Origin of the sequence: Limnobacter sp. CACIAM 66H1, from assembly GCF_001601825.1 — a bacterium.
Classification (GTDB): domain Bacteria; phylum Pseudomonadota; class Gammaproteobacteria; order Burkholderiales; family Burkholderiaceae_B; genus Limnobacter.
Genome location: NZ_LUJK01000011.1, coordinates 1 through 57,671 on the forward strand (window position 1 = coordinate 1; position 57,671 = coordinate 57,671).

Annotated in this window: 51 protein-coding genes and 1 tRNA gene (1 of these 52 running past the window's edge); 16 read left to right on the forward strand and 36 right to left on the reverse strand. The window is 53.1% G+C overall.

From position 1 onward, the window contains the following. Together A0129_RS04955 and A0129_RS04960 are read right to left on the reverse strand one after the other, a co-directional pair. On the reverse strand, positions 1 to 197 hold a 197-nt coding region (locus A0129_RS04955; protein WP_291712932.1), incomplete at its 3' end, for a hypothetical protein. A gap of 31 nt (positions 198 to 228) precedes the next feature. Next, positions 229 to 1,005 carry an enoyl-CoA hydratase gene (locus A0129_RS04960; protein ID WP_291712934.1) on the reverse strand — a complete coding sequence of 259 codons (777 nt, stop codon included), beginning with the start codon at positions 1,003 to 1,005 and terminating at the stop codon, positions 229 to 231. A 152-nt stretch (positions 1,006 to 1,157) separates the two neighbouring features. Between A0129_RS04960 and A0129_RS04965 the strand changes: the two genes are divergently transcribed. The 5 genes from A0129_RS04965 to A0129_RS04985 are packed head-to-tail and all read left to right on the forward strand — an operon-like array spanning position 1,158 to position 6,585. Next, positions 1,158 to 1,904 carry an SDR family oxidoreductase gene (locus A0129_RS04965; RefSeq protein WP_291712936.1) on the forward strand — a complete coding sequence of 249 codons (747 nt, stop codon included), beginning with the start codon at positions 1,158 to 1,160 and terminating at the stop codon, positions 1,902 to 1,904. A 28-nt stretch (positions 1,905 to 1,932) separates the two neighbouring features. Continuing rightward, entirely contained in the window at positions 1,933 to 3,213 is a 1,281-nt protein-coding gene (locus A0129_RS04970) for an FAD-binding domain-containing protein (protein ID WP_291712938.1), read from the forward strand. A gap of 3 nt (positions 3,214 to 3,216) precedes the next feature. Then, positions 3,217 to 3,699 (forward strand): DUF3429 domain-containing protein, encoded by a 483-nt coding sequence (locus A0129_RS04975; protein ID WP_291712940.1) that lies wholly within the window; start codon positions 3,217 to 3,219, stop codon positions 3,697 to 3,699. A gap of 47 nt (positions 3,700 to 3,746) precedes the next feature. Further along, positions 3,747 to 4,730, forward strand: coding sequence for an MDR family oxidoreductase (locus tag A0129_RS04980; protein WP_291712942.1), 984 nt, complete (start codon positions 3,747 to 3,749; stop codon positions 4,728 to 4,730). Between the two features lie 16 nt (positions 4,731 to 4,746). Further along, positions 4,747 to 6,585: a peptidase M61 gene (locus A0129_RS04985; protein ID WP_291712944.1), complete on the forward strand. Its 1,839-nt coding sequence runs from the start codon at positions 4,747 to 4,749 to the stop codon at positions 6,583 to 6,585. Here A0129_RS04985 and trpC read toward each other — a convergent pair. The 6 genes from trpC to rpe form a co-directional block, all read right to left on the reverse strand. Continuing rightward, entirely contained in the window at positions 6,579 to 7,367 is a 789-nt protein-coding gene (gene trpC, locus A0129_RS04990) for an indole-3-glycerol phosphate synthase TrpC (protein WP_291712946.1), read from the reverse strand. The genes A0129_RS04985 and trpC overlap by 7 nt on opposite strands. Before the next feature lie 14 nt (positions 7,368 to 7,381). Next, on the reverse strand, positions 7,382 to 8,419 hold the full coding sequence (gene trpD / locus A0129_RS04995; protein WP_291712948.1) for an anthranilate phosphoribosyltransferase: 1,038 nt from the start codon (positions 8,417 to 8,419) through the stop codon (positions 7,382 to 7,384). Between the two features lie 45 nt (positions 8,420 to 8,464). Beyond that, entirely contained in the window at positions 8,465 to 9,049 is a 585-nt protein-coding gene (locus A0129_RS05000; protein ID WP_105027303.1) for an aminodeoxychorismate/anthranilate synthase component II, read from the reverse strand. 98 nt (positions 9,050 to 9,147) lie between these two features. Continuing rightward, positions 9,148 to 10,650, reverse strand: coding sequence for an anthranilate synthase component I (trpE, locus tag A0129_RS05005; protein ID WP_291713039.1), 1,503 nt, complete (start codon positions 10,648 to 10,650; stop codon positions 9,148 to 9,150). Beyond that, positions 10,650 to 11,330: a phosphoglycolate phosphatase gene (locus A0129_RS05010; RefSeq protein ID WP_291712950.1), complete on the reverse strand. Its 681-nt coding sequence runs from the start codon at positions 11,328 to 11,330 to the stop codon at positions 10,650 to 10,652. Before A0129_RS05010 ends, trpE begins: the two co-directional genes overlap by 1 nt. A 6-nt stretch (positions 11,331 to 11,336) precedes the next feature. After that, entirely contained in the window at positions 11,337 to 12,017 is a 681-nt protein-coding gene (rpe, locus tag A0129_RS05015) for a ribulose-phosphate 3-epimerase (protein WP_291712952.1), read from the reverse strand. Positions 12,018 to 12,168: 151 nt separating this feature from the next. On the opposite strand from rpe, the gene apaG reads away from it, so the two are divergent. Continuing rightward, positions 12,169 to 12,552 (forward strand): Co2+/Mg2+ efflux protein ApaG, encoded by a 384-nt coding sequence (apaG, locus tag A0129_RS05020; protein ID WP_291712954.1) that lies wholly within the window; start codon positions 12,169 to 12,171, stop codon positions 12,550 to 12,552. Here apaG and A0129_RS05025 read toward each other — a convergent pair. Continuing rightward, entirely contained in the window at positions 12,549 to 12,695 is a 147-nt protein-coding gene (locus tag A0129_RS05025) for a hypothetical protein (protein ID WP_291712956.1), read from the reverse strand. The two genes, apaG and A0129_RS05025, sit on opposite strands and share 4 nt — an antisense overlap. Here A0129_RS05025 and A0129_RS05030 point away from each other — a divergent pair. Further along, positions 12,694 to 13,938, forward strand: coding sequence for an MltA domain-containing protein (locus A0129_RS05030; protein ID WP_291712958.1), 1,245 nt, complete (start codon positions 12,694 to 12,696; stop codon positions 13,936 to 13,938). The genes A0129_RS05025 and A0129_RS05030 overlap by 2 nt on opposite strands. Positions 13,939 to 13,957: 19 nt before the next feature. Here A0129_RS05030 and A0129_RS05035 read toward each other — a convergent pair whose 3' ends face one another. Together A0129_RS05035 and A0129_RS05040 are read right to left on the reverse strand one after the other, a co-directional pair. Continuing rightward, complete coding sequence (locus tag A0129_RS05035; RefSeq protein WP_291712960.1) at positions 13,958 to 14,767, reverse strand: DsbC family protein; 810 nt, start codon at positions 14,765 to 14,767, stop codon at positions 13,958 to 13,960. A gap of 86 nt (positions 14,768 to 14,853) precedes the next feature. Then, positions 14,854 to 16,089, reverse strand: a complete 1,236-nt coding sequence (locus A0129_RS05040; protein ID WP_291712961.1) for an FAD-dependent monooxygenase — start codon at positions 16,087 to 16,089, stop codon at positions 14,854 to 14,856. A 137-nt stretch (positions 16,090 to 16,226) separates the two neighbouring features. Between A0129_RS05040 and A0129_RS05045 the strand changes: the two genes are divergently transcribed. From A0129_RS05045 to A0129_RS05060, 4 genes are all read left to right on the forward strand, one after another. Beyond that, positions 16,227 to 16,302, forward strand: a tRNA-Phe gene (locus A0129_RS05045). Positions 16,303 to 16,468: 166 nt separating this feature from the next. After that, positions 16,469 to 18,856, forward strand: coding sequence for a GAF domain-containing protein (locus A0129_RS05050; protein ID WP_291712963.1), 2,388 nt, complete (start codon positions 16,469 to 16,471; stop codon positions 18,854 to 18,856). A 41-nt stretch (positions 18,857 to 18,897) separates the two neighbouring features. Next, positions 18,898 to 20,043 carry a porin gene (locus tag A0129_RS05055; protein ID WP_291712965.1) on the forward strand — a complete coding sequence of 382 codons (1,146 nt, stop codon included), beginning with the start codon at positions 18,898 to 18,900 and terminating at the stop codon, positions 20,041 to 20,043. Then, positions 20,040 to 20,495, forward strand: coding sequence for a hypothetical protein (locus tag A0129_RS05060; protein ID WP_291712967.1), 456 nt, complete (start codon positions 20,040 to 20,042; stop codon positions 20,493 to 20,495). The genes A0129_RS05055 and A0129_RS05060 overlap by 4 nt, the downstream gene beginning before the upstream one ends. Positions 20,496 to 20,525: 30 nt before the next feature. Here the strand turns inward: A0129_RS05060 and A0129_RS05065 are convergent, their stop codons facing one another. The 18 genes from A0129_RS05065 to A0129_RS05150 form a co-directional block, all read right to left on the reverse strand. After that, positions 20,526 to 20,792, reverse strand: a complete 267-nt coding sequence (locus A0129_RS05065) for a hypothetical protein (protein WP_291712969.1) — start codon at positions 20,790 to 20,792, stop codon at positions 20,526 to 20,528. A 39-nt stretch (positions 20,793 to 20,831) separates the two neighbouring features. Then, entirely contained in the window at positions 20,832 to 22,322 is a 1,491-nt protein-coding gene (locus A0129_RS05070; RefSeq protein ID WP_291712971.1) for a pilus assembly protein TadG-related protein, read from the reverse strand. Positions 22,323 to 22,429: 107 nt separating this feature from the next. Further along, the gene (locus A0129_RS05075) at positions 22,430 to 22,840 is read right to left on the reverse strand and encodes a hypothetical protein (protein WP_291712973.1); all 411 of its coding nucleotides are present in this window, start codon (positions 22,838 to 22,840) and stop codon (positions 22,430 to 22,432) included. Positions 22,841 to 22,945: 105 nt separating this feature from the next. Beyond that, complete coding sequence (locus tag A0129_RS05080; RefSeq protein WP_291712975.1) at positions 22,946 to 23,569, reverse strand: ParA family protein; 624 nt, start codon at positions 23,567 to 23,569, stop codon at positions 22,946 to 22,948. 45 nt (positions 23,570 to 23,614) lie between these two features. Continuing rightward, positions 23,615 to 25,831, reverse strand: coding sequence for a penicillin acylase family protein (locus A0129_RS05085; protein ID WP_291712977.1), 2,217 nt, complete (start codon positions 25,829 to 25,831; stop codon positions 23,615 to 23,617). 331 nt (positions 25,832 to 26,162) lie between these two features. Continuing rightward, the gene (locus tag A0129_RS05090) at positions 26,163 to 26,960 is read right to left on the reverse strand and encodes a ParA family protein (protein WP_291712979.1); all 798 of its coding nucleotides are present in this window, start codon (positions 26,958 to 26,960) and stop codon (positions 26,163 to 26,165) included. A 13-nt stretch (positions 26,961 to 26,973) separates the two neighbouring features. Then, entirely contained in the window at positions 26,974 to 28,413 is a 1,440-nt protein-coding gene (locus A0129_RS05095) for a coniferyl aldehyde dehydrogenase (protein ID WP_291712981.1), read from the reverse strand. 139 nt (positions 28,414 to 28,552) lie between these two features. Then, positions 28,553 to 30,892, reverse strand: a complete 2,340-nt coding sequence (locus tag A0129_RS05100) for an MMPL family transporter (RefSeq protein ID WP_291712983.1) — start codon at positions 30,890 to 30,892, stop codon at positions 28,553 to 28,555. A gap of 30 nt (positions 30,893 to 30,922) precedes the next feature. After that, complete coding sequence (locus A0129_RS05105; RefSeq protein WP_291712985.1) at positions 30,923 to 32,095, reverse strand: YCF48-related protein; 1,173 nt, start codon at positions 32,093 to 32,095, stop codon at positions 30,923 to 30,925. Between the two features lie 71 nt (positions 32,096 to 32,166). Then, positions 32,167 to 33,534 (reverse strand): DUF1329 domain-containing protein, encoded by a 1,368-nt coding sequence (locus tag A0129_RS05110; protein WP_291712987.1) that lies wholly within the window; start codon positions 33,532 to 33,534, stop codon positions 32,167 to 32,169. Positions 33,535 to 33,561: 27 nt separating this feature from the next. Continuing rightward, positions 33,562 to 35,373: a DUF1302 domain-containing protein gene (locus tag A0129_RS05115; RefSeq protein WP_291712989.1), complete on the reverse strand. Its 1,812-nt coding sequence runs from the start codon at positions 35,371 to 35,373 to the stop codon at positions 33,562 to 33,564. A 376-nt stretch (positions 35,374 to 35,749) separates the two neighbouring features. Then, entirely contained in the window at positions 35,750 to 36,409 is a 660-nt protein-coding gene (locus tag A0129_RS05120; RefSeq protein WP_291712991.1) for a TetR/AcrR family transcriptional regulator, read from the reverse strand. A gap of 57 nt (positions 36,410 to 36,466) precedes the next feature. Next, positions 36,467 to 38,611: a CocE/NonD family hydrolase gene (locus tag A0129_RS05125; RefSeq protein ID WP_291712993.1), complete on the reverse strand. Its 2,145-nt coding sequence runs from the start codon at positions 38,609 to 38,611 to the stop codon at positions 36,467 to 36,469. A gap of 149 nt (positions 38,612 to 38,760) precedes the next feature. Beyond that, positions 38,761 to 39,921 carry an NAD-dependent epimerase/dehydratase family protein gene (locus tag A0129_RS05130; protein ID WP_291712995.1) on the reverse strand — a complete coding sequence of 387 codons (1,161 nt, stop codon included), beginning with the start codon at positions 39,919 to 39,921 and terminating at the stop codon, positions 38,761 to 38,763. 55 nt (positions 39,922 to 39,976) lie between these two features. Then, positions 39,977 to 40,576 carry an adenylyl-sulfate kinase gene (gene cysC / locus A0129_RS05135; RefSeq protein WP_291713041.1) on the reverse strand — a complete coding sequence of 200 codons (600 nt, stop codon included), beginning with the start codon at positions 40,574 to 40,576 and terminating at the stop codon, positions 39,977 to 39,979. Continuing rightward, a complete protein-coding gene (locus A0129_RS05140) occupies positions 40,554 to 41,153 on the reverse strand; it encodes a hypothetical protein (protein ID WP_291712997.1) in 600 nt (199 codons plus the stop codon). The genes cysC and A0129_RS05140 overlap by 23 nt, the downstream gene beginning before the upstream one ends. A 14-nt stretch (positions 41,154 to 41,167) precedes the next feature. Further along, positions 41,168 to 42,025 (reverse strand): hypothetical protein, encoded by an 858-nt coding sequence (locus A0129_RS05145; RefSeq protein WP_291712999.1) that lies wholly within the window; start codon positions 42,023 to 42,025, stop codon positions 41,168 to 41,170. Positions 42,026 to 42,029: 4 nt separating this feature from the next. Then, positions 42,030 to 43,643: a hypothetical protein gene (locus A0129_RS05150; RefSeq protein WP_291713000.1), complete on the reverse strand. Its 1,614-nt coding sequence runs from the start codon at positions 43,641 to 43,643 to the stop codon at positions 42,030 to 42,032. 139 nt (positions 43,644 to 43,782) lie between these two features. Between A0129_RS05150 and A0129_RS05155 the strand changes: the two genes are divergently transcribed. Genes A0129_RS05155 through A0129_RS05165 form a run of 3 tightly spaced genes read left to right on the forward strand, consistent with a single transcriptional unit; the run spans position 43,783 to position 45,691 of the window. Beyond that, on the forward strand, positions 43,783 to 44,253 hold the full coding sequence (locus tag A0129_RS05155) for a DsrE family protein (RefSeq protein WP_291713003.1): 471 nt from the start codon (positions 43,783 to 43,785) through the stop codon (positions 44,251 to 44,253). A 12-nt stretch (positions 44,254 to 44,265) separates the two neighbouring features. After that, complete coding sequence (locus tag A0129_RS05160; RefSeq protein WP_291713005.1) at positions 44,266 to 45,552, forward strand: MFS transporter; 1,287 nt, start codon at positions 44,266 to 44,268, stop codon at positions 45,550 to 45,552. Further along, positions 45,527 to 45,691 carry a hypothetical protein gene (locus A0129_RS05165; RefSeq protein ID WP_291713007.1) on the forward strand — a complete coding sequence of 55 codons (165 nt, stop codon included), beginning with the start codon at positions 45,527 to 45,529 and terminating at the stop codon, positions 45,689 to 45,691. Before A0129_RS05160 ends, A0129_RS05165 begins: the two co-directional genes overlap by 26 nt. Before the next feature lie 12 nt (positions 45,692 to 45,703). Here A0129_RS05165 and A0129_RS05170 read toward each other — a convergent pair whose 3' ends face one another. Then, positions 45,704 to 46,453 (reverse strand): LrgB family protein, encoded by a 750-nt coding sequence (locus A0129_RS05170; RefSeq protein ID WP_291713009.1) that lies wholly within the window; start codon positions 46,451 to 46,453, stop codon positions 45,704 to 45,706. Continuing rightward, the gene (locus A0129_RS05175) at positions 46,446 to 46,820 is read right to left on the reverse strand and encodes a CidA/LrgA family protein (RefSeq protein WP_291713011.1); all 375 of its coding nucleotides are present in this window, start codon (positions 46,818 to 46,820) and stop codon (positions 46,446 to 46,448) included. Before A0129_RS05175 ends, A0129_RS05170 begins: the two co-directional genes overlap by 8 nt. Before the next feature lie 106 nt (positions 46,821 to 46,926). Between A0129_RS05175 and A0129_RS05180 the strand changes: the two genes are divergently transcribed. Beyond that, a complete protein-coding gene (locus A0129_RS05180) occupies positions 46,927 to 47,595 on the forward strand; it encodes an OmpA family protein (protein ID WP_291713014.1) in 669 nt (222 codons plus the stop codon). A 96-nt stretch (positions 47,596 to 47,691) separates the two neighbouring features. Here A0129_RS05180 and A0129_RS05185 read toward each other — a convergent pair whose 3' ends face one another. From A0129_RS05185 to A0129_RS05205, 5 genes are all read right to left on the reverse strand, one after another. After that, positions 47,692 to 49,461: an AMP-binding protein gene (locus tag A0129_RS05185; protein WP_291713016.1), complete on the reverse strand. Its 1,770-nt coding sequence runs from the start codon at positions 49,459 to 49,461 to the stop codon at positions 47,692 to 47,694. Positions 49,462 to 49,708: 247 nt separating this feature from the next. Continuing rightward, on the reverse strand, positions 49,709 to 50,710 hold the full coding sequence (locus A0129_RS05190; RefSeq protein WP_291713018.1) for a CaiB/BaiF CoA-transferase family protein: 1,002 nt from the start codon (positions 50,708 to 50,710) through the stop codon (positions 49,709 to 49,711). Between the two features lie 275 nt (positions 50,711 to 50,985). Continuing rightward, positions 50,986 to 53,331, reverse strand: coding sequence for an acyl-CoA dehydrogenase (locus A0129_RS05195; RefSeq protein ID WP_291713020.1), 2,346 nt, complete (start codon positions 53,329 to 53,331; stop codon positions 50,986 to 50,988). A 73-nt stretch (positions 53,332 to 53,404) separates the two neighbouring features. Next, complete coding sequence (locus A0129_RS05200; protein WP_291713021.1) at positions 53,405 to 55,549, reverse strand: 3-hydroxyacyl-CoA dehydrogenase NAD-binding domain-containing protein; 2,145 nt, start codon at positions 55,547 to 55,549, stop codon at positions 53,405 to 53,407. 21 nt (positions 55,550 to 55,570) lie between these two features. Continuing rightward, positions 55,571 to 56,776 carry an acetyl-CoA C-acetyltransferase gene (locus A0129_RS05205; protein ID WP_275270342.1) on the reverse strand — a complete coding sequence of 402 codons (1,206 nt, stop codon included), beginning with the start codon at positions 56,774 to 56,776 and terminating at the stop codon, positions 55,571 to 55,573. A gap of 271 nt (positions 56,777 to 57,047) precedes the next feature. Between A0129_RS05205 and A0129_RS05210 the strand changes: the two genes are divergently transcribed. Beyond that, a protein-coding gene (locus A0129_RS05210; RefSeq protein WP_291713023.1) for a TetR/AcrR family transcriptional regulator crosses the window boundary here: on the forward strand, positions 57,048 to 57,671 show its 5' portion. The gene runs 3 nt beyond the window's last position; 624 of the gene's 627 nt are visible here — the first part of the coding sequence; it begins with the start codon at positions 57,048 to 57,050; its stop codon lies off the right edge, out of view.

Here is a 57,671-nt window from a genome sequence, read left to right on the forward strand (position 1 = left end):
GAAGAAATTTGTATTTTTCTGCAACACAGCAAAAGTGTGTTCCAACCACCCCACAAGACGACGAAAACAAGCCCCTGACGCACAAGGATTTTTTTCTGAGTTGCACAAAAAACAGGCTCCCGAAGGAGCCCTGAAAATATTTCATTTTTGTGACGCTCAAGCCCTTTAGAAGGAGCTTTGAACCCATTTAATTCCAATTTAATTCAAATTAATCTGAAAAATTCGGTCTTATTTGTTCTTGAAATCGGGCTTCCGCTTCTCAACGAAGGCTGCCATGCCCTCTTTTTGATCTTCAGTGGCAAACAAACTGTGGAACATGCGGCGCTCAAAAAGCATTCCTTCGGACAACGACCCTTCGAATGCACGATTAATGCTTTCTTTGGCCATCATGACAGAGGGATTTGAATAAGCAGCAATCACCGTGGCCGCCTCAATCGCCTCATCGAGGCACTTGTCCGCAGGAACGACCCGAGAAACAAGGCCGGCACGCTCGGCCTCGGCCGCATCCATGAGACGGCCGGTCAAGCAAAGGTCCATGGCCTTGGCTTTGCTGATAGCGCGGGGCAAGCGCTGGGTACCGCCGGCGCCTGGAATGATACCGAGCTTGATTTCAGGCTGACCAAATTTGGCAGTGTCAGCACAAATAATGAAATCGGTCATCATGGCCAACTCGCAACCACCGCCCAGAGCAAAACCGCGGACAGCGGCAATCACTGGTTTGCGAATATTGCGGATGGTTTCCCAGTTGCGAGTGATGTATTCGCTTTTGTACACATCCATATAAGTGAATGTAGCCATGGCTCCAATGTCGGCCCCGGCTGCAAAGGCCTTCTCATTGCCAGTGATGACCATGGCTCCGATGTTCTCATCGGAATCAAAGTCCATCAAAGCCTGGCCCAACTCTGTCATTAACTGGTCGTTCAGCGCATTCAGAACCTGGGGGCGATTCAAGCGCACCAAGCCGACTTTGCCAATGGTTTCTACAAGAATGGTTTCATAGGTCATGTTTAGTCTCCAGCTTATTTGATTGGGATAGGGAAAGTCTAACCGCTCAAATTCGAGGAATCGGCGACTGAAAAGAGTTTTGAAGGAAGACGTGACTTTATTTTCTGTCTAGGACAAAATAGGGGCACTTTGGACAAAACAGGTAGTAAAGAATGACAAAGTGCGTATTTGTAATGGGCGCCAATAGTGCGATTGCCCAAGAATTGATTCGGTTGTGCGTGGACTCCGGCCAGGAGGTAGTTGCCGCGGGACGAGACACTGCGGTACTTGAGGCTCTGTATGGCCACTTGTCGAATGTTCATATCGTAGAGGTTCAAGCTTGTGACTCCGGTTCAGTGGACGCGGCTTTTCAGGCTGTGGTTGCAGAAGGCTGGCATGTTGATGGCTACGCACATTGCGTGGGTTCCATTTTGGTGGCCCCGCTTGTCAAAACCAGCGACGCTCAACTTGACAGCGTCATGCAGGTCAACCTGCTTTCGGCCATGTACGGCTTGAGAGCGTTTTTGAAACAGGCGAAGGCACAGGGCCAGGGTGGCTCGGCGGTGCTTGTGTCAACTTGCGCAACCGGAATTGGCGTACCCAATCACGAGGCGATTGCAGCGGCGAAGGCTGGCGTTGAAGGCCTGGCCAAATCAGCAGCAGCTACACATGCGGCCGACAATATTCGAATTAACGTGGTTGCACCGGGTTTGACTGACTCCCCGATTGCTTCGGCGTTTCTGAAAAGCGACATGATGCGGGCGGCAAGTGCAAAGCAATATCCTCTGCAGGGCATCAACACACCAGCCGAAGTGGCACAAGCAATGCATTGGCTGTTGAGCGATGGCGCCAGCCGGATGACCGGCGCTGTATTGAACGTCGATGGCGGCTTCCGGAATATACGCCCTCTTGTGAAGTAAACCCCATTCGATTGAAAGTAGGCCCACCATGCAGTACCGCACACCCAACAAATTTGAATCGAGTCGCAGAGCCGCATTGGATGCATTGGCAAAAGTAGACCCGATACTTTATAGCCGCTCCCGAAACTTTCTCGATGGGGCAGTGACTGGCTTATCCCCTTGGATTACCCATGGATACCTGAGTGTTCGAGAGGCCACGCAGGTCTTGATGGAAAAATACCGCCTGAGTTTTGAGGACAAACTGATATTCGAGTTCGCTTGGCGCGAATTTTTCAAGCATGCGCATGCTGAACTGGGGAGTGGAATTCTGAACGATGTTCGCCGCCCCGTCTGGCCCGGCAGGTACAACCATCAATTGCCGGACGATATCCGGGAAGGCCGAACCGGAATTGAAGCAATTGATGCCGGGGTGGCGTTGCTATACGAGACCGGCTATTTGCACAACCATGTGCGGATGTGGATTGCCTCGTATGTAGTACATATGCGCAAGGTGCACTGGAAAGTGGGCGCTGACTGGATGTATGCCCATTTATTGGATGGAGACCTCGCCTCCAACCATTTGAGCTGGCAGTGGGTGGCGGGTACGTTCAGCCACAAACCATACGTGTTTAACTCGGACAATGTGAAAAAATACGCTCCGAAGTGGGATTGTAGCGGTACGGCGATCGACACCGACTATGAAGACCTTGAATCGATCGCTCGCAGCAAACGCGATGTGGGGCGCGAGAGAAATGCGCCACCCGTTGGAGTCGCTGAGCCGACTAGCCACTCCTTTGATGTTGAGCTATTGAGCGACACGCTGAAGCGCAAGACGGTGGATCTTCGCCAACAGGCTGGTGTTGACTCGTGCAGTGCACTGATGAGCAACTTCAGGAAGATCAATTTGGTTCACCCCTGGGATCTGAAAGCCTGTTTTGATTTAACACAAAGCGGTGAATTGCGCGTGGGGCTGATTGACTGTGCGTTTCACAAAGCTCACCCGTGGAATAAGCAGCGATGGGATTTCGTGTTGAACGCCATGGAAACTGGCTGCGACCAGATCTGGGTTGTGAACACGGATGACATTGGACACTGCACAAGCATGCTGGCCAGCTTCATGAAAACCGGCGCCGAGTTTGAATTAAGAGAAACATTGAATTCAGGTTACCTGATGATCGGACGGTGTTTTCCGGTTCGATGGGTACCCGAGGAAAAGCTGCTCCCAAACCCGCTGCGCTTTCAACAGAGCTTTTCGCGCTTTTACAGAGAGGCCACTTTGATGGCGGGCAGTCTCGAGGAGGCGATACATGGCGGCATTTTGGTGGAATAACAGATGGCACAGGCATTGAAAACACACTGGATGAATATTCTTGGTTACGCTGGATTAATTCCTTTTTTGGGTTTGGCAGCCCTCACCGGGATATACACCGGCACCGAAACTGCTGAGCAGCTCGCTTATTACAACCTGATCTATGCCCTGTGCATTATTTCTTTTTTGGGTGCTGTGCATTGGGGATTGGCGATTTCACTCAGTAGCCAGGAGCAAGCCACTTACCTGGCGGGGTTGGACCAAGCAGAATTTGAAACTCGGAGTTTTATCTGGGGTGTGACGCCCTCGCTGCTGGCCTGGTTGGTCGGTGCATTTTCACCACCCCAGTTCACCCTGTGGATTCTTACATTGGTATTGGGCTTAGTCTGGCTGGTGGACCAACGCTTTTTAAAGCCGATGAAAGCCTTTGATGCCTACCTGCGCTTGAGAAACCACCTGACTTTGGGTGCAATTCTTGGATTGCTGGTGACCGCCTGCTTTGCCTAATGGTGTAGTCTTGAATCAAGACTGATCAGAAGCAAGGATGGAAAAGTATGTTCAAGGCGGTATTTCTTCAGAAAAACGAACAAGGCGAATTCAAGGCCAGTGTTCAAGAGCTGGACGAGACTCAATTGCCTGGATCTGGCGATGTGCTGGTTCAGATTTCCCACTCCACTCTCAATTACAAAGACGGTCTGGCCATTTGTAACAAGTCACCCGTAGTACGCCAGTGGCCCATGGTGGCGGGTATTGATGGTGCGGGTACTGTGCTGGAAAGCGCCCACCCTGGATTCAAACCCGGAGATGAAGTGATTCTGAATGGATTCGGTGTGGGTGAAACGCATTGGGGCTGTCTGGCAGAAAAAGCCAGATTGAAAGGTGACTGGCTGATCAAACGCCCCGAGGGCCTGAGTGCGGCGCAGGCCATGGCGATTGGCACGGCAGGTTACACCGCCATGCTGTGTGTGTTGGGCCTTGAGAAAAGCGGCGTGAAACCGGAGAGTGGTGAGATTTTGGTGACCGGTGCAACCGGTGGCGTGGGCAGTATTGCGATTGTGCTGTTGCGCAAACTCGGATACACCGTGGTTGCCACGAGTGGGAAACCTGAGCAAACCGAGTTTTTGAAAGGCCTGGGCGCCAGTGAGGTATTGGACCGCAAGTTGTTGAGTGAACCCGGGAAACCCTTGCAACGTGAACGTTGGGCTGGTGTAGTGGACTGTGTGGGTTCGCACACACTGGCCAATGCCTGTGCACAGACAAAGTACGGCGGTACTGTGACCGCTTGCGGCTTGGCTCAGGGCATGGATTTTCCCTCTTCAGTGGCACCATTCATTTTGCGAGGTGTTGCCTTGAAAGGGATTGATTCGGTGATGGCGCCGCTCGCGGTACGTGAAGAGGCATGGCGCAGACTGGCTTCAGACCTCGATTTGAATAAACTGAATGACCTGACTCGGACACTCCCTCTGGAGGGTGCGATTGAAGCGGCGGCTCAAATTATGGCAGGCACTAACACCGGCCGAGTGTTGATTAAAATTTAATAGATTCATAGCGACCATGTTGCATTACCAGGTTACGGTGGCAGACCCAAAGGGCCACTACTTTGACGTTCAGTTGCAATTTGAGATTGCAATGGAGCAACTGCAGGGCGCGGGTGAAAAGCGCTGGATTGACCTGAGCTTGCCTACCTGGATTCCAGGCAGCTATCTGATTCGGGAATTTTCACGGAACGTGCTGTACGTGCGTGCGCAGGCTGGATCGGTTGAAACTGCATGCACGCGGGAAAGAAAGGACACTTGGCGTGTTCACGTGGATGCCGCGCAACTTGTGCCGACTTCCCAGTCACTGTTAGTTCAATGCGAATGGCGAGTGTACGCGTGGGACTTGTCAGTCCGCGGTGCACACTTGGATGATACCCATGGTTTTTTCAACGGCACCAGCCTGTTTTTATGCCCGAGGGGATTCGACCGAGAGCCGGTTGAACTGACAATTTCGAGACCGGGGGAGGATTTGCAGGATTGGCTGGTTGCCTGTGGAATGCCCAGTCAGCCAGGTACATTGAAAGACCGCCACGGTTGCCCGGTGCTGCGGGCAGGAAGCTCCGTCAAGTTCAAGGCGACCGACTTCGATAGTTTGATCGATCACCCGGTGGAAATGGGTGAATTGCAGGTTGAAAGTTTCTCTGCCCTCGGCGTGGAACATGTATTCGCCGTGTATGGCGCCGATACAGACCTTGACTTACTGCGCATTTGTAACGACCTGAAACCGGTGTGCGAGGCCCAAATTGCCCTATTCGAACCGGAAACCAGGCGAGCGCCCTTTGAACGCTATGTGTTTATGCTGCATGCGACCGACAACGGCTACGGTGGACTGGAACACAGAAACAGCACCGCCTTGCTTTTTAACGCGGGAGAGTTGCCACAACGCGGCGTTGAAAAAGCGCCCAAAGGGTATGAAGGCTTTCTGGGGCTTTGCAGCCATGAGTACTTTCATTCTTGGAACGTAAAGCGGATGAAGCCAGCCGCATTTGTTCCTTACGACTTGACCCGGGAAAACTACACTCGACTGCTTTGGATCTTCGAGGGCTTCACCTCTTATTACGACGACGTGATGCTGGCACGCGCTGGCAAATTGACTGAAGAGGCTTATCTGAAAAGCGTGGGCAGAAACGTTGCTCAGGTGATGAAAGGGCCTGGGCGCTTGAATCAAAGTGTGGCTGACAGTTCCTTCGATGCATGGACCAAATACTACCGACAAGACGAAAACGCACCCAACGCGATTGTGAGTTATTACACCAAAGGCTCACTGGTGGCTTTGTGTATTGATTCCGTACTTCGACAGCGAACCAGCGGACAAAAAAACCTGGACGACGTGATGCGATTGATGTGGCAAAAAAAGGGATCTGGGCGGGAAGGGTTGCAGGAAGACGAATTTCCCGGTTTGGTGCTCGAAGCCACTGGAGTCGACCTTGGGCAGGAAATTTCAGAGTGGACCCAGAGCACGGCAGAGTTGCCATTGAATGATGCGCTGAAGGCTTATGGTTTTACACTAAGCCAAACCCCGAATGATGAGCAGATTTACCTCGGATTACACGGTCAATTCAAACCTGAAGGCATGCTGGTGAAGCAGGTAATCAACGGCGGCCCGGCGCATGCGAGCGGAATTTCAGCAGGCGATTTACTGGTGTCTCTAGGCGAAAAGAAACTGACTGAAACGCACTACAAGCGGATGTTGGCAGCGAGCCAGCCTGGCGTTGCGCTTCGGGCCATTGGATTTCGCGCTGAGCGATTGCTGGAGTTTAGCTTGCTGGCAGGCAAGCCAGTATCCAATGAGTGGACGATCAAGAAACTGGAACAGATTGATGGCAGCACTGTTCCGGCGCCGTGGCTTCAGTAAAAAAGATCGGCCAGTGCCCGGCCTGGTGAGGGTGCTCTCATGAACGCCTCACCAACCAAAAATGCGTGAATATCGTTGGCTCGCATGAGTGCGACGTCGTCACGGGTTGCAATACCGCTTTCGGTAACCAATAAATGTTCGGGCCCTACTCGGTCTTTCAGATCCAGCGTGGTTTTCAATGACGTTTCAAATGTTCGCAAATTGCGGTTGTTCACTCCAATTAAAGGGGTTTTCAACTGCAAAGCGATGTCCATTTCTTGTGCATCGTGCACTTCCACCAGCACATCCATACCCAGTTCGTTGGCACATTGCTCGAGTTCCAGCAGTTGAGGCAACTGCAAGGCAGAAACAATCAACAAGATAGCGTCAGCCCCCAAACCCCGGGCCTGCACAACCTGATAAGTGTCGATGATGAAATCCTTACGGATACACGGCAAACCACTCGCTTCACGAGCCAAGTCGAGGTACTGAGGCGCGCCTTTGAAGTATTGAATGTCAGTGAGAACTGACAGACAGGTCGCTCCGTGCTCAGCATAGCTTTTTGCAATTTCCACGGGATCGAAAGGTTCGCGCAAAATACCTTTGCTGGGGCTGGCACGTTTTACCTCTGCAATAACTGCAGGCAAACCTTTGGCCACCGCAGTTTTCATGGCATTGGTGAAACCCCGCGTTGGTGCCAACCTGGCGGCTTTTGCCAACCATTGCACTTCAGACAACACCTTTTTGCCCTGCGAAATTTCTTCGCGTTTGGTGGCGAGGATTTTGTCAAGAATATCGCTCATGATGCTGCCTTGTTTTATTGCTCAATCGACTTGGTGAAATCGACGAATTCATTGAGTTTGCGAATTGCCGCGCCACTGGATATCGTCGCGCGGGCGACTTCAACCCCCCCTTTCAGGCTATCCACGATTCCAGCGGTATACAGACCAGCAGCACTATTAAGCAATACGATGTCCCCGATTACACCGCCCTTGCCATTCAAAGCATGGAAAATTTTGTCGCGTGACTCCTGCACGGAACCTGCGTGCAAGCTGCTGTGTGAGGCCCTGGTCAGACCGAAATCTTCTGGCTTGATGGAGTAGTTTCTGATTTCACCGTCATGCAGCTCTGCAATTTGTGAGTCGCATTCAATACACAGTTCGTCCATGCCGTTCTCGCCATGAACAATGAGCGCCTGAACAGACCCTAAACGCCGAAGCACCTCGGCCTGCAATTCAAGCAAGTTGGCGCTATATACACCCATGACCTGACGTTTGGCATTGGCTGGATTAGTCAATGGACCCAGAATATTGAACACAGTACGCACACCCAGTTCTTTTCGGACCGGGCCAGCAAAACGCATGGCACTGTGGTGATTTGGGGCAAACATGAAACCAATGCCAACCCGATCAATCGACTGCGCAACCTGCTCTGGTTTAAGGTTGATGTTGGCACCCAGCAATTCAAGCACATCGGCGCTGCCAGAATTGGATGACACACTGCGACCACCATGCTTGCCAACTTTTGCACCGGCCGCCGCCAACACAAACATGCAAGCTGTAGAAATATTGAATGTTTGCGCACCGTCCCCGCCCGTGCCGCACAAGTCAACCACCTCGGTGCCTGAGGGTAATTCAACTGGGGTTACCAGATCCCGCATCACCTGCGCAGCTGCAGCCACCTCTTCGGCTGTTTCACCTTTGACCCTCAAACCCACCAGCAAGCCGGCAATTTGCGCGGTGGTTAGACCACCACTTAGCAGCGCTTGAAAGGCTTGACGTGTTAAATCGTGCGACAAGTCTTGACCTGCGAGCAGCTGGTTCAGTATTGCAGAGTAATTAAAAGGTTGGGACATGACGTGTGTGAACAAAAAAGTTGGATATGTTAGGTGCGTGTGGGATTAAGCAGCCACAGGTGATTTAACGCGCTTTAAAAAATTCTTCAGGAGGTCATGACCCCGGTCACTCAAGATCGACTCGGGGTGAAACTGAACCCCTTCAACATCCAGTGTTTTGTGGCGTACACCCATAATTTCTCCATCCGCAGTTTCTGCAGTCACCTCCAGACAATCGGGCAAACTCTCACGCTCAATGGCCAAGGAATGATAACGAATGCATGTCAGCGGATTGGGCAATCCTTCAAACACACCCACATTGGTATGGTGAACCGGGGAAGTTTTACCGTGCATGATGGTTTTTGCACGCACCACTTTGCCACCAAATGCTTCGCCAATGGCCTGATGCCCGAGGCATACCCCGAGAACCGGCACCACACCGGCCATGCGCTGAATCATTTCGATGGACACGCCAGCCTGCGCAGGCGAGCATGGTCCGGGAGATACACACACTGCGCTTGGCCTTAAAGCGAGCGCCTCATCGACGGTGATCGCATCGTTGCGAACAACATGAACCTGTTGCCCCAATTCGCCGAAATACTGCACGAGATTGAAGGTGAAACTGTCGTAGTTGTCGATCATCAACAGCATGGTGGACCTGCATTTCAAATAGAGGGGGAGAAAGAAGCGCGTGTTCGATTAAAATGTTAACACATGCGCCTGCCACGGCTCCTTGCGGGCTGGAACTATCACGACAACTCGCCATCCAGCCCAGCCTGAACCAACTCAGCGGCACGCATCACCGCGCGTGCTTTGTTTTCAGTTTCAAGCCATTCACTTTCAGCAACCGAATCGGCAACTACACCGGCACCGGCCTGAACATACAGGGTTTGGTCTTTCACAACGCCTGTGCGAATTGCAATTGCCACGTCCATAGTCCCTGTGAAACTAAGGTAACCACATGCCCCGCCATATACACCGCGTTTGGTGGGCTCGAGCTCGTCGATGATTTCCATGGCCCGAACCTTGGGCGCACCAGAAAGCGTGCCCGCCGGAAAGGTAGCGCGCAAGACATCCATCGCGCCCATGCCTGGCTTCAAATCACCCTGCACATTGCTGACTATGTGCATGACATGGGAATAGCGCTCTATGATCATTTTCTCGGTGACCTTTACTGAGCCCACCTGAGCAATGCGCCCCACATCATTGCGTGCGAGGTCGATCAACATGACATGCTCAGCAATTTCCTTGGGATCGGCCAGCAGTTCTTCAGCCAAGGCCTGATCTTCAAGCGGAGTTTTGCCACGAGGGCGCGTCCCGGCGATTGGGCGCAAGGTGACCAGCGGTGATTTGCCCTCCACCTGATCCTGCCGAACCAGGATTTCAGGCGATGAGCCCACCACCTGAAAACTGCCGAAGTTGTAGTAGAACAAATAGGGTGATGGATTCAGGGAGCGCAAAGCGCGATACAACATCAGTGCGTCCTGGGTGAAACGCTTGCTAAGCCGTTGCCCCAAAACCACCTGCATCACATCGCCCGCCGCGATGTATTCCTTGGACCTGGCAACCATGTCAAAGAAATATTCCTTGCTCATGCTGCGATCGATCGGGGTGCTTTCGCTGCTGCCAGACACTGGAATGGCAATCGGCTCACGAAGTTGCGCCATCAGCCGCTTGACCTCAGCAACACCGTTTTCATACGCATTGGTTTGCGCGGGATCGACAAACACAATGAGCTGAATGGTGCCCTGGATGTTGTCCACCACCGCCATGCGATCGGTAAACATGAGAAGAATGTCGGGAATGCCAAGATCATCTGCCTTGCGACTGGCCTCCAGCCGAGGCTCCATGTAGCGCACAGTGTCGTAGCCAAAATACCCGGCCAAGCCACCAAAAAAGCGTGGGCTGCCGTTGACTGGTGGAACCTTGAAACGTGCGTGATATTGCTCGATGAATTGCAGCGGGTCGCCGTTGAATGTTTCGAGCGTTTCCAGTGTGCCATCAGAATGCTGCCGTTGCACCAACACAGAATGCTCAACCACCTTGACAGTAATGCTGGAGGGCAGACCCACAAACGAATAACGGCCCGACCGTTCGCCACCCACTACAGACTCAAGCAAAAAGGTGTTGGGCTGATTGGCCAGTTTGAAATACACCGACAATGGTGTGTCGAGATCGGCGTAGCAACGCGCAATCAAGGGAATGCGGTTATAACCTTGCGCAGCAAATTGATCGAATTCGTTTTGAGAAATCATTGTGGTACCCGTGTGCCCAGCAGGCGTTGTGCAGCTTCTTCGATTGTGTTCACAATTCCATCGCATGGTGTTTCGTGAACAGATCGCCCCTCGTTGTAACCATAGGGCAACAGCCAACACTCTACGCCTGCGGCACGGGCAGCCAGCGCATCGTTCACGGAGTCACCGATCATCAATGCCTGCGAAGGCTCGACGCCAAGCAGCTTGCAAGCGTGGGTTACCGGCATGGGATCTGGCTTCTTGACCGGGCAGGTATCGCCGCCCACCATCACTTCAAAATAATCGGCAATACCCGTGCGCTCAAGCAAAGGTTGGGTGAAACGCTCAGGCTTGTTGGTGACCACCGCGAGCTTGATTCCCGCATTCTTCAACAGTGCCAACCCCTCTTTGACACCGGGATAAAACACCGAATGATTGCCGTTGATGTGGGTGTAGTGGTTTTGCCAGTTGGCCATGGCCTGTGCGTACAGCTCGGGCGACGCCTTTTCGGTCATGCTGCCGGTCAGGCTTCGATTGACCAGGTTTTCAGCGCCCTTGCCAACATAGACCGCCACTGTTTCTTCGGGTAACACGGGTTTTCCCAAGTCGACCAGCATGGCATTCACCGCAGCGGCCAGATCGGGTACTGTGTGCAAAAGTGTTCCGTCCAGGTCGAACAATACTGCTTGCTTGGTCATGATTGTTTATCTCGTAGTGGCGAGCTCGGCGCGCATTTGATCGATCACGGCCTTGTAGTCGGGCTTGCCGAAAATGGCTGAGCCAGCAACAAAGGTGTCGGCACCTGCGCGCGCGATTTGCGCTATGTTGTCGGGCTTTACGCCACCATCCACTTCAAGACGAATATTCTGGCCACCCTTGGCCACATGCGTGTCGATACGCTTTCGCAGATCAGCCAACTTGACCAAGGCCTGCGGGATGAAACTTTGGCCGCCAAATCCGGGGTTCACTGACATCACCAAAACAAGGTCAAGCTTGTCCATGACGTGATCCACCCAGGAAATTGGGGTGGCCGGGTTCAGCACAATACCGGCTTGACAGCCAGAATCACGGATCAGGCCCAAAGTGCGATCGAGGTGATCTGTGCCTTCGGGGTGAACACTGATGAGGTTCGCGCCGGCCTTTGCAAAGTCGGGAATGATTCGATCGACCGGGCGAACCATCAGATGCACGTCAATCATGGCCGAGGTGTGTGGGCGCAGAGCCTCGCAAACCAAAGGACCAATGGTTAGATTAGGCACGTAATGATTGTCCATCACATCGAAGTGCACCCAGTCTGCGCCCGCTGCAATCACATTTTTCACCTCTTCACCCAATCGGGCAAAGTCGGCAGAAAGGATACTGGGGGCGATAACAAACGGGTTCATGGTTGGCCTTCGATGGAGAATTCGACAATCAAAGCAAGAGTTTAAACGAAGTTACCCTCGGCAAATGACCTAGAAAGCGGCTTCGGATTTGTGAAATCAGGGGTTTGAAGTCATACTTGAAATCCAGAGCAACATTCACAAGCCACACCGCATGAGCAGCCCGTCACCTTATCAGTTTGAAGTTCGAGTCAGCACCCAGTTTCTGGAAGAGCAGAGCGACAAGGACAAAGGCCCTTATGTGTTCGCTTACACCATCGAAATTGAGAATGTGGGCGAACAAACCGCGCAGTTGCTCAGTCGCCACTGGATAATCACCGACGCCCACAACATTGTTCAGGAGGTGAAAGGAGATGGCGTTGTGGGTGAACAACCCACCCTGCGACCTGGCGAACGGTTTGAGTACACCAGCGGCTGCCCGCTACCCACCCCGGTGGGTACCATGAAAGGCAAATACACCTTTGTGGGCGAAGGTGGTGAACAATTTGATGTACCAGTGCCCGAGTTTTTGCTGTCCATGCCCAGGGTACTGCACTAATCCCCGTCTGCTGATTTGCCGGGTTTGGATGATTCATCATCGGATTTTTCGACTGGATGATCTACCCTGGCTCTAAGCGTCCACCACATGATGAACACGATCAGGCCCAAAGCCAACACCATTTCCGCAATGAGTAACCACATGTCCAATCCACTCCGTTGTTGGTGGCCCAGCACCGTGCTGGCCGCCTTGATTCTATCTGGATGCGCTACTGCTCCGACCCCGAAATCGGCTGAATGTTCATGCCCCGCAGGAGAAAAACAGGCTCAAGCCGAGAAAAAAGAGGAAAAACCAGCCTTACCTTTGTTTGTAAAGGCAGACTTCTCAAGCTTGCCTGGCTGGAGCACTACCGATCACGGACGTTTTCTGGAGGCCTTTGCTGAGCAATGTTCAGTCAATGGCAACGCACTGGCAAAACGCAAAGCCACACCCGCTGGTTTGCTGGAAGCCTGTCGCAAAGCTCGACAGAACTTGAGCGGGAATGCCTTGCTACCGGCACAAATATGGATGGAAGCGAATTTCGATGTGTGGCAATTCCAGCAGGAAGATGGCAGGAAAGAGGGTTTACTCACAGGTTATTTCGAGCCAATGCTGAAAGGTTCGCGCAAGGCACAGGGAGCCTACAATGCGCCGCTGTACGGTGTGCCAGCCGATTTGATTACGGTCAAACTGGACGAGCAATATCCCGAGCTGAAGGGAAAACGCCTGCGCGGTCGCCTGCAAGGCAACACCCTGGTTCCCTTCTTTGACCGGGCGGAATGGGAGCGCCTGGGGCCAGACCGGGAAAAACCGATTGTCTGGGTAGACGACAAACTGGATGCATTCCTGTTGCAGGTTCAAGGTTCGGGCCGAGTGACGCTGCCCGACGGCAGCGTGATTCGCTTGAGTTACGCCGAACAAAATGGTCACCCCTACAAATCCATCGGAAAGGTGCTGGTAGACCGAGGCGAACTGACTGCTGCGCAAGCCACGATTCCAGGCATCAGAAACTGGGCGAAAGCCAACCCAGGCAAACTGGATGATTTGCTGAATGCCAACCCGAGCGTGGTATTTTTCAAGGAAAACAAAGTACTGCGCCCACAGGAGGGCCCGATAGGCGCCATGGGTGTTCCCTTGACAGGTCAACTCAGCTTGGCGATTGACCGTGAGAAAGTACCATATGGAAGCCCGATCTGGATCGAGTCCAGTAACCCGGTGACCAACGCACCCATCGCACAGGGCACCTTGGCACAAGATACGGGAGGCGCCATTCGCGGGCGAATTCGTGCTGACTATTTTTGGGGAACAGGAGAAGAAGCGGGTACGGCCGCTGGCCTGACCCGTCAACCCTTGAAAATGTGGCTAATTTGGCCCAAAGGCACTCCCCTGCCCGAAGGCGGAAGCTGAGCTCTGGGGGCCGTGTAATTTATTTGGCCCTTGAAGCCGCTGCAATGCGGCGATTCAAGTCAGCAGAGGGGATGGCGCCACTTACACGGGTGCCATCTTGAAAAAACACAGTGGGCGTACCCGATACACCCATGCCGCGACCCAAACTTACCAGCTCTTCAATGGGGGGATTACAGTTGCCGTTTCCTGTTGGAGATTGGTCTTTGAGCATCCAGTCATCCCACATCTTGGATTTGTCGCTTGCACACATGACTTTTTGAGCTTTGTCGATAGAATCACGACCCAGCACTGGATACACATAGGTGTAGACCGTGGTGTCCTGCAATTTCGTCAAAGTTTCCTTGCGAAAACGTTTGCAGTAACCGCAATTGGGATCTTCGAACACGGCGATTTTCCGGCTACCTGTTCCGTAAACGGTTTTCAAAGCCAGACCCAAAGGCAGGTCTTTCTCGAAATTAATGGCATTGAGCTTGTCCAGCCGGGCTTCGGTCAAATTGGCCATGGATTTGCTTTCCATGAGTTCGCCCAAGATAAGATGGCTGCCACTGGCATTGGTGTATATGATTTTCTTGGTGCCATTGTGAGTCACCACCACCTCAAACAAACCATCGATAAACTCGATGTCGCTGACCGATATCACCTTGACACCAGAGGCCCCCAACGATTCATTCACAGCCGCAGTAATTCGCTCAACTTGCGACTTGCTCGCCGCTGCCTGCGCTGGCTGAACCGATTGGGACAGGGCCCATGCCCCCGCCGACAAGGCAATAACAGAAAAAACTACAGCAGTGCTGCGCTTGCGAAGGGACGATGGTAGATTGAATTTCATAGGCCTGCTTGGGTAAAAATGATGAATTGTAATTAGGACACGCCCGAAGGCAATTTGTTCATTGCGCCAGGACTTTTCAGTTGCAGCTAGCGCATGGCTTGTTGGGACAACCAACGCTTGAGCATTGGTAATTGGTTGACAACATGCATGCCTTTGTTGCGAACCCAAGCGGCTCCCGGCAAATCAAGCCTGAATAGCGTGTGCAGGCCATCGGTGAGAAAGTGCACCGGAGTGCACGCCGCTTTGCGACGACGCTCCCAGGCGCGCCACAATTGCTCGTCGGCCAGACCCAAACGCTGAACAGCCAACAAGCGCTTGCGGGAGGTGAGTAAATTGGCCAACTCGGCAGCGTCTTCAAGCCCGAGGTTCAGGCCTTGACCCGCCAGGGGGTGAATCACGTGCGCGGCATCTCCCATCAACACCACGCCATTGTCGAACCACACCGGCGCCACGCCATGTTTGAGCGGAAATGCATAAGTTTTACCCACTGGCACCAAATCGCCGTAGAGTTCATGGACCGCGCCACCGGAGAGGGACTGTACCTGCTTCACCATGTCCAGGGGGCTCCGTTGCAACAAGGCCTGTGACTGGGACAAAGGCATCGACCACACCATGGATACATGTGGGCCCGGTAAAGGCAGCATCGCCAAAACCGATTCGCCGGCGAACCATTGGCGTGCAGCGCCATGGTGGGGCTTTTCAATTGCGAAGGTAGTGACGACCCCTTCGGCGCTGTAGTCATCCAACGCAAAATCCAGCCCGGCCTGCTTGCGCGTTTGACTTTGTGCGCCGTCTGCCGCGATTAGCAGCGGCACACGTACAGTTTTCAAGTTGGTTACCACCGCCCATCCCTCTTTTTCGCGGGAAAGCCCTTCTACCCGGGCATCAAGCCAGTCAATGCCCGGCTGATAACGCATGGCGGAGAACAACACATCGAAAAGGCAACTTTGCTCGATGATCCAAGTGAGGTAATCAACCCCAGTATCGCTGGCATTGAAGCGCAAATGGCCTTGTGAATCGCCGCTGGAATCGCCCCAGACCTGCATTTCGGTGACAGGCTGCACTTTCTCGCTTGGGATGTTGTCCCATACCCTCAACCGGTCGAGCACACGTTGGCTGCGATGCGACAAGGCGAACACCCGTGGGTCAAACCGTTGATCGGGATTGGACTGAAACTGGGGTGGTCGAGCCCCGACCACCAGAACTTTGAAACCTGAACTGGCCAACACCAGAGAAGCCACCAAGCCCACGACACCGCAACCGATGATGGCCACATCGTAGCTTGGCGTTTGCTGAGGCTGCAGGCTTGTTAGATTGCTCATGATGACTGAGGGTCGATGAACGACTGGCTTTGTGAATTATTGAACATGCTACAGCGATTTTGCATTTGTTGTTTGCGCAACGTCAAAGTTTCGGATAAACTTGCGGGCTTCGGTAGTGAACACCACCGAAAACGCGTGGCCGAGTAGCTCAGTCGGTAGAGCAGAGGATTGAAAATCCTTGTGTCGGCAGTTCGATTCTGTCCTCGGCCACCACCCTGCCCCTTGTACCGCCCGGTGCATTCAAAAAGGGGAGCCCCCTATTGACTTCCTTGAGCATATTTCAGCGCTTTGATTAGCTGATACACTTGATCTACAACAAATAAATCAAGATTGGCGCCACGCCCTGCTTCGCAACGCGACACTTTGCACACATGAATCGATGACCAAGCCCAATGAGGTGGCCGAGGCTTTAAGATTGGCCGAGTTGTATCAACTTGCGATTCTGGACACTCAACCCGAAGAAGGGTTTGAGGCAGTGGTTGATTTGGGTGTATCTGCTTTCAATTGCTCAAGTTGCATTGTTTCATTTGTAGATTCGGACCGGCAATGGTTCAAGGCCCGTCGCGGCTTTAACAGCCTGCACGCAGATGAAACCCCGCGCGATATCTCCATTTGTACCCACACAATCAAGAAAGATGAGCCCATGGTCATCCCGGACTGCACTCAGGATGACCGGGTGAAAGACAGCCCCTTGGTCACCGGATCACCGTGGATTCGTGCCTATCTGGGTGTGCCCATCAAAACGCCCACAGGTGCCAGAGTGGGCTCGTTCTGTCTGATCGACACCAGCCCCCGAAACTGGAGCAGTGCTGAAATCAAAATGGCGAAATCAATGGCTGCTTTGGCGGAGGTCACACTAAGCAACCGGCAGCAGCAAACACTGCACACTAATTCGAGAGCGCCAATTTTTCAAAGTGGACACCGAAGCGACTTTGCTGTCCATGAACAGGCCTATGCAAGCTGGCGACGACACGGTGACGAGAGTTTTGTTGCGCTCTCACCCAACCTGGAAGATTGGCTTTGCTTAAGCCAAAGCCCAAAGGTGAGTTGGGCCTGGTTCAACAGCCTGATTGTGAGAGAGCACCGGCACGATGTAGAACTGGCCAGAGAACTCGGTGATGGCAAGGTATTTCAATATCAAATCCAGTTGCACAATGGCCGCTTGCTTACCCTGAAAGAACGCACCTACAAAACCCCGGAAGAAGCGGGTGAAGCATTGGCAGTGGGGCTGCTGCAAAACGTAGCCACCTCGGCGCAACTCCCAAGAACAGCAGTGCAAAGCCGCCCGAACCCCTTGGACACCCTGAAAACGAATACCCTGAGTTTTCTGGCCGAATCAACCCGCGGAAAATTTGTGCTGGATTTGAATTTCAAACTGGTACAACTGGGACAGGTCGATGACACTGAACTTCACAAGGTAAAGGACAACCCCTCCGTTCTCGAATTCATATACGAAGAAGACAGAGACCAGTTTATTCGGGAAATGGAAACGGTACTGGGCACGCGCCTGAAGAAGAAAGCATTTGCCAGAATCAGGCTACCCGACAGCAAGCCAATATGGACGCGATTTGTGATCGAGCGCCCTGCAACAGGCATTGAAAACAGCCGAAAAGCCCTGGTACTCCAGTACACCAAAATGGTGAATGAATCGACCATGGTTGACCGTAATCTGTTTGACCAAACCCTGTTGGGCATCACCGAAAAACTGGGTGGTCTTGGCACCTGGTTTTATCATGTCGACAGCGGTTTACTCAAAGTCAGCGATCAATTTAAGGCGATCTGTAAAGCCCGTGAATTGCCCTTGGGCAGTATTTTTGAACTGACGGAATTGTTGACCCGATTAACCGGAAAAAACATGGCATCCACCCTGATCGAATGCATCAACAATCGACAGGCCACCAGCGTTGAATGCGAAGTGGATTTCGACGGGCTTTCCGGTCACCGCTGGTTTCGCTTCAGTTTTCAACCAATCAGTAACGGGCTGGGAAGCAGTAGCGGCTTGTACGGTGCCGTCGAAGACATTACTCATACCAAACATCTGGCTCAAGAATTGTCCCGAAAAAGCGCCGAACTCAACCAGGTGCTGAACGCCCTGACCGATGGCACGCTTGAACTGGATGAAGCCCTGCAGATTGAGGCAATTGACGCCAAAGCGCGGCATTTGATTCTGGGCCGGGATCCTTTCATTCACCAGGCAGCAATTTCCGATGTCCTACCCGAACTGGACACTCAAGAGCTTCGCAAACGCCAGGCCACACTTCGACGTGAAGGCACTGCTACAGACTATGAGTTTTTTAACCCCAAAACAGATCGCTGGCTGAGATTCAAGTTTTTGTCCCGGGAAGATGGGCTCACCATTCTGCTGAGAGACATCACTCAGCGCAAGGCAATGTATCGGGACTTGTTCATGGTGGGATCTGCAATTGAGCAGATCAATGAAGTGATCATGGTGACCAATGACCTGGGTAGCAACGCCACAACCTTTCAGTGTATTTATCTGAACTCGGCCTTTGAAAATGTGACTGGACAGGCGGTGTCTAAATGGCTGGGCCGCAATCCTTACCCCTTGATTGCAGACCGTTTGCCTTTGCGCGATTTCCGCAAATTGCTGGTTTACCTGCTAAAACGTGAGAAGCTAACGATTACAACACGCTATGAAACAGACGCCGGCGCACATGTACCCTGCGAAATATTGGTGTCGCCTTTTGTCGACAAAGAGACTGGAACACCTTGGTCTTTGATTGTTTTCAGACCGTCAAGCGCCTGATAATGGGCGCACTCTAAAAATAATATGTACCGAGCCTGCTTTTGAACCCTGTCCTCACTTTGCACCAATTGCTGAAAGCCGCCGCGCTTGCGATGGGGCTTGCGCTCGCCCACGGGCCAGCCATGGCAGTGGACTATTCGCTCAGCGGGTTCGGCACTGTTCAATACACGCAGGGCGACAACGAACGCAAGTACCTGCGCTTCGTTGATGAAGACGGCACCTTCAAAGTCAACTCGATTTTGGGTGCACAGCTGGATGTACAGCTGTCAGATGAGATCAGCGCCACGGTGCAATATGTTGTTGCACCCAAGCAGAGACGAGACGAAGGTGTCGAATTTGACAACCGTTGGGCGTTCTTGAAATTCAAACCCAACGACAACTGGCACTTCAAACTGGGGCGTCAACGACTCAATCTATATCTGGACTCAGAGAATCTGGATGTCGGTCACACCTTTGTACCTGCCAATCTAAATCCGGAGTTGTATTACGACGCCGGGGTTTTGGCCACCGATGGTTTTTCAGCGAACTACAATTTTGAAGACACTGCTGGACGTTATTGGAGCGTGCAGGCCATTACTGGCAAGCAGGATATTGTTCAGCGACTGACCAATTTTCGAGGAGACTTTCCTCAAAACTCCTTTGAGGTTAACGGCATTGTTCTGGGCGTTGAAGGCGGAAACTATCGAATTCAAATCGCACACCATGGTGTGGAGGTAGACCGGCAAGTTTCGCAATTCAATGGCACAGCGGTCATTGACGGACGAATCGATATTACAGGACGACTCACCAATTTGGGCGCAGAGTATAGTTGGACAAACTACACGTTGCGCTCTGAGCTTAGCCTCACTGAAATTGCAGCAACCGGCAGTGGTTTTTTAGCCCCCGGCACTCCTCGGCAGTTTGTAGTTGAGCCGAAGTATGAGGAGTACGGTGGAAATATCCTGTTGATCCGCAAAGTGTTTGAAAAGCACGCGGTGTATGGCAGCTACGGCCGCTTTATCTCCGAATTTGACGATCAGTATTCGTTTGCAGTGGGTGGAAAGTACAACCTTAGCCCGTCCGACTCCATCAAGCTTGAATTGCAGCATGTGGTCGAGAAAAGCAATCGCCCCCAACTGTCCGACAACCAAATCCCGAACACCACGTTCAATTTCTTGAGCGTGTCTTATAACTGGGTGTGGCAATGATCGCGCGCACTACCAGCTTTGTAAAAGCTGCGGCATCCATCGGTTTGTATTTGATGCTGGGGGTGGTTGGCGCCGCCTCAGCGGAAGTGTACATCGTGTCGTCTGCAAACCACCCGGTGAATGAGATTGCCATTCGTGAACTGCGCAGTATTTACAAAGGCCGTTTGAGCCAGGTAAATGGCCATCGACTTACTCCGCTGAATACAGCCCCGGGCACCACTGATCGAGATGAGTTTTTGCAACGCATCATGAATTTGAACGAACTGGACTACACCGGTTACTGGCATGTCCGGCGATATTCAGGTCAAGGCACGCCACCCGCCGAGGTGGAAAGCAAGGAAGAACTGTTTGCCAAACTCAAAGTGCAGCCAGATGGAATCGGCTACGTTTGGGTTCCACCGGGCAGCAAGCCAAAACTGCCCGAGGGTTTGAAGGTGATACGCTTGAAATAAAGCCTCAATGACCGGCCTGTGACACCTCGCTTATTCCCGGGTGTAGCCTTTGCTTAAAGGTAGCCACCAGGTGAAACCAAACACCAGGGTTTTCAGAACTACCTTGCCGACGGGAAGATTGAGGGCGCGCAAACGATTGATGGCCAATGGAATTTCAAGCACATGTGCCAACAAAATAATGGCCGCGAATATAGTGAGAAACGGGACATGAAAACCCAGCAGCCCGACGAGTGGAACGATTAACCAGAAAACCACAAGACCTGCCTGAAGCCCATACCAAACTCGTTGTTCGCCCATGTGTGTCCCCTGCTGTGATTGATGTAGGGGAAGTTTAACTCAACGGGTGAGCACTGCAGTGTTGAAGCAATCCATGTTGTCAACTTGAACATAAACTTCATTGGCTTCCAAGCCTAACACTTCCAGAATTTGATCAAGACTGCTACCCAACGAGTTTAAGTTCGATCTCAAAACCGGGTTTGTGGCCAGCACATTCAAAATGCCATTGAGTGCATTGACGCCCGTGTTCAAGTTGGTCAACAAATTACCAACGCCCTGAGAGGCTTCAAAACTGTAAGAGGTGGTCACGGTGGGATCCGGATACCCTACCATGGGTACATCACTGGCGCTGCCACTGCCCACGTTCGCATTCACCGTGCGTTGCCCCAAGAGAGGCAGAGAAGGCAAGCGTAGCGCAGCCGCGATTGGGGTGGAATCGAGATCAACGGCAACCGAGGAATCAGACTGAGGCAGCTTGCAATCAATGTCTTTGATGTCCACGGAGCCACCCCCCGCGGTCAAGGTCAAATCAAGGACACCGATCCTGCTTGACACTGCGACCTGCTCAGTGCGTGCCGTAGCGATTACTCGCCCATCCGTGTTTCGTTTGGTGGCCACAAACAATTGAGGCGGGCTCAGTACGGAAACATTCAGGGTATTGCCCAAATTAAGTCGAATACCATTGCCCCCCACCCCGCTTGCTGCAGCAAAGCTGGAGGCGAACGCCAAATTACCCAATCGAACCGATGCGCCAGCAAATTCGGAATCCCCACTGGTGTCCGCAGACAATATTTCACCGAGCAAAAAATCGACTGTGTCGGCAGGACCATTGCCAGGTATGGCAATGACAGGCGCTTCTGGTCCCGCAACACTCAGTGCCGCATCCAACAGGCGAGCAGCAGTAACCTCGGTATTGAGCAAACGTGCCATGTCGAGTTGATCGCCGGTTCCAAACACACCCAATTCAACACCCAACTCCAACAAGTCAACTTGGGCGTTCGACGCCAACAGACCTTGAAATCCCAGCAAATTCAGACGCAACTCGGTACCGATGGCACTCATCAAGGGGGACAAGCCAGAGCCGTTCAAATTCAAGGCCAGCAAGTTGGTACCTACCAGACCCGAGACCACGGGCGTGACGGTCGCTTCAGCCACAGCCACCACAGGCTCGGTGCCCAAAAAAGCAGCTGGCACATTGCGCACCAAGCGCACCAGCACGGAACGATCACAGGCATTGGCGGGCAGCAATGTGTCGGTACCACGTACATTGCAGTTAATCGAGATACTGTCAGTGGTGTCATCAAGGCCGTTGCGCCTTGCGTAGTCCACCGCTGCGGTGAATCCCTGGGGGGCGTTGCCAATATCGCTGGCGGCGGCTTTGGCGGCCAGGTCAGCGATTCGCTGCACCTCTTCCCTTTCCCAAACCACCTGCCCCAAACCCAGGACGGCCAGAGCGCCCACGGTCATCAACATGATGAACACCGTGAGGATGGTCATGGCTCCGCGCTGGCGGGGCGACGCTGTATTAGACCTGGAAAAATGTATGGACATGTCAATGCTGCAAGGGCGAACAAGCTTGATTTTGCATCAAAAGCGATCAATTTGATATCCAAAGCAGGCGGGAAATCCGCATTCAGATCGCGTTTTTCAATGCCGCTTTACTGACCGTCTTTGAGGAACTTGCCGAGAATTCGCTTGCTGGGTTTGAGACGTCCAACCAGTGCTTTGGCCACACTTGCGATTATTTCCATGGGTGCGGCGAGCCTGGAGGTTTGTGCGTGCGCGCCCAGCTCAAGCAGGGTTGCGGTGTCGACCACACCTGTTTTGCCCTGGATTAAAACCACGCCCAGTTCAGGATAGTTCGCCTTGATTTGGTGTAACAAACGAGATTGACTGGCCTGTTCAGCCTCAATCAACATGACTTTTACTTCATATTGCTGGATTGAACTCTCAGCCAGCTGCAATCCTGAACAGGACAGAACACGCTCAAACTGGTTTGATGCGGCCAGTTGAGCCTCTAGCGCCAAACGTGAGTCTTTGTTTGAATCGACGATAAGCACCGTTGTCATTGCCCCCTCCCTTTGGTATTTGGAAGTTGTTTAGCAATTAAGGTGCCAGAAACACGATGGAAAAATGGCCCGTTTTGGTGCAGGCCCCGGATTCAGAACATGAGATCAGGCCCGGCCAAGCATGCCCTTGATTTCCCGCCACAAACTGTCAATTTCAGCAGCAGCCTTGGAATTCGGCGCGAACTCATTGACCGATTTACCCAAACCAACGCTGATCACAAAGTCGTTTCGCTCGTGCACGATCGTGCGACAAATCTTGGCTGTGGCCTTGAGTTGCTCAAAGACGATTTCAGGGGTGCTGCTGAACACCGAAGCACCGTTGATGACCCAAGTCACTTTGCTGCCGGCATCGGATGCCCACTCCAGGGTACTGCTCGCACTGTGAATGTCCAGCGGGCTAGCCTTGGTGGGAATTAACACCAGGTCTGCGTGCTCCATGGCGTCTTTCACCCATTTCTTGTCCGTCGGAGGCATGTCGATAAACACATAGTCATAGCCCTCCTCTTCAAGTTCGGAAAGCTCAATCACAATGTCATTGAAACCCACCTTTCGTACATCTGGATAATCGGCTTCACGCAATGAATCCCAAAAGCGGCTGGACCCCTGAGGATCCAAATCAAGCAAAGCCACTTTCTTTTTGCCATGCTGGCTGGCCAAGGCAGAAAGATTCAAGGAAAGCGTTGTTTTCCCAGCCCCGCCTTTGCGGCTGCTAATGATGATGGTTTTCATGGGTGGACATCCTGTGCAATAGGAAATTAAAGCAATATCGAGAATTTATTCTAACCTGCCTATGCAGTGGGGAAAAAGTTGTTCGATGCGGCTTGGCCGCAACGGCATTTGAATGCTCTGACGGGTCTGCCACAGCGGAATTTGATCGGTCAACAACTGGCTTCCCACCCAGCCATCCTGGCCTCCCAACAGCACAAAATGATTCTCGTCGGGATCGGACAGGTCGGACAGGTGCCGGCTTTGAGAACCATAACTGGTTTCATCAAAACCCCGAATCAGATTGTGTGCATTTTTCATCAAGGTTTCTCTGGAGCCCGCGGCAGGAAACGATTTCGAAGAAAACAGCTTTCCCAGCAATGGCACATGCCCGAGTACATGACGCAGGCGAATCTTGTGCAAATTACCCCAAAGTTGCCAATGTTGAGCCTTGCGATTCGCCTCGTCCACACACAAGGGCACAATTCGGTCCCGCTCCTCCTCGGTGAGACTCTCCAGGTCTTCCATCAAACAGGCCGAAAGGTAAGACCACTGATCCATCAGGCTTGGGGTCCGTCCTGCGTGGCGCAAAACCGACAATTGTTTCACCAAAGCGGCCAACAAAAACTCGAATTGAAGGGCGGCAAAACTGTCTGCCGTATAAGCGCCACCCCACAAATCAATTGAATTACACAGCACGGCCTGCTCACTGTTCTGCAAGTGAGGACGACAAAACTCAGCCAGTTGACTGGACAACTGGTCAGCCAGCGGGGAAGTCACATCCAGTTGCAGGGCCAGCAAAGTGTGGGGGGTGAATCTTTTTTGAGAATTGAACAAAGCGCGCGCCCGCATGACGCGATCATCGCCATTGAACAGAAACCCCAGGCCAGTGACTTCTGAAGGCCGGTTATTGGCAGACACAATGAAACCAGATGCTGGGTTGATTACACTGGGGAAGTCGCGAGCGCAGACACGCACTGACCAGTGTTCGCTGGCCATGGACTCGGCCAACACCCAATCATCCTCCGGAAAACCCGGGCGCTTGGGCAGGGTTGCCGCCAGCACATGTCCGATGTTGCCTGCGGTGTCTGCCCCCAGCACATTCAACGGCGTAACGCCCACGCCATGCATGGCCTTCTGGAGTTCACCGACGTTCTGAGCCTGCATGCCGAACAGGAAGCTGGTGATTTCATCGGTAGGCCAATGACCTGCCCAACGCAACGCCAGATTGTCCTTGCCACACAAGCGGCCCAGGGCAGCGCAATCAGTGAGCACAGGACCGTGCGGGGAGAATCTGAGTTTTCTGCTGCGGGACCAGGAAAAACGGACCCGGATTTTTACCAGTTGCTCGGCCGTGTTGTGCAGGGTGCTGTTGTCCAGGCGCACCAGGTCTGAAGAGGCGGCGCGCAAATTGGTGCCGCCCCAAGCCAGGTGTGGGTTTCTCCCAAGGCCCAATATGGGTACGCCTGGAAACATCAAACCCACACACTGGTAAGTAGGCGTGCGCAGGCCCACCATCATCCACACATTGGGAAGGTGCTGGCCCAAATGCGGGTCGTTGACCATCAACGGCTTGCCGCTTTGTGTGCGCGTGCCGTGCACCACGATTGAGTTGCTGCCAGAGCGGGACAAACTGTTTAGAAACTCGCCAATTTGTTGGGCCGTGCTGGGCTTGCGCGAGTTCGGATGATCGAAGCTGGTCGACACCCCAGCCCCAACGCGGCGAAGCCGGTTCCACCATTCGATAAAGTCCCCGGACAGACGATGCTCAATGAGGGAAAAATAGATGGGCCAGTTGACGTCGGCACCTGCAAGCCGACCAAACAGCAGAATGTCCAAAGGGGTGTAAGGCTCGGGTTGAATGCCCAAAAACTTTTCATCCACGCCCCGCTTTCGCTGAGCTTGGACACAATTCAGCCCGTCCACAAAGCCTTCCACCCAGGCCCGGCTGTGATCGGGCATGTTGGCCCATATTTCAGTTGCGGCACGGCCAAAATCGAGCAGACGGATCAAGTGGTCCATATCGACAAAGCCCCGCCCGCCCATTTCGGAAAGACGGCCTAGAGCCAGACGCTTGAGAAACTGCAGTTGAGGACCACGTTGAAACTCAGTGATTGTTCCCAACGCGAAAGCGCCATCGCGATCTGAGTTGGAGAACACATAGGGAACAAAAAACTCGTTGAAGCGTATGCAGGTACCCTCTGGGTATGGCAAACGCAATGCCTTGAATTGCGCAAGCCGGTCTTCAAGCGTGTAGCTGGGGTAGCGGACAGACAACCAACCCATGGAGCTGGACAGGCGCGCTATCCCCCGCGCAAGTTTACGAAGTACAGGGTTTTGGGAAGGACCAAGTGATTTGAGCAAAACAGATCAGGCTGATGGATTGGAAATGGTCCCCGAGGTTGCCCTTAAGAGAGGCCGTAGGAGACCAGTTTCCCCAAACGTTTCTGTAATTTCTTTTGCAGACGTTGCTGACGGGCCACTTTAAACTGACCACCCAGCTTGTTAACCCAAACCATGGCTTGGCGCATTGCACACACTCACATTGAATTAATGTCAAAGTGTGAGTGTGAAGCCCTCAGGTTTCAGGGATGTGACAGAAAGGATTTGATGAGGATTAAGCGACTTTCTTCTTGCGTTTTGCAGCAGCCGCCTCAACTTCGGCATGCATGGCCACAAACTCCTGACTTAGCTTGTGCGCGGGCATGAAATGTATCATGGGCTTGGCCGCCTCATGGCTCTCGCGAATTTTGACGGAAGACGACAGACAAGTGTTGAGTACGGGGTGTCCTTCTTCCAGCAACTCGGCAACCAGCTTTTGTGGCAGGCTTGCGCGGGGCTGGAACTGATTCACCACAATACCCTCCACTTCAAGCGCCGGGTTGTGGTCAGCACGAATTTCATTGAGCGCATCCATGAGGTTGTAAAGGGCCCGACGGGAGAACTCATCACAATCGAAAGGAATAAGCACAGCATCGGCCGCGATGAGTGCAGAACGCGAAAAAAAATTCAGGGCTGGTGGCGTGTCAATGTAAACACGGTCGTATTGGCCTTTGAGCTCGTCGAGGGCCTCACGCAATTTGAAAATTTTGTAACGTGATTCAAGCTTTACTTGCAGCTCTTCAAGCGCGGGGTGACTACCCAGTAAATCAAGATTCTCATAAGGCGTTTCAACCACGAATTCCGCACTTTTTTTGGGGCGAATTTTGAAGTTCAAGGCCTGATCGAAAAAATCAGCCAGGGAATATTCAAGAGGCGCGGAGCCGCGACCCATAATGTACTGGGTGCTGTTTCCTTGAGGATCAAGATCAATCAACAGTGTTTTCAAACCACTGTTGGCCGAAATGGCTGCGAGGTTGCTAGCGATAGTGGATTTACCAACCCCACCTTTTTGGTTGAAGACCACCCGACGCATGTAAACACTCCCTTTAGACGATTTTTTTCAATACTGTAACAACTTTTTCGAACACTGTGCCATAGGGAGCGCGAAGCAGGGGCGCAGCGTTGAATCTGGATTGCTCCAAGACCGGTTTGAGTTGAGACATGGCATTGAACCCCACCAAACCGTGATAGGCACCCATACCACTGGCACCCACGCCGCCAAATGGCATGTGATCGTTCAGCACATGCCACATGGCGTCGTTTACCGTGACACCACCCGACACGGTTTGACTCAATACCAGTTCCTTTTCAGCCTGTTTGCTGGCAAACAAATAAAGCGCAATCGCTCTTTCTTTGGATTGCACCTGAGCCACAGCCTCCTCGAGTGTCCGATACGCCAGAATTGGCAGAATGGAGCCAAATACTTCTTCCTGCATCACGCGCATATCCGCACTTGGATTGATGACGAGGGTTAAAGGAAACTTTTTGGCTGCTGGCTCGAACACCTCGTGAGCCGGATTAATCTCGATGATTTCAGCCCCCTTTTTCCGGGCATCGTCTACGAGATCGCGCAAACGCGCCATGTGCTTGGAGTTGATGACGCACGACACGTCGGGATTGTTTCGAATAGTGGGATATTGTTTGTGGGAGGCTCGCTTGACCTCGGAGATGAAGCGCCTGAGCTGACTTTCATGCACCATGGCGTAATCGGGTGCTACGCACACCTGCCCCGCATTGATCATTTTACCGTGAGCTGCACATGCAGCGGCCTGCGCCACATTGCCGCTGGGCGCAACAATCAAGGGGGACTTCCCCCCCATTTCCAGGGTCACCGGGGTCAGGTTCTCGGCTGCCGCCTTGGCCACCAGACGCCCTACCCTTTGCGAACCTGTGAACAACAAATGGTCAAAAGGCAGGCGAGAAAAAGCCTCTGCAACAGTTTCATCACCCTCGATCACGGCCACGTGCTCTTCACCGAAATTGTTTTCTAGCAATCGGGCCATGAGTGCCGAGGTTCTCGGGCTGTACTCGCTGGGTTTCAGCATGCAGCAATTGCCCGCAGCCAGCGCTGAAGCCAGGCCTGCAAAACTGAGATACACCGGAAAATTCCACGGTGTAATAATGCCAATAACGCCCAAAGGCTGGGGTTTGATATACGAGACCGACGGGCGAAGTTGTAGTGGCGTGGGCACTTTGCGTGGCTTCATCCACAAACCCACATGCTTGCGACTGTGCCTGACAGCAGACAGGCTACTGACGATGTCGAGCATGGTTGATTCGTGGCGGGAACGATGGCCGAAGTCTTCCGACATGGCGTCGATCAACTCACTTTCATTGCGAAGAATGATTTCTTCAAGCAATTCGAGGTTGCTGACTCGCTCTTGTTTGCTGGGGTGGGGATTGGCCCGGTAGGTTCGCTGTTGGCAATCGAACACATCCTGCAATCGTCCACTGACCAGTTGTAGGTTATCGACTCGATCCAACAATCAACTCTCCATATCAATGAGGTTTGATTGTGAGGGCGCTAACAGTTGTACACAACCCCCTCAAATGAACTGTGTTGAAATGAAAAAACGGGCCGATAAAGCCCGTTTTTTTCAATAACTTACTAATTACTTACAAAAACTACACCTTCTCACCGCGGCGATCAAGGAAGTAGGCCAAAGCGGGCAGGAAGACTACAGCACCCACCATGTTCCACAAGAACATGAAGGTGAGCAGCAAGCCCATGTCAGCCTGGAACTTGATGGGCGAGAATGCCCAGGTGGCCACACCGATGCCCAGGGTAAGACCGGTAAATACCACAGCTTTACCAGTGGACTTCAAGGTCTCGAAGTAAGCGTCAGCAAATGGCATACCCTCTTTCAAGTACTCCTCAAGCTTGCCATAGATGTAAATGCCGTAGTCCACACCAATACCGACACCCAGCGCAATCACCGGCAAAGTAGCCACTTTCACGCCAATGCCCAGTGCGACCATCAGCGCTGAACACAACAGGGAGGTGAGCGCCAGAGGGGCAATAATACAGATGACCGTGCGCACCGAACGGAAGGCCAGCCAAACCAGAATAGCCACCACACCGTAAACCCAGATCAGCATCTCGGTTTGGGCGCGCTCCACCACTTCATTGGTCGCTGCTTCAATACCGGCGTTGCCCGCTGCGAGTTTAAACACAGCATCACCAGTGTCGTTCTTGGCAATAAAGTCTTCGGCTGCAGCCACGACACGCTTCAAGGTGTCGGCTTTGTGATCTTCAAGGAACACAATGATTGGCATGAAAGAACAGTCAGAACTGAACAAACCGTCAGAGAGGTTCATGCCACTGATGGTGCCGTTCAACACAAACTGGTTTCGGTTCAATGCATTCCATTTCAAGTCGCCTTCGCTGTAAGCACTGATGACGAACTTGGAACGGTCGGCCAGAGAAATACTGCTTTGCACCCCGGGTACCTGTTCAATGGTCCACTGGAACAAATCCACAGCCGCCAGCGTGTTGTACTTGATACAACCGTCCATCTCGGTTTCAACCATGACCACAAATACATCAGTACTTGTCGAGTAGTTGTCGGTCACATACGCGTTGTCCAGGTTGTAGCGCGAATCCGCGCGCAACTCGGGGGCACCCTTGTCAAGGTCACCAATTTGTACGTTGGCATTGCCCCACAGGCCCACCGCCAACAAGGCCAAAGCAACCGCCAATGCACCTTTGGCCATTTTGGCCTGTGCAAAACCAGCCAGAAAGTGCCACAACTTGTTGCTGCCAGATTCCTCTTGCTGCAACTTCGCCACCGCCTTTTCGTCGACACCGACGTAGCTCATGATCAAGGGCAGCAAGACCAGGTTGGTGAGAATGATGACCGCAACACCCACTGACGCTGCAATCGCCAAATCGCGAATCACGGGAATGTCGATCACCATCAGAGTCGCGAAGCCGAAACCATCGGACACCAACGCAGTTAGACCGGCAATGTACAAGCCACGGAAGGCCAAACGGGCTGAGTCTAGCCTGTTGTGCCCCTCACCTTGCTTGTGGGCGATGGCACCCACAATTTGCACACCATGGCTTACACCGATCGCGAACACCAGAAAAGGCACCAACATGGAGTAAGGATCGAGCCCCATGCCCATGGCATTGAGCAAGCCCAACTGCCAAATAACCGCAATGATTGAACAGACCAGTGTGGCCAAGGTGCTTTTTATACTGCGGGAATAGAAAAACAACATGACCAAAGTGATGAGCACCGCGATGCCAAAAAACATCACCACCTGTGTTGCACCTTCAATGAGGTCACCTACAATTTTCGCGAAACCAGTGACCCTAATTTCAATTTTGTCGGAATTGAATTCATTGCGAAGTTCAGTTTCGATGCGCTCGGAGAACTCTTTGTAGTCCAGACGCTTGCCAGTTTCCGGGTTAATTTCCAGCAAAGGCAGATACACAATTGTGCTTTTGAAGTCGTTGCCCACCAAGCGACCAATTTGCCCGGAAAGCTCAACGTTCTGGCGCACCAGTGCGATGCTTTCAGCATCACCGTTGTAGGTGGCAGGAATGACCTGCCCACCCTCAAGGCCTTCCTCAGTCACCGAAGTCCAACGCACGTTGGCAGTCCAAAGCGATGCCATTTCCGGACGATTCACACCAGGAATGTAAAAGGCCTTGTCGGTCACCTGCTTCAGGGTTTCAAGGTACTCGGCATCAAAAATATCGCCTTCCTTGGTTTGTACCGTGACGCGTACCACGTTACCGAGACTGGTGAGATCAGCACGGTTTTCAAGAAAGTTCACCACAAACTCGTGGTTGGTTGGGATCATTTTTTCAAAGCTGGCCGCCACTTTCAGTTGCGTGGCCTGCCAGGCGAGCACGATCGTCGCGATCAACATCAGAAGCATCACCACGGGGCGTTTGCTGAAAATCAATCGTTCGGCCAAAGGGGCTTTGGTTTTTGTTGAGTCTGGAGAAGTCATTGTTGTGTTGCGTCCGTGTGTTGGGTCCGTTTATTTGAATTCAGACAGGGGCAAGGTTTTGAAACCACGCAGACCCGCCAACAGAATTTCTTGATCATTCAATTGCACCACACTGGCGGAGGGCAACTTGTCAGCACGACGTGTGACCTGAATGGAGCGGAAGTCATCGGTGCTACGCGCCAAAATACCGCGCGACCCCACCACCACCATGGAACCATCGGCCAGCACGGTTGCGCCGCTGAAGGTTTCTCGCAAGTTGGTATTTACTTCTTCCCATTGCTCACCTCCGAAAGGCAAGCGGAATGCGTGACCACGCAAGCCGACGGCGACTACAGTGCGGGTGTCGGGCGCTTCCATCAATGCAAACACTGAACCGTCGTAGTCGATTTTTTTGTTGGTCCAGGTTTCGCCTTCATCAGCGCTCACCAACACTGTACCCTGCTCGCCAGCCACCCAGATTTCTCCGGTTTTGGAAAGCAGCATGGTGTTCAAATGATAGTTGTTGGGGTTATTGGTGCGGTCGCCCAGATAAACCCAGCTTGCACCTTGGTCGGTACTTTTCAGCAACTGTCCGTAAGCGCCCGCCACAAATACATTGCCATTGCCATTCACAATCACATCCAGCAGTGGCTTGGAGGGGCCCACTTCAAGGTCGCCTTGCGCGGTGTCCACCACAAATGCAGCTTCTTCGGCGGCCACTTCCAATGCCTCGCGCACATCTGCGGGTGCGTTATCAGGAAGGTTGTCCACTTGTTCTTGCAAGGCATCTGCCTTGGCTTGCGCGATATCGAGCACAAACTGATTAATGGTTCCACCATCGATCAACTTGACCCAGTTCACACCACCATCTTCAGTTTTCAGTACTACACCGTCGTGACCCACTGCATAACCCACGGCCTCATTCGCAAAGGCCACCGAGGTCAAGGTCACTGACACAGGCACCTTGCCTGCAGTCCAGGTTTGTCCGTTGTCTTCGCTTTTCAAAATTTGACCGAACTCGCCCGCCGCAAACAGATTTTTACCGACACGCTCGACATCAATCAGCAGGGAACGGGTTGCATTCACGCTCGGAATTGCAGGTATTTGAAGCAGGTCAACTTTGGCTGTCGACAAACTGCCATAGGTGATCAAACCTGCGCACAGCATGGCACCCAGTAGCAGCGTGGAAGCCGCCTTGTTGGAAAAACGATTCCGGAGAAACATTGAAGATCCTTTGAAATTAAAAAAGGCTACAAAGGGACCATGCCCCCTTGTAGCCTGAATTTACTTAGCTATTACTGAACGCCGAGTCGACGCAGGCCAGCCGGCGTGTAGTTGGCGCGGTCTGGTGTGAAGTCGAATACGAAGGGCTGTTCTGCTTCATTGGTCAAACCAATGGTGAGGTAACGGCCCGCTTGCAAGTCGTACAAGACTTCAGCAGCGTAGAAAGGAACCATTTCGTTGTAGTACTGAATGTTGTGGGCTTCAGCCACGCGCCACAATGCGCCCTTGCCATCGTAGTGATCGATGATGGAGGCTTGCCAGTTGTCTTCGTTCACGAAGAATACACGCTTGGCGTAAATATGGCGTGCATCGCTCTTCAAGGTTGCTTCCACTTCCCACACGCGGTGCAACTCATAGCGCAGGTGCTCTGGGTTCATGTGCAGTGGCTGGTGGATTTCCTTGTAAGTCAGCTTGTTGCTGGCCAAACGATAGGAGTTGTACGGAATGTACATTTCCTTCTTGCCTTTCAACTTCCACTCATAACGGTCTGGCGCGCCATTGAACAAATCGTAGTTATCGGTTGTACGCAAGCCGTCAGCCGCTGTACCTGGTGAGTCGTAGGCCACTTGAGGTGCGCGACGAACACGACGCTGACCCGCGTTGTACTGCCATGCACGGCGACCTTCAGTAACCTGGTCCAGTGTGTCGTGCACCAGCAATACGTTGCCGGACACAGAAACAGGGCTCTTCAGGATTTGATAGAAGTAGAAGTTGATGTTGTCATCTTCGCCAGCCTTGTAAAAATTAGGCAGGTTGCGCGGGAACACCAGGGTGTCTTCAATGCGGTTAATAATGAAGGTGCCATCGCGCTCAACAGGTACTTGAACGAAATCGCGCTTGGCTGCACCACCGCGATAACGGGTCAGGTGGTTCCAGATGACCTCAACACCATTTTGTGGAATTGGGAAAGGAATGGCCTGCTCGAAACCAACCACGGAGTTACCGTTGTTTTCAGTTTTGGCGTTGGTTGCGTTTTTCTTGGCTGCGTCCAACACTTTCTTGGGGTAAGCCGTTGTGCGGTGGGTTTTGTACACATTCATTTTGAATGTGGGGTACTTTTTCAGCATTTCCAGCTGACCTGGTGACAGGTTGGCCTTGTACTGATCCGCATTGGCACCAGTGATGGTGAACAATGGCTTCTCATTGGCAAACGGGTCTACCAAGTGTTGCCCTGGCTTGTAGCCCGCTGGTGCCTTGGTGAGGCCACCGGTGTAGGCTGGAATGGTGCCAGCGGCGTTGCCCGCTTTTTCAGCACCAAATTCAGTCAGGGTTGTGCCCAGCTTTGCCGCTTCTTGCGCGCTGACAGCCGCTTGCGCGGTGCCAACAGCAAACAAGCTTGCCAGAGCCAGTGCTGTGAGCTTTGTTTGAAACTTCAACATAAAAATTCCTCCAGTGTGTCTCTGTTCTTAGAATGAGTAAGATGCGCTCAAAGAGATGAAATCGCGGTCGCGAAGTACATCGTAATCAGCTGCATTGGTGAACGTGGTGTAGTTGATTGATGCACGGGTGTTGGCATCAAATTCAAAACCCAATCCCAAACCAACCGACTGCCGGCCTTCGTTGAAGGCCTGACCTGGCTCCGGCGAATAGCCGTCTACGTCATGGGACCACACGATGCTTGGAATCAAATCAGTACCCAAGAAAACGTCGCGATAAGTCGCTTGGGTTCTCAAGCGGTAACCCCAAGAGAACTCAGTCACAAAACCATTGAAATTGTTACCTGGATCTTGAGCGCCACCGAACACTGCGTTCCGTCCGTAGCGAATTCCCCCATTCCGAATATCGGGCAACCCATCTACAAAGACCGCTGCAACCTCACCTACGAAAGCGACTTGACTAGACCCCAAGGCCCGGTCAAAAGTTTTGATAAAGGTGTTTTGAATTTGCGTCACATCAAACCGATCGAATCCGTTTACAACAGTTCCGTTAGGAGCGCTTGCAATCCTGTTGCGCAAATCTGCGGGAGCAGTGATTCCAAAGAAAGGGGCGCCCGTTGGCTGACCAAGTGTCAAACCAGCACGCAGCAGGTCGGTCGCGTTAATTTGAATTGGCAAGTCTTGAGTCATGGATGCCTCGCCCGACCATGCCCAGCCACCCACGTTTGTTGCAAAACTGGCTCCGAAGACTTTAATATCTTCAGGGTAGTCTGCGACGTAACGGGACTGAGAAGTAGGGCCAAATGTAGGCGCTGGAACCGCTCCTTTAAACAAACTAGCCATCGGCAATCTGCTGTGATACTGCATAGCGTAGACACCGAGCTCTGCATCCAAAGATTCAAAATAACTACGGAGTGCTAGACCAAACTGGCCACCATCATCAGGCTGGCGATCCAACCCTCGATTGATGAAGAACCCGCCTGGGAAGTTTTGCTGATCAGGCGCAGAAGAAAGGAACGCAAGTCGCCCACAACCATCAGCCAAGAAATCCGCAGTTGAGAAAAATGTACCGCAACCTTCGGGTACAGTTTTACGCCACTTCAATTGAACAAAACCTTCGAGACTGGTAGTGTCAGTGACACCTAAGTTAGCGTACAACATTTCAGCTGGAGTAAAGCCCTCTTTCAATTCCGCCCCGGGGCGGCGGAATGCTGAAACGTCAATCGTATTCAAACCAGCAATTGGGCTCAAAATAAAGGTGCTTTCACCCCAGCTGATGACTTGTTTACCTAGACGCAAATCAAGCGGCATTCCACCTACATTGGTGTTGATATAACCAAAGGCATCCAATACGTCAACACCGTCAAAACGCGCATATGGGTGGAAGCCGTTATCATCCAATCTGCGATTTGGAGTGTTACTTGTTGGCTCATGACCGTGGAATACATCTTTTTGATTCAACGTGTGGTCATAGAACCACTTAACGCGCGTGAAGAAACCATAATTGTCCTTCTTCAATTCAAAGTCGTGAACGCCTTTGATAATGGTCGAGAAGGTATCGCCCTTTTGAAAGTTCAAATTTCCGTCATCGCCGGTGTTAGACGCTCCGGTCCCAGTAATTCCTTCAGCGTTTCTATTCGCAGGCCCATAAAGCGCCCTATCCTGCCCCTCAACACGGAAACTGGTACCCGCCGATACGGTGGAGTTTACGCTAAGGTCAAAATCACCAATCTGAAAATTGGCAGCCTGTACAGGCATTACAGCCGCGGCAAATAGCCCTGCTGCGATCATGTTGCGCACGGCAACGTGTGTTCTTGTTTTAGTAAAAGAATGTTTGTTCATGTAGCCCCCAAATAATTATCGAGTCAGCAGACGAAACACGCCTGCGATTGCCGAACGGTCCTCAGACTGAGGATGTCGGAAAATCAACTGAAAAATCGAATAGTTGTTCCGGCCTGCAACAGGCGCGAACCAACCTTATGGGGAACTTCGAGAACCTTGAGAAAAATAAGACATGTCACCTCCAGTAATTGCACCTTGATTGATGCTTTTTGCTAATTTTTTGCTTAGTGTAAAGCAGCTTTCCAAAAAATAAAACCGTAATTACAGTTTTAATAATTTAGAGCGCCTTATCTAAAAATGTACCACCGGAGTAACATGAAATGTTGCGCGAATTGTCAATAGTCGCAATTTAGTAGTAATTTCACTACAGGGCTTGTCAGGACTCGATTCCGAGGTATCGACTTACCACATTCTGAATTCGCGTTTCGAATTCCTGGGTGCGAAATTTAACAGGGCCCGCATCACGCAGGCGGGCATTGTGAAGCGCACCGTAGACGACCTGAATGGCGAAAGCCAAGGCCCGCAAGGGATCTGGGTGAACGGCGCTGTCGATGTGCGGCAGCAGAGGCTTTGAAACTGTGGTGATGAAACCGAAACCCACATCTCGCATGGGAGTGGATTCAATGAAGCCCTTGGATTCGCGAATAAACGCTTCAGTCAAGATTGAACTGTATTCACCCTGAAAAATACCGACTAGAAAACTGACTACTTCGTCGCAAATCAGTTTACCTTCCACACCCACCCAGTTGCGGTCATCAAATTGACTGGCAGCGCTCATGAGCAACTCCTGGCAGCTCTCGGCGATCAAGGCGTCGAAGTAACTTTCTTTGTCTTCAAACCGGCTGTAGAACGAACCCACGGTGCAACCCGCTTCAGTGCAGATGTCTTTGATTGAAATTTCCTCAAGCACACGGGTGTGCAAGAGCTTGCGCCCGGCTTTGAGCAGGTCGTGCCGCTTTCGAAGGCTGCGGGCCTGCATGGCTGGGCGCACACCTTGTGTATTTTCTACAGCTTCAGCTTTGGCTTGATTTTTCACTGGAAATAAGAGCGCCCACGTGGAGTGGGCGCTGCATGTAATCATTTGACAGCCGGATTATGGCATTAAATTTTGCAATGTGGGTAAATTCAAAGTACCGCGCAGTGCGACCAAGGGGGTGACCAGGTCGCGAGAGGCGGTTGCCAAATATTGCGGGTGATAACCATACACCAGCAAGCCCAAGGTTTCGCCTTCGGCCAAACGTTCGGCCACGCCAGTCATTTCCACATGGCGCTTGCCAAATCCACGAATGGGCGTCACCTGATCATCGATCAAACGCCAGGCGCCGTTTCTGTTCACGCCCAGCCCAACGAACAACATGGGGTCGCAGCCAGGCTCCAAACCCGCCAACCCAATGGGTGACATGGCCGTGGCTGAATAAATTTGACCACACACAGGGTTCATCAACATATCCACAGGTGGTGCGATTTCGAAGGTCGCAGTTGGAATACCTGCCACCACATTCACACCGGCGGGCAAGTCGATGGGCATAACCGCGGGCGCAAACGGATAACGCAAAATGCCGGTCACCGCACTGGTGAGCACATTCAGTGGATCAGCCCCCGGCGTAAAATCAATGGCCACAGGCTGAATATTGCTATTGGTTGCTTGGCCCTTGGCTTGCGGCCCCAGGTTGCTGAACAATGTGTTTTCATTCACCCACACTGCGGCGTTTTCACTGGCTGTGCCTTGGCCCACGTCATCATTCAGGCTGAGGCAAACCTTGCCTTTGTTTGCAGCCAAGGTTGTGAACGCATTGGATTCGCTGGCGTTTTTGATCGCAGCAGCTTCCTGGGGCGTAAACAACTTTTCAACAAGGAATGCAAATTGGGCCTCTGGAATACTCAGGTCACCACAAGCAAAAGGGCCACCTGGCTTTTGGAACTCAATTTCATTGAGACCGTTTTGGGCGCCCTGCTCCGTCAGGTCAGCCAAACCAGGGACCATCGAAGGCGACAGGGGCAGAATGTGACCACTTTGGTGGGTCAGCAAACGTACATCGGCTTTTTTGCCTTTGTCATCCTCAAGCGCGCGGTAACAACTGAAGTTGTGGAATGCGTCGTTGAAGTTGAACAAGGTGTCCCGAAAACCTTGAGTGAACAGAATATCGACCGGGTCCGGTGTTTTCTGGGCCAGACCAGGCGTTACTTCACTTTGAAGGAAGCTTTGCGCGCCGGGGGCTTCAGAATCGCACCAATAACTTGGGCTGTGGTAACGGAAAAACTCCAGCGCTCCCTCTGGAAAACGATTGGCGGTGGCGCCGCGCAACAGGGTTTCGCGGATTAAGTTGTCTTGCCCGCTGGTTTGCAAAGCCATGGGGTCGCCTGCTTGCAGCTTTGGGCTCAAAGAACCCGATTCGCCGCCGGCCACCAACAGCAAGGCCCATCCCGACTTCACGGTGCCGGTGGGCTTGACATTGCCCTCGGCGGGCTCAAAATTTTCGATGCCATACGCGCCGCCAGGGTTCAAGCTGTAGCGCAGGTCATTCCATGCAATATCGGGGGTGAGCGCATCCAGGCGCTTCAGTGGATCAATGTTGTGAATCAACAGTTGATAGCCACCACCGTAGCTGCCACCCGTGGCTCCAGCCACCATGTTGAATTCACGGTTGCCCGCAGGTTTGGGCGTGCTGGCGTAGCGCAACCAGTCCAGGTTGGCCTCAGCCCAATCGAGGATTTGAAGCAGGTCTTGCCCTTCAAAGTCTGGATCCAAGACGCGGACAGATCCGCCGCTTTCACCAAAGCCGCGTTGGTCAATACTAATCACCCCAGCACCAGCCTCAATCAGGTCGCCCATGATGCCGCGTGGGCTGGTCGCGCGCGAGCCGCCATAACCGTGGCCTTCCAGCACCAAAGGATTACCCCGATCACAATTAAACTCGGCAGGCTCGAACACAGTGAACGCAATATTGTGGCCACTTGCAGACTGCAGGTTCACGCTGTAACTGTTGCCACCTGCACGAGGTTGTGTCGCATTGTCGCTGCATGCCGTGGACGTGAACTGCCGTTGTACTGCCTCAGGATCCGGGTTTTTAAAGTTGGCCACCAAGGTCATGGTGGGCTCAACTTCCTCATTGGGATTGGTGGGATTGTTCGGGCCAGCCAAACTCGCCGGGGTATCGTCGCTGCCACAGGCTGCGAGGCCCAAGGTGGCCCCGAGAAGGGCCGCAAGCAACAGTTTGTTGAAGGGTACTACGGTCATGGGTGTCTCCTGCCATCTCCGCCTTGTGACTTTTGGCGTTGTGGATTTAAGTGTGTATCCCCTTGTTACCGGGAGATGACAGGAATTAGATGTGCCTGAAGTGTCGCTAAGCCGACACTACTTGGACACTGAGTAAACATCAAGAAGCATTACACCTGGTGATACATTCGATACCAGGCGGCGAATTCAGCGATGCCCTGCGCCAGGGGGGTGACAGGCCTGAATTGAGTGGCCGATTGCAAGGCAGTGACATCGGCACAGCTTTGGCTCTTTTCCAGAATCGGGCCGGTGATGTATTCCTTGATGGCGGTTTTCTCCAAGGCATGTTCCAGCGCTGCGATCAATTCCTCAATAGAAACTGGCAAGCTGTTGCCCACGTTCAAAATTCGCCAGGGTGCGTTACTCGTGGCCTGATCAGGCGCCTCAACCAGCCACACCGGGTTGGGCTCGGCGGGGGTGTCACTGGCACGCAGCACCGCCTCCACCAAATCAGCAATGTAGGTGTAGTCCCGGGTGTTGCGACCATCGTTGTAAATTTGAATTGGCTTGCCTTCGAGAATACGTTTGGTGAACGCGAACAGCACCGAATCGGGTCTGCCCCAAGGGCCGTACACCGAGAAAAACCGCAAGCCAGTGGTGGGCAAATTAAACAGGTGACTGTAGGAATGGGCCATGAGTTCGCAGGCACGCTGAGTGGCGGCATCCAGGCGCTGCGGGTGGTTTGCACTGTCGCGCTCGCTCATGGGTTTCTGGAAACCCGCCCCGTATACAGCATGGCTGCTGGCATACGTTAAGTGGTGAATTTTGAAATGTCGGCAAGCTTCCAACAGCGACACAAAACTGTTGATATTGTTTTGCACACACTCGGCAGGTTTGTCCTGCGACAAAAATTTGTCGGTTTGCCCGGCGAGGTGAATGACCCGCTGAACTTTGTAAGTTTCCAAGCATTCGTGCAGCTGCGTACTGTCGCAAAGATCAGCGCGCACTGAATGGTATTTCGATCCAGTGGCCTTTGCAATTTCATCGAGCATGGTCAAGCGTTCACGCTTGAGCCGGGTGTCATAGTGACTGTTCAGTGAATCAAAGCCAATGACTTTGTCGCCACGCTCCAGGAGCGCCTTGGCCGTGTGAAATCCGATAAAACCTGCATGCCCTGTGACCAGTACAGTTTGTTTCTGGCGAGCCTGTTTCACCAAGCCTGGATCGACCGCCTCAAGCTCGGCCAATTCTTTGGTTTGAAGTTCCTCTGCTTTGGGTGCTGCATTTTTGAGCTGATCCGGGGCCGGAAAGGCCTCCATTTTGATTCCCATATTGGTTCTGCGTGCGCGGTAGAGGATCCTAACCTTACCCGAAACCGATTGATTGTCAATCCGGTTGTTGATTCATTCTCCCGTTTATTGAATACCGGCCCAAAGCAGGCTCCAGGATTGCAAAAAGTTGCTCCAGGCATTCGGAAACAGTGTACTGGTGGGTTTGCAAAATCAGACAGGGACTTTCGGGTACTTCATAAGTAGCGCTGATCCCGGTGAACTGCGCAATGTCGCCGCGACGCGCTTTGCGATAGAGGCCTTTGGGATCGCGTTGTTCGCACACCTGAAGAGGTGCATTCACATGCACTTCAAAAAATTGCCCGGGATTGAACAAGGAGCGGGCCATGGTGCGGCTCTGGGCTTGAGGCGAAATCATGGACACAATCACCACGAGGCCAGCATCCACCATCAGCTTGCACACTTGTGCTGTGCGTTGCACATTGATGACACGGTCTTCTGGTGAAAAACCAAGATCACTATTCAAACCGAGCCGCAAGCCGTCACCATCCAGTAAAGCCGTGTGAACACCCCTGTTGTACAACTCTTTCTCCAACGCCATCGCCAGCGTGGTTTTTCCAGCCCCACTCAAGCCAGTCAACCACACAACGCATGCCGTGTGCTTTTTTAACAATTCATGCTGGCATGGCGCAATCATGCTGCTCACAGGTCACCAGTTGCGGATGCTGTGCCTCATCCAGATTCATGATCACCCCGTTGCGACAATCGGGAATCACTACGGTGTCGAAAAACTCACGTGCGGCGCCTTCAAAAGTAATCGCCTGGATAACGTGACCGGTTTTTAAATTAACGGCGATCAGCTGGCAACGATCTGGCAGATGCAGTGCTTTCAAACGGTCATGCAATGGAAAGTTGGTTACATAGCCATCGTGCCGCGGCTTGCTGATACGATCCTGTTGAGCCGCTTTCAAGGGCTGCGCACAACGCAAAGTAAGCACCCCCTTTGAGAACTCGGTGGGCACACACACAAATCGACGACAATATTCCAGCGGTAAAATGGTTTGCAGGGTGAAATGGTCGCCGATGACATTGGAATCCTCTTGAGAACCCGATTCGGCCAAATCATCCAGATTCAGGAATCTTGAGCGCAAAGCGAGGCTGCCCAATTCGGCAGACCGACCCTCTCCACGCAAGTGTGTGTGTTGTTGGCGAAGCAAATTGAGCTGATGCTCATCCAGCCCGGCTTGTACCAAATCTGCTTCTAGTGATTTCATGGAGAATGTTTCCTTCAGTTGGGAAAGCCAGTGCCAAAGCCCGGTTGATTGTTGCCCAACTGGTTGCCTCCGAAACCACCATTGCCACCACCAAACCCGGAGCCAAAGTTGCCGCCTTGCTGCCCCCCCAAAGTACCTGAGGGTGAGAAAGTCTGTGTTCTCAGCACAGGCACCAAATAATCAAACTGATCGGTTTCCACTTTCAGCAACTGTGAATCGCTGGGCACTTGCGGCAGGCCACCTGCGCTCGACTCAAGCGCGCCATAAAACACATTGACCCAGGTGCCGTTTTCACTTAACCAGTCGACCGTGATGTCTTGCCCGTTGACCGTGGCTCGCAACGCGTAGCCGCTGACATTTTCTGTTTTACCCACTCGCAAACGAAGTGCACCCGATGAACGCGACACCGGGCGAGGCACCACGACAGCGGCGGTTGGTTCGCTACGGCCATTGCCAGCCTGTTGAGTGACAGCAGGCTGAATGACTTGCTGGGGCGTGAAATCGTTCTCGACCCGTCGCATCACAATGGCACCCTGAAAATAGGCGGTCACCTGCATATTGCTGAACAGGTTAATCAGCGGCACCGGCAACACCGGTGAATTCAAGGCTTGTTGCCGAATGTTCAAATCTTCTTGCGTAATCCGCCGCTCGGCCTGCCGACGCAAATCAGCAGCATCGCCGGTGGCTGCCTGCTCTGCCGGGCGCTGTGTGGCGCCGGAAGAATCTGGCCCATTTGCCACAGGTGCACCCTGTAACATGGCAGGGCGAATCAAGGGATTGGCAATGGTTTGCTGCGACAACACACCGCCCGACCATGCAGCACAGGCACTGACCAGACAACAGATAACAAGGGGTTTTTGAAAGGCATGCATGATTTCACTGCTCCTGAAACGGGGTCAGTTTCGAGATCATTTGAACTTGCGAGGGCACAAAACCCAGGCTTGTCGACAAACGCAAGGGGCCGCCCACGGCCGCTGCCACGGGTTCAACTGCGCTGGGTGCCTTGGGTTCAATTCTGCGTTTGATCGGGGCTGGCGTTTCCAACACGGGCAACTGCGCTGCGGGTTGTTCCAACTTGGCCACTTCACCGAACAACAACAAACGCGGGCGGATGGTCACCACCAGTTCCGTTTGTTTGGTGCTCTCGGTGCGGCTGCGTGTGCCCAGCCCACTTTGAAAATCATCCTGGGCACGCGACACGGTAATACCACCCAGCAAAATGGTGTCGCCGGGACGACAACGCACTTGGGTTTTCAGTTCGCGGTCAGCGACCTCAGGCAAGTTCAAATCCACACCCAAGGCAGTGAAACGCTTCAGCGCCAGAAGCTCCGTGATTGAAATATTGATGCGGGTGTAAATGGTGGAGTCATGTGCCTCGCCGGTCAGCGAGACTTCAAGGCCTGTACGCAGGTTCTGCGTGTCGGCGGTGGATTGCGCCACTCCGTTCACAATTTGCGAGCCCACACGCGATACAAATGTGGTGGACTGTCCCACCCGAATGTTGCCGTTGGTGCCATTCATCAAGCCGATTTTCGGTTGACTCAGGGTTTTGACATCGCCCTGTGACTTCAGAAAATCAATCAAGAAATTGGTGGAGAAATTTTCACCAAAGATCAGGGTTTCAATTCCCGATGCAGTGCGCGTCAGTTGGGTAATCCTGTCTGCTGTGCTGGATGCTCCTGCAATCGAGGAGTCCGGGGCGGTGTTGATTCCATTGCCGGTTTTGTAAAGCTCCCAACGCACACCCATGTTGTTGGAATCGTTCAGGTCCACCTGTAACACATTCATGTCATACACAATCAATGAACGGGTGGCACGTGCCCGCTCAAGATAATTCTGGATGTCGCTCAAGGCCCGACGGTTGGCGCGAAACACCAGTGATCGGTTGATGCGGTCCAGGTAAACATCACGCGCGCCCAGGTACTGCATGGTGTTGGTAATGCCAGCCATGCTGTCCTCGTTCAGCACAGGCGGCATGGTGACGACAAACTGTTGCTCAGGCATGATCCTCAGCACGCCCGACTCCGTCACTGTCCAGAAAAACCCCATGATTTCGCCCAACTTGTTCATCACTTGCGGCAAAGTGCCACTGAGATTGTTCAGCGTAACCACCCCATAACGGGACGCTGCATCCGCCCCACCCTCAAAACTCAATGGCATGTTGGTGCTGGCGAAAATCAGCTGCAGCACATCGAACAAACCGCGTTCGGTCACCGAGAGGTTCTCGACCATGCGGTTGGGCAGTTCACCCTCGGAAAGCTGGGGACGAACCCAGAAGGTATCGGAGGGCAAACGCTCAATGGGCAAAGTCACCTGAGGTGCTGCTTGATTTGCGCCAGTGATTTCCGGTGCTTTCAGTTTGGCGCGAAACTCGTCTTCCTGCCCGAACGGCCTTAGCGATGAACAAGCCACTGCGCTCAATGCGACAGCCACGTAAACACCAATTTTGCTCACACTCAAAGCGGTGTTTAATGCGGTATTGGGGTTCATACTGTTGTTCATCCTGTGAAATCGGTACTGTTGAGTATCCCGATGCTGGATGGGTTAAACATCCCTCTAAGGAGTCACCTCGCCGACCCCACCTTTTCGCGGGATAAGGCAGGGTTAACCGACATTGAAGGAGCAATTCATGAATTGGCTTACGATCAAAAACACCTTGGTAGCTTGCGCAGCAGGCTTGTTGATGACTGGCACGGTGTATGCGCAGGAATCTGCCCCAGCAAAGCGAATGAACACACAGGACATTACCTCGAAGGTGGTGTATCACATTGACGGTGCAGAGCAACCGCTCAAAGCCCTGCGCAATATTCGCAACCATCTCGATGTTTCGCCAAGAACCACCATCATTGTGGTGACCCATGCCAATGGCGTGGACTTTTTGATGGAAGGCGCCAAGCATACCGAAACGGGCACACAATACGCCCCACTGGTGAGCGCACTGACTGCCCGAGGCGTGGTGTTCGAGATTTGCGAAATTACATTGAAGAACCGCAATTTAAAGAGAGACCAGTTCGTGCTCGATGCGACATTTACACCATCAGGCGTGGTGCGTGTGGCCGATCTGCAAACCCAACAAGGCTTTGCCTACATCAAACCTTAATACCGACTTGCCATGCAATTGAACACTCACAAGGCCGTATCCCCACTCACCGTGTTGTGGTGCGGGGCATTCATCATGACCATTTCATTGGGCATACGCCACTCATTCGGGCTTTTTTTACAGCCGATGAGTTTGAGCAATGAGTGGGGGCGTGAGGTGTTTGCCTTTTCAATTGCCATGCAAAACCTGGTGTGGGGCGTTGCGCAACCCTTTGTGGGCAGAATGGCCGATCGACTGGGGTCTGCCATCACCATGATTCTCGGGGGGGCTCTGTACACGCTGGGTTTGTTTTTAATGGCCATGGCTGAAAGCCCTGGTATGCTGACCTTGAGCGCCGGTGTTTTGATTGGTCTGGGTTTAAGCGGCACCACCTTCCCTGTGGTGTTTGGCGCCGTCAGCCGTGCCATGCCCCCTGAAAAGCGCAGTATGGCCATGGGCATCTCCATGGCTTTGGGTTCACTGGGGCAGTTCGCATTTTTGCCCGGTGGTTTGTTTTTGATCAATCAGGTGGGCTGGTCTTCCGCACTCACCATTCTCGCGTGTATTGCAGTCATCATTCTGGTGTTGGCCTGGCAATTGATTGAACCCAAAGCCACGCCCCTGAAAACCGACGATGCACCCTGCAGTGCCGAGTGCCCGAACACCGCAGCCAGCCACCAGGAAGCACCTGCAGACAAAGAGCTCGGCATGTGGGCCTCGCTGGGGCAAGCCATACGGCATCGCGCCTTCCTCATGCTGAGTGTGGGTTACTTTGTCTGCGGCTTTCAAATCCTGTTCATCAGCGTACACCTGCCCAGCTATCTTCAAGACAGCGGCATACCTGCCAGTGCGGGCAGCACAGCCTTGGCCTTGATTGGCCTGTTTAATATATTGGGTAGCTACCTGGCCGGCTTGTGTGGTGGCAAGTTCAGAAAACCCATGCTGCTGACTGGCATTTATGGCCTGCGCGGTGTGCTGATTGTGGCTTTCATCCTGACTCCCTTAAGCACATGGAGTGTGTACTTGTTTGCGGCGGGCATGGGCGTGTTGTGGTTATCCACCGTGCCTTTAACCACAGGCACCGTATCAGCCATGTTTGGTGTTAAAAACCTCTCCATGCTAGGTGGGTTGGTATTTATGTTCCACCAAATTGGTGCCTTTGTAGGTGGATGGCTAGGCGGCCTGTTGTTTGATGCCACTGGCAGCTACACACTGGTGTGGTGGATATGTGTGGCTTTAAGTGCAATTGCCGCTGCGGTAAACTGGCCAATCCAGGAACAAAGCGCAACCCCCAATGAGCACGCAGCCCAAGCCGCCTGAAAATACAGATGCCAACACACCACTGATGCCACGCTGGGCCAAGGTGGTGTTGGTGGCGTTTGCCTTGCTGGTGATGTTGGGCTATGCAAGCCCAGACATGCGAGCAGTGTATGTGGCTGCATGGGCAGCGTGCTTTTGATTGGCTTTGCTTTTAACTGAAAAAACCAAACGCCCACGGTATTAAAAGCGCTCCAAAAATACCATGTAAACCCATGCCCAAGCTGGCATAGCGCCCAGCCTCGGGGTGCACTGAAAATGCCCGTGCCGTGCCAATACCATGCGCGGCAAGCCCCATGGTAAAACCGCGCACCCACCAACGCTTCATGCCCATGAAATTAAACAGCCAGGTGCCCACAGCTGCCCCCAGAATACCTGTCACGATTGCAAACAAAGCCGTGAGCGTGGGTGAGGCACCAATGCGCTCGCTCACCCCCATGGCGATGGGCGCTGTCACCGATTTGGACCACAAGCTTTGAACAATGTCCAGGTTGGCGCCCAACAAGTGAGCAGTACCTAAGGCGCTACCAATGGACAAAGCACCTCCCACCAGCAAGGCCGCACTGAGCAGGACCAGCGTGCGAATGGTTTGCCCCTTGACCGCAGTCAGCCCTTGATAAATTGGAACCGCCAATGCCACGGTTGCTGTGCCCAAAAGAAAGTGTACAAACTGGGCACCTTCAAAATACTGCTGGTAACTTAAGCCGGTGACTTGCAAGAATGCGGCCAACAGCAACACGGCAATCATGACCGGGTTGGTGAATGGGTGTTGCCCACTTTTTTTGTAGCACCACAGACCAAGCTGATAGGCCAGCAAAGTGAGAAACAAAGCACTAAGCGGGTTACCGCTAAGGTAAACCCAAATTTCAGGGAGTTCCAGCACGCGACGGGCAGACTCACTCATTCTTGCCGCCTTCGCTGACCTCGCCCGGCATAAAACGGGCAGCCAGCTTGTCCAGCAACCACGCAGTACCCGTTAGGGTAACCACCACACTGACCAGGAGGGTGATCAAAATCACCACACCAAATTCAGCGAGCACAGGCCAGAAAACCACCACACCCACTGCCGCAGGCACAAACAGCAAACCCAGGTTTGCGGTGAACACATTTGCAGTCGATTGAATATCGGCAGGCACACCACCTTTGATGAAGAAAAACACCAGCAAGGCGATCAAACCCAGTACAGGACCGGGAATGGATGGAAACAAGGCAAAACTGAGCAACTCGCCCAAAGCCTGAAAAGCAAGAAGTATCGTCAATGATTTAAGCATGTGGCAGTGTAGCGCCATGAAATTTTTATAGTCAACCTGTAAAACGGTGAGGCGTTAGAATGAAGTTGACAGCAATTGATTTAGAACAAAACCCAAGGAATACACCATGAACAAATTCAAACTTTCAGCAATCGCCCTTACTTTGTTTGCCGCAGGCTGTGCCAGCAACGGCGGCGGTATCTTTCAGCAACCGCAAGCCCCACAACAGCCCGCCCCCGGGTCGCCCGTGGCCGTAGCAGGTTGTCCGGTTGCCCCTGAGCGCAAAGTAGACAACACCAAAACTGCAATTGGTACCGCAGTGGGGGCCATCGGCGGCGCTATTGTGGGCAACAGCATCGACGGCAAAGACACCGTTCGCGGTGCAGCCTTGGGTGGCCTTTTTGGCTACCTGGTGGGCAGCCAGATTGCAGTGCGTGAACAGCGTGATGGTTCTGTCATGCTGGATATTCCGGGCGCCGCCTTGTTCGACACCAACAAGACTGCAATCAAGCCACAATTTGCCGGTACTTTAGACCAAATTGCCGCCACACTGCGTGACAACCCCAACACCATTGTTTGCGTGATTGGCTACACCGACAGCACTGGCAGCGACGAGTACAACCAGGACCTTTCAGTGCGCCGTGCCCAATCGGTCACCAGCTTTCTGACTGGCAAGGGTATCGATGGCGGTCGTTTGACTGCGGCGGGCTTGGGCGAACGCTTCCCGGTCGCGACCAACGACACTGAGGCGGGTCGCACTCAAAACCGTCGCGTTGAGATGTACGTGCGCAACTGAATCTGATTCAGCTGCCTTTGGCATGCTGCAGCAATAAAAAAAGCCACCTTCGCAGGTGGCTTTTTTGCTGATCTCACCGCTAGATGCAGTGTCCTTTTACGCAGTTTCTTTTGGCTTGTCGCGAAGTTCGCGGCGCAAAATTTTGCCCACAGGTGTTTTAGGCAAGTCGTCGCGGAACTCAACAAAGGACGGGATCTTGTAACCAGTCAGGTTCTGGCGGCAATGTGCGATCAGATCTTCTTTGGTCACACTGGCGTCTTTCTTCACCACGACCAGCTTCACTTTCTCGCCAGTCACTGGGTCGGGCACGCCCACCACGCCACATTCCAGAACACCTGGGTGCTGGGCAACCACGTCTTCAATTTCGTTCGGGAACACATTGAAGCCGCTTACGATAATCATGTCTTTCTTGCGGTCTACAATCTTCACGAAGCCTTGCTCGTCCATGGTGCCAATGTCACCAGTCGCCAGCCAGCCATCTTTGTCGATTGTTTTGGCGGTTTCTTCAGGGCGGTTCAAGTAACCCAACATCACTTGCGGACCACGCACACAAATTTCGCCAGGTTCATTCAAACCAGCCCACAAGCCATCGTCGCGCTTCAAACGAACTTCGGTTCCCGGAATGGGCAAACCGACATTGCCGCGGAATGCAGGGCGCTCAACGCCATGCAGGGGAGGAACGGTCACCACTGGTGAAGTTTCTGTCATGCCGAAGCCTTCAGAAATCGCGCAACCAGTGACTTTGTACCAACGCTCAGCGATGGGCTGTTGCAAAGCCATACCGCCACTCATTGCAAACTTCATGTCCGAGAAATCGCGCTTGCAGAATTCTTCGTTGTTCAGGAAAGCATTGAACAAGGTATTCACTGCAGTGATCACATGGAATTTTTCTTTCCGAAGCACCTTCATCACGGTGCCCACATCACGTGGATTGGCAATCAGAATGTTGCGTGCACCAAAAGTCATGAACAACATGCAGTTCACGGCCAGCGCGTAGATGTGATAAAGCGGCAGCATGGTGACCACGCAAATCGGGTCTTTGCCAATGGCTTCGCTCATCCAGGCCAGACCCTGTTCCATATTGCTCATCAGGTTGCGCTGGGTCAGCATTGCGCCTTTGGACACGCCAGTGGTGCCACCGGTGTATTGCAGCAACGCCACATCGTCCAGCTTCGGGCTGGGTTTTGGAAAAGAAACACCCTTGCCAGCAGCCAGTGCTTTCTTGATGGGTACGGCCTGAGGCAAATTGTAGGCTGGCACCATCTTCTTGATTTTGCGCATCACGAAGTTGACGATGAAGCCCTTCAAGCCACCCAGCAAGTCGCCCAGTTGGGTAATCACGATGTTCTTAACCTTCGTACCCTCCAGCGATTGCTGCAGCGTGTTGGCGAAGTTCTCGAATACCACGATCGTGGTGGCGCCAGAGTCTTTCAACTGGTGGTTCAGTTCACGCACGGTGTACAGGGGGTTCACGTTGGTCAGTGTACAACCCAGCTTCATGGCACCCACAAAACACACGGGGAACTGCACGCAATTGGGCAGCATGATGGCCACAACGTCACCAGCCTTCACACCAATCGATTTCAGATAGCCCGCAAACTGGTCAGACATGTCGTCGACCTGCTTGTATGAAAACTCAGTGCCTGCAGACACAAACGCGGGACGGTCTGCGTACTTTTTGAGGCACTCAACCACCAGCTCCAGCATGCTGTTGTAACGCAGTGGTGGCATGTCACCAGATACACCAGGAGGGTAGCTTTTGGTCCAGTAACGGGACTCAAACAGCTCCTGTGCTTCTTTGCTGACGAAACCATTGAATTGATCGGGCGATACCTTAGGGGCTGCCTCGTCGGGACGTGCTGACATGTACTGATCTCCTGTGAACCGAGCGAATGCGGCCAAGGAGCGGTGCCACTCTGGGTGGCTTTTTATGTCTCCCCGGCTGAGCCTGCTTGGGCTCGGTTTTTATAAGTGTTGTATAAGACTTCCGGCAAATTCAACAATACCATTCTTCCCGCGATTTTGGTAAGAATCGCGTAAGTTAACCCAAAGAATTCAGGATTTTAGACGCAGTACTCGATTTACCGGCGCAATTTTCCCAGCGGAAAAAACATCAAATACCCAGCAAATTTCGCTTTTTGATTTCTGCGCGGCTCAGCACCGGTGTGATACAGGCGTCCACCTTGCCAAACACTTGCTCCCAATGGGCAAGAGGCTGAGAAGCAATCAACGCCTTCATGTCAGCCAGCATCTGAATTGCGGGCGGGGTGCCTGGCATGGCACCGCGGCTCCAATGAATATTGACCCACTCTGGCTTGCCCATGGCCTCGCAGGCCACTTTCCAGAACTTGTGCTCGAGTGAACCCACCGCCAAATGACGCTGATCCGCAGTTTTGTACACGTTGTAACAGGCCAGGCCACCGCTGAGCAAGTCGTCTTGATGGCGAGCAGGTTTGCCACTGAGCATGATCCACATTTGCTCCATGCTCTCGGGCATGATGTTTTGCTTCCACAGGTTGTGGGTCATGGACACATCCACAAACGTACCTTGGCCTGTGCGCTGGGCCTTCAACAAGGCCGCCAAGATGCCTTGCACAGCAGCGGAAGTGCCTCCAAACAAATCGCCAAACTGTACCGCAGGCACCGGGATGTCGCCGTTGGCCGTTTGCAAACCATCGAGCACGCCACTTAAGGCCATGTAGTTGATGTCGTGACCAGCCTTTTCAGCCAACGCCCCCTGTTGACCGTAGCCCGTGATGCAACACATCACCAGCTTCGGGTTCAGCGCTTTCAAAGTGTCGTAGCCACAGCCCATGTCGGCCATGACGCCGGGACGGAATCCATCAATCAGCACATCGGCCTTGGCAGCATGATCCTTCAAAGCCTGAATGCCCTCGGGCGTACGAAAGTCGGCAGTCACAATCTGTTTGCTGCTGTTCAACGCGGCATACAACATGGGCATGCTTTTGGCATCATCCCCGTGGGGCGGCTCCATCTTGATGACCTTGGCACCCATTTGCTGCAGGATCAGCGACGTGGCTGGTCCGGGCAAATTGCGCGACAAATCAAGAACGGTAATGCCTTCGAGCAAGGTGGGGTCTTGAATGGGTGACATGTGTGACGGCCTTGGTAAATAGTTGAGTACGAAAACGGTTGCTGGCGAATGAACCGGCTCAATGCCCCGTGGATGCGGGGCGATACTCGCTTCGCCTGGCTTTGCAAGGTTTCCCGGCGGATTCGCAGCGCGGGGCGATTGCGTAGCAATCGATGCGAAGACGCCGAGGCGTTTCGCATGCCCCAAGCAAGAAGCATCAAGCCGGAAAAAGAAACCTTGCTGAGGGCGAAGCGAGTAACACCCCAAGTCAATGGGGCATTACACATTCAAACGTTTTAAGAGTTTACAACTCTCAAGCGCTCGCCCTGCACGGCCGCACCATGCGCAACATTGGGCACGTTCGCACATTCAAAACCTGGAGCATAGGTTACGGAGTTGTCACCAAAGAATTCCTGCGGTGTGAACTCGTCGACCATGATGGCTTCGAGGCTGATGCGATTGGCTCGGTCCAGCAGCTTTTTGTCAGCTGCTGTAATAATGCCTTTGGCCAATGCGGCCTCGGCCATTTCTTGTACAGAACCTTTGTCCACCAGCTTGGAGCGGCGCGCCTGAATCACTTTCATTTGCACCACCTCGGCTTCCTGAACAGCCTGGAAGGCTGCCATCAAACGCTTCACGCCCGTGGTTTGGGCCAACACTTCATCGCTGTCCAGGTCCGCCAGGTTGAACTTGGGCATGTACAAGTCGCCAGTGATGCGCCCGAGTTGTGCACCACTCTTGGTAATCGATTTGGCCACAGTGGGCACCAAACGATCAAGACCTGAACCCACCAATGGATTCACGCGCAGGCTGAAATAACCAACGGTGCGCAACAGAAAACCGACTGCGTTGTTGCCAAAATTGGCGTAGATCGACTCGAATGCTTTTTGCACCTTGGCCAAAGCATATTCGCAGGCGTATTGCACCAGCGGCAAGTCTTCTTTGATCTCGCCCTCAGCCACGTAGCGGCGAATGGTTGAAATCGCCAACAGCTGCCAACCCAATGCATCCGCGAAATGACCAGTCAGTTGCTGGCGTGCTTTCAGCTTGCCGCCCACAGTAATCAGCGCCATGTCGGTGAGGAATGAATAGCGCGATGACGCCCATGCCAGCTTGCGCAAATAAGGTGTTACTCCATCCACTTTGGGCGTGCTGGCCAGGTAACCACGGGTCAAGGTAAGGCCAATCAAGCGACCGGTGTTCACCACCATGTGACCAATCCAGCCCTTCAGCGCGCTGCTGAATGTGGGCAGGTCATTGGCTTCCAGTGCATTCGCAATTTTGAATGCATAGGGGTGGCAGCGCACTGCACCCTGGCCGAATGTAATCAGCGAACGGGTCATGATGTTGGCGCCTTCAACTGTAATAGCGACTGGGGCTGAACAGTAGCCGCGGCCAATCACGTTGTTGGGGCCTTGCATCACACCGGCACCAGCCATCACGTCCATGGCGTTTTTCGCTTGCTCACGTGAAAGTTCGGTGAGGTAGGCTTTCCACACAGCTGACACCACTGGGGGCTGTTCGCCGTTGTCCAGTGCACTCAATGCGTACACACGCGCAGCCTCGCTGAGGTAAGCCATGGCTGCAATCTCGGCCAGCTTTTCCTGAATACCTTCCATCTCGGCAATGGGCATGCCGAACTGCTGGCGAACACGGGCGTATGCTCCCGAAGCAGCCGCTGCCGCACGGATGCCGCCCACTGCACCGGCTGGCAGTGAAACCGCGCGACCACCTGCCAGCTGTTCCATCAACATGCGCCAGCCTTGGCCTGCGCACTCTTTGCCACCAATAATTTCGTCTGCATCAATGACGACGTCGCGGCCAATAATCGGGCCGTTGTAGAACGCATCACCAATCGGCTGATGGTGTTTGCCCATTTCCAAACCAGGCGAACCACGGTGCACCAAGGCCACGGTAATGCCTGGCTCTGCACCTTTGCCCAACAAATTCTCGGGGTCGTGTAGTTTGAATGCCAGCGAAATCAGGTTGGCCACCGGTGCCAACGTGATGTAACGCTTGCGGAAGTTCAGCTTGATTTGAACCTTGCCTTCAGCGTTATTGAACACCACGCCGCGCGCCAGGATGGACGCTGCATCGGATCCCGCAGTGGGTTCGGTCAAACCGAAACAGGGCAGGTATTCGCCACTGGCCAGGCGTGGCAGGTAATGTTCTTTCTGTGCCTGAGTACCGTAGTGCTTGATCAATTCAGCTGCACCCAAGCTGTTGGGAATCACAACCAGTGTTGACAGCAGTGGGCTGTGCGATGTGATCATCGCCATGATGGTGGAAATGGCGTTGGCCGAAAATTCCAGGCCACCAAACTTTTGGGGAATCAGGAAGGAATAAAAACCGGCAGAGGCCAAAAAGTCGACTGCTTTTTTCGGAATGATGCGTGTGGTCGCAATTTCATGCGGGTCGCACATTTCGCACAGCTGTTGCACTGGGCCGTCGATGAAATCGCGCTCGCGCTGATTCAATTTCGAGTACGGCTCGGCAAACATTTTTGCAAAATCGGGCTTGCCGGAAAACACCTGCCCGTCAATCCATACCGTGCCTGCTTCAAGCGCCTGGCGCTCGGTCGGCGAAATTTGCGGCATGGCTTTGGCTTTGATCAAGCCATTCATGATTGCTTTGAATACCATGGTTACTGCTCCTGTTTTCGTCATTCATCGCGAAGCAGGCTGCTCTGGGACAGCTTGCTTCGCAGGGTAAAAATCAAGCCAGATTGTCTTCCAGCTTTTTGCCTTGTGCAGCCAATTCAACCAGCATGCTGGCGGGCTTGAAACGCTCGCCGTACTTGGCGGCCAGTTCTTCACAACGCTTCACGAACTGGGGCAGACCCTTGGCGTTGATGAACTGCAACATGCCGCCTGTGAATGGCGCAAAACCCAATCCAAAAATTGAACCGATGTTGCCATCCGCTACGGAGCGCAACACTTTTTCCTGCAAGCAGCGTGCGGCTTCATTGGCCTGGATGTACATCAGGCGGTCCTGGATTTCTTGTGAGCTTGGCTGCTCTTTGGCCAGCGGGAATTCTTCGCTCAACCCCTTCCACAAAGTTTTGCCTGCGGGGGTGTAGTCGTAGAAGCCTTTGCCGTCTTTCTTGCCGATACGGTCATGCTTTTCAGCCACAGTAATCAGTGTTTTGTAACCTGGATGATCGGGGAAGGTTTGGCCCGCGGCTTCCATGTCTTTTTTGGTTTGCTTCATGATCAGCAAACTCAAGCTGAGTGACACTTCGTCGTACAAAGCCAAAGGTGGCATGGGCATGCCGGCTTCCAGACCTGCCATTTCGATGGAACGTGGGTGAACACCCTCGCCTACCATGGCGGCTGCTTCCATCAGGAAGGTGCCAAAAACACGGCTGGTGAAGAAGCCGCGACTGTCGTTGACCACAATCGGTGTTTTGCCGATTTGCTGAACATAGTCAAAGCCCTTGGCCAGAGTTTCATCGTCGGTCTTTTCACCCATGATGATTTCAACCAGCGGCATTTTGTCCACGGGGCTGAAGAAGTGCAAACCGATGAACTGGTTGGGGCGCTTGGACGCCTCGGCCAAGCCAGTGATTGGCAAAGTCGAGGTATTGGATGCATACACGGCTGTTGCAGGAATAACCGCTTCTGCCTTGGCAGTGACATCGGCTTTCACGGCACGGTCTTCGAACACCGCTTCAATCACCAAATCTGCACCTTCCAATTTGGAGTAGTCGGTGGTGGCAGTAATCAGGTTCAGCAGTGCCTCTTTCTTTTCTGGGGTGCTGCGCTTTTTGGCAATGGCTTTGTCCAGCAGGTTGGTGCTGTAGGCTTTGCCCTTGTCCGCGCCTTCTTGCGTGGCGTCGATCAACACCACTTCAATGCCCACTTTCGCAGACACGTAAGCAATGCCCGCACCCATCATGCCTGCCCCCAGCACGCCAATTTTCTTGACCTTGCTTTTTGCGGGTGCGCTTGGGCGGCTTTGGCCTTTCTTGATGCTGTTGAGCTGATACCACAGCGTGTTCATCATGTTCTTGCTTTCTTGCGACAACACACAAGCAGCAAAGTAACGGCTTTCCACTTTCAAACCGGTGTCGATGTCAGTAATGCCGCCTTCGAACACGCAGCTGGCAATGTGGGTCAGCGCGGGGTAGTTGCCGAATGCCTTAGCGTTGGCCATGCTCGGTGCAATCGCCCAAATCTGTGCAATGGCTGGGTGCTTGGAATCACCACCGGGAAATTTGAAGCCTTTCACGTCCCATGGCTGCAAGGCCTTGGGGTTGGCGAGGGCCCAGGCTTTGGCCTTGGCAATCATGTCTTCAATCGTGTCTGCGGTGTCTTGAATGATGCCTTTTTTCACCGCCTGCTCAACGCGCAGTTCCGTGCCTTGGGTCATCATTTCCAGCGCACCCTGAATGCCAATCATGCGGGGCAAACGCTGTGTGCCACCGCCACCGGGCAACAAGCCCAACTTCACTTCGGGCAAACCGAATTTGGCTTTGGGGTTGTTCAATGCGATGCGGTGGTTACAGGCCATGGCCAGTTCCAGACCGCCACCCAGCGCGGTGCCGTTCAAGGCACACACAATGGGCTTTTCGCACTTTTCCATGCGACGCAACAGGGTTTTGAAGGCTTCTGCCAAATCAAAGGCCTGCTGTGGGTCGGTAATTTTGTACACCGTGTCCAGGTCAGCGCCAGCCAGGAATTCTGGCTTGCCGGAAGTCAGCACCACACCCTTCACAGCTGCGTCGGTTTCGATGCGGGTCAGGGCTTCCGCAAACGGGCCCATCAATTCTTCATTCAATACGTTCATGGAACGGCCGGGCATGTCGAGCGTGACTACCGCGATGCCATCCTGACCGAGTTCAAATTTCACTGCACTCATTGTTGTTTCTCCTTCGGCCAATTAAATGCGTTCGATGATGGTGGCGATACCCATGCCGCCGCCCACACACAGTGTGGCCAGACCCAGGGTTTTGTCTTGCCGCTCAAGTTCATCGAGCAAAGTGCCCAAAATAATTGCGCCAGTTGCGCCCAGTGGGTGGCCCATGGCGATAGATCCGCCGTTCACGTTCACGCGGTCCAGGCTGACACCCAGGTTGCGTGCGGTTTGCATGGGTACCACAGCGAAGGCTTCATTGATTTCCCACAGGTCGATGTCAGAAGCTTTCAAGCCAGCTTTCTTCAAAGCCTTCTGACAAGCGGGAGTTGGGCCAGTCAGCATGATGGTGGGCTCAGAACCGATGACAGCGGCCGCGCGAATGCGGGCGCGTGGCTTCAAACCAGCCTTGCGACCGGCTTCTTCACTACCCACCAATACCAAGGCAGCGCCGTCTACGATGCCGGAGCTGTTACCCGCATGGTGAATATGGTTGATGCTTTCAACGGTGGTGTACTTGCGCAGGGCGGTTGCGTTAAAGCCCATGCTGCCCATCATTGCAAATGAGGGCTGCAAAGTGGCCAGGCTTTCCACGGTAGCATTGCCACGAATGAATTCGTCATGATCCAGCATGATCAAGCCATTCAGGTCCTTCACAGGAACGCGGCTCTTGTTGAAACGGCCTTCAGCCTGAGCCTTGGCGGCACGGCGCTGGCTTTCCACGGCGTAGGTGTCTACATCGGTGCGGCTGAAGCCTTCCAGCGTACCGATCAGGTCAGCAGAAATACCCTGTGGGATAAATCCCAGCTTGTCGTTGATACGGGGGTCCATGAACCAGGCACCGCCATCGCTGCCCATGGTCCAGCGGCTCATGCTTTCTACGCCACCCGCAACCACCATGTCTTCAAGACCGCTGCCCACCTTGGCTGCAGCCAGGTTGACTGATTCCAAACCGGAAGCGCAGAAACGCGATTGGGTTACACCCGCAACAGTTTCAGCCCAACCAGCATCCAGTACTGCAGTGCGCGCAATGTCAGCGCCCTGCTCGCCCACTGGGGTTACGCAACCCAGCACCACGTCGTCAACCAGGCTGGTGTCCAGATCATTGCGTTGCTGCAAAGCGGTCAGCAGGTTATTCAACAACCAAACTGGTGTGGCCTGGTGCAGGCTGCCGTCTTTTTTACCTTTGCCCCGTGGGGTTCTTACTGCGTCAAATATCAGTGCCGATGGCATCTGTGCCTCCTGGATTTTCTGGATTCGGTAACGGAAATTACCGAAGGTATCGTGAATTCTTCACAATCCAGAATGGCGATGTGCAAATGCACAATCAACCCAAGAAGTTACTTTAGAGTGTCACCTCTATGAATATGGTAATCTAGCTTACCGTTTTTTGATCACCTTTGCGGTGTTGAACGGAATACAGGTTGACCAAACCGACACAGGTACCCGATGATTCGCTTTTTGATTGAACCCATAAAACTCCCGTCAAGCGGGTCTGGCGACCATGAACGCAAGCGCAAGCCACCACAACACTGATGCCAACGCCAACCCGGCAACCATGCGAAAGGCCACACTGGATCGCATCGAGAATGCTGTACTTGAGCTGTTTACCAACCATGACTTCAATAGCGTCCCATTGATTGAGGTGGCGCGAACGGCGAATGTTTCCCTGCAAACCATTTACAAGTACTTTGGCAGCAAGGAACAGTTGGTGGCTTACGTGCTAGATGCCACATTGAGCCGATTGGCCGACCGCATGATTGACCACCTTGAGGGTATTGAGGATTACCGTGAACGCCTGCGCAAAACCCTGTGGGTGATGCTGGACTACTTTGACAAGCACCCAAAGGTTATTTTGCTGCTGACTGTTTCGATACCCGCCAGCCGCTACCAAGACCTGCCCGTCTACGAGAGCCCGGAACTGATGGGTGCCTTTCTGGGCATGCTCAAAGAAGGACAGCACAAGGGAGTATTTAACAACACGGTGTCAAGCAAAATGCTGCTGGATGTTTTTATGGGCGTGTTTGGCCGTGTCGCGCAAATGCACTTTCTACGCAAAGAGAGTCACAAGCTGATAGATCAATTCGACGACCTGTTCGGTATTTTGTGGGGGGCATTAAAAGCGGCC

Bases quoted from the DNA above. Each gene is read 5' to 3' on its own strand.
- A0129_RS04975 (WP_291712940.1), top strand. From the start codon at position 3,217: ATGGCACAGGCATTGAAAACACACTGGATGAATATTCTTGGTTACGCT.
- rpe (WP_291712952.1), bottom strand. From the start codon at position 12,017: ATGAACCCGTTTGTTATCGCCCCCAGTATCCTTTCTGCCGACTTTGCC.
- A0129_RS05085 (WP_291712977.1), bottom strand. From the start codon at position 25,831: ATGGGTTGGTTGTCTGTCCGCTACCCCAGCTACACGCTTGAAGACCGG.
- A0129_RS05140 (WP_291712997.1), bottom strand. From the start codon at position 41,153: ATGAAATCACTAGAAGCAGATTTGGTACAAGCCGGGCTGGATGAGCAT.
- A0129_RS05030 (WP_291712958.1), top strand. From the start codon at position 12,694: ATGTCCAATCCACTCCGTTGTTGGTGGCCCAGCACCGTGCTGGCCGCC.
- A0129_RS04960 (WP_291712934.1), bottom strand. From the start codon at position 1,005: ATGACCTATGAAACCATTCTTGTAGAAACCATTGGCAAAGTCGGCTTG.
- A0129_RS05090 (WP_291712979.1), bottom strand. From the start codon at position 26,960: ATGCGTCGGGTGGTCTTCAACCAAAAAGGTGGGGTTGGTAAATCCACT.
- A0129_RS05060 (WP_291712967.1), top strand. From the start codon at position 20,040: ATGATCGCGCGCACTACCAGCTTTGTAAAAGCTGCGGCATCCATCGGT.
- A0129_RS04980 (WP_291712942.1), top strand. From the start codon at position 3,747: ATGTTCAAGGCGGTATTTCTTCAGAAAAACGAACAAGGCGAATTCAAG.
- A0129_RS05075 (WP_291712973.1), bottom strand. From the start codon at position 22,840: ATGACAACGGTGCTTATCGTCGATTCAAACAAAGACTCACGTTTGGCG.
- A0129_RS05040 (WP_291712961.1), bottom strand. From the start codon at position 16,089: ATGAGCAATCTAACAAGCCTGCAGCCTCAGCAAACGCCAAGCTACGAT.
- trpC (WP_291712946.1), bottom strand. From the start codon at position 7,367: ATGAGCGATATTCTTGACAAAATCCTCGCCACCAAACGCGAAGAAATT.
- A0129_RS04965 (WP_291712936.1), top strand. From the start codon at position 1,158: ATGACAAAGTGCGTATTTGTAATGGGCGCCAATAGTGCGATTGCCCAA.
- A0129_RS05165 (WP_291713007.1), top strand. From the start codon at position 45,527: ATGAGCACGCAGCCCAAGCCGCCTGAAAATACAGATGCCAACACACCA.
- A0129_RS05190 (WP_291713018.1), bottom strand. From the start codon at position 50,710: ATGTCACCCATTCAAGACCCCACCTTGCTCGAAGGCATTACCGTTCTT.
- A0129_RS05145 (WP_291712999.1), bottom strand. From the start codon at position 42,025: ATGCATGCCTTTCAAAAACCCCTTGTTATCTGTTGTCTGGTCAGTGCC.
- A0129_RS05185 (WP_291713016.1), bottom strand. From the start codon at position 49,461: ATGTCAGCACGTCCCGACGAGGCAGCCCCTAAGGTATCGCCCGATCAA.
- A0129_RS05155 (WP_291713003.1), top strand. From the start codon at position 43,783: ATGAATTGGCTTACGATCAAAAACACCTTGGTAGCTTGCGCAGCAGGC.
- A0129_RS05110 (WP_291712987.1), bottom strand. From the start codon at position 33,534: ATGTTGAAGTTTCAAACAAAGCTCACAGCACTGGCTCTGGCAAGCTTG.
- A0129_RS05080 (WP_291712975.1), bottom strand. From the start codon at position 23,569: ATGAAAACCATCATCATTAGCAGCCGCAAAGGCGGGGCTGGGAAAACA.
- A0129_RS05070 (WP_291712971.1), bottom strand. From the start codon at position 22,322: ATGTCCATACATTTTTCCAGGTCTAATACAGCGTCGCCCCGCCAGCGC.
- A0129_RS05130 (WP_291712995.1), bottom strand. From the start codon at position 39,921: ATGGGAATCAAAATGGAGGCCTTTCCGGCCCCGGATCAGCTCAAAAAT.
- A0129_RS05000 (WP_105027303.1), bottom strand. From the start codon at position 9,049: ATGCTGTTGATGATCGACAACTACGACAGTTTCACCTTCAATCTCGTG.
- A0129_RS05125 (WP_291712993.1), bottom strand. From the start codon at position 38,611: ATGACCGTAGTACCCTTCAACAAACTGTTGCTTGCGGCCCTTCTCGGG.
- A0129_RS05175 (WP_291713011.1), bottom strand. From the start codon at position 46,820: ATGCTTAAATCATTGACGATACTTCTTGCTTTTCAGGCTTTGGGCGAG.
- cysC (WP_291713041.1), bottom strand. From the start codon at position 40,576: ATGATTGCGCCATGCCAGCATGAATTGTTAAAAAAGCACACGGCATGC.
- A0129_RS05205 (WP_275270342.1), bottom strand. From the start codon at position 56,776: ATGCCATCGGCACTGATATTTGACGCAGTAAGAACCCCACGGGGCAAA.
- A0129_RS05200 (WP_291713021.1), bottom strand. From the start codon at position 55,549: ATGAGTGCAGTGAAATTTGAACTCGGTCAGGATGGCATCGCGGTAGTC.
- A0129_RS05105 (WP_291712985.1), bottom strand. From the start codon at position 32,095: ATGTTTCTCCGGAATCGTTTTTCCAACAAGGCGGCTTCCACGCTGCTA.
- trpD (WP_291712948.1), bottom strand. From the start codon at position 8,419: ATGTCCCAACCTTTTAATTACTCTGCAATACTGAACCAGCTGCTCGCA.
- A0129_RS05010 (WP_291712950.1), bottom strand. From the start codon at position 11,330: ATGACCAAGCAAGCAGTATTGTTCGACCTGGACGGAACACTTTTGCAC.
- A0129_RS05150 (WP_291713000.1), bottom strand. From the start codon at position 43,643: ATGAACCCCAATACCGCATTAAACACCGCTTTGAGTGTGAGCAAAATT.
- A0129_RS05050 (WP_291712963.1), top strand. From the start codon at position 16,469: ATGACCAAGCCCAATGAGGTGGCCGAGGCTTTAAGATTGGCCGAGTTG.
- A0129_RS05025 (WP_291712956.1), bottom strand. From the start codon at position 12,695: ATGTGGTTACTCATTGCGGAAATGGTGTTGGCTTTGGGCCTGATCGTG.
- A0129_RS04970 (WP_291712938.1), top strand. From the start codon at position 1,933: ATGCAGTACCGCACACCCAACAAATTTGAATCGAGTCGCAGAGCCGCA.
- A0129_RS05170 (WP_291713009.1), bottom strand. From the start codon at position 46,453: ATGAGTGAGTCTGCCCGTCGCGTGCTGGAACTCCCTGAAATTTGGGTT.
- A0129_RS05180 (WP_291713014.1), top strand. From the start codon at position 46,927: ATGAACAAATTCAAACTTTCAGCAATCGCCCTTACTTTGTTTGCCGCA.
- A0129_RS04985 (WP_291712944.1), top strand. From the start codon at position 4,747: ATGTTGCATTACCAGGTTACGGTGGCAGACCCAAAGGGCCACTACTTT.
- A0129_RS05065 (WP_291712969.1), bottom strand. From the start codon at position 20,792: ATGGGCGAACAACGAGTTTGGTATGGGCTTCAGGCAGGTCTTGTGGTT.
- A0129_RS05195 (WP_291713020.1), bottom strand. From the start codon at position 53,331: ATGGTATTCAAAGCAATCATGAATGGCTTGATCAAAGCCAAAGCCATG.
- A0129_RS05100 (WP_291712983.1), bottom strand. From the start codon at position 30,892: ATGACTTCTCCAGACTCAACAAAAACCAAAGCCCCTTTGGCCGAACGA.
- A0129_RS05115 (WP_291712989.1), bottom strand. From the start codon at position 35,373: ATGAACAAACATTCTTTTACTAAAACAAGAACACACGTTGCCGTGCGC.
- A0129_RS05035 (WP_291712960.1), bottom strand. From the start codon at position 14,767: ATGAAATTCAATCTACCATCGTCCCTTCGCAAGCGCAGCACTGCTGTA.
- apaG (WP_291712954.1), top strand. From the start codon at position 12,169: ATGAGCAGCCCGTCACCTTATCAGTTTGAAGTTCGAGTCAGCACCCAG.
- A0129_RS05160 (WP_291713005.1), top strand. From the start codon at position 44,266: ATGCAATTGAACACTCACAAGGCCGTATCCCCACTCACCGTGTTGTGG.